At 49.1% G+C, this 57,671-nt stretch carries 61 protein-coding genes (2 of these 61 running past the window's edge); all 61 read right to left on the minus strand.

Going from position 1 to position 57,671, the window contains the following annotated elements; all coding sequences use genetic code 11:
• A protein-coding gene (pnp, locus tag ACQKPA_RS01935) for a polyribonucleotide nucleotidyltransferase (RefSeq protein ID WP_113058664.1) crosses the window boundary here: on the minus strand, positions 1-424 show its 5' end (the start). 1,682 nt of this gene lie to the left of the window's left edge; only the first 424 of its 2,106 coding nucleotides appear in the window; its start codon is at positions 422-424; the stop codon falls past the left edge of the window.
• Between the two features lie 407 nt (positions 425-831).
• Positions 832-1,101 carry a 30S ribosomal protein S15 gene (gene rpsO, locus ACQKPA_RS01940; RefSeq protein WP_006211281.1) on the minus strand — a complete coding sequence of 90 codons (270 nt, stop codon included), beginning with the start codon at positions 1,099-1,101 and terminating at the stop codon, positions 832-834.
• A gap of 165 nt (positions 1,102-1,266) precedes the next feature.
• Complete coding sequence (locus tag ACQKPA_RS01945) at positions 1,267-2,220, minus strand: bifunctional riboflavin kinase/FAD synthetase (RefSeq protein WP_427488937.1); 954 nt, start codon at positions 2,218-2,220, stop codon at positions 1,267-1,269.
• 35 nt (positions 2,221-2,255) lie between these two features.
• Complete coding sequence (gene truB, locus ACQKPA_RS01950) at positions 2,256-3,167, minus strand: tRNA pseudouridine(55) synthase TruB (RefSeq protein ID WP_427488939.1); 912 nt, start codon at positions 3,165-3,167, stop codon at positions 2,256-2,258.
• Entirely contained in the window at positions 3,164-4,141 is a 978-nt protein-coding gene (locus ACQKPA_RS01955) for a DHH family phosphoesterase (protein ID WP_427488941.1), read from the minus strand. Before ACQKPA_RS01955 ends, truB begins: the two co-directional genes overlap by 4 nt.
• A 30-nt stretch (positions 4,142-4,171) precedes the next feature.
• The gene (rbfA, locus tag ACQKPA_RS01960; protein ID WP_071220121.1) at positions 4,172-4,525 is read right to left on the minus strand and encodes a 30S ribosome-binding factor RbfA; all 354 of its coding nucleotides are present in this window, start codon (positions 4,523-4,525) and stop codon (positions 4,172-4,174) included.
• Positions 4,526-4,544: 19 nt separating this feature from the next.
• Entirely contained in the window at positions 4,545-7,205 is a 2,661-nt protein-coding gene (infB, locus tag ACQKPA_RS01965) for a translation initiation factor IF-2 (protein WP_427488944.1), read from the minus strand.
• Positions 7,198-7,521 carry a YlxQ family RNA-binding protein gene (locus ACQKPA_RS01970; RefSeq protein ID WP_181469797.1) on the minus strand — a complete coding sequence of 108 codons (324 nt, stop codon included), beginning with the start codon at positions 7,519-7,521 and terminating at the stop codon, positions 7,198-7,200. The genes infB and ACQKPA_RS01970 overlap by 8 nt, the downstream gene beginning before the upstream one ends.
• Positions 7,514-7,825 carry an RNase P modulator RnpM gene (gene rnpM, locus ACQKPA_RS01975; protein ID WP_053492673.1) on the minus strand — a complete coding sequence of 104 codons (312 nt, stop codon included), beginning with the start codon at positions 7,823-7,825 and terminating at the stop codon, positions 7,514-7,516. The genes ACQKPA_RS01970 and rnpM overlap by 8 nt, the downstream gene beginning before the upstream one ends.
• A gap of 25 nt (positions 7,826-7,850) precedes the next feature.
• Positions 7,851-8,948: a transcription termination factor NusA gene (nusA, locus tag ACQKPA_RS01980; protein ID WP_071220118.1), complete on the minus strand. Its 1,098-nt coding sequence runs from the start codon at positions 8,946-8,948 to the stop codon at positions 7,851-7,853.
• A gap of 32 nt (positions 8,949-8,980) precedes the next feature.
• Positions 8,981-9,442 carry a ribosome maturation factor RimP gene (rimP, locus tag ACQKPA_RS01985; RefSeq protein ID WP_427488947.1) on the minus strand — a complete coding sequence of 154 codons (462 nt, stop codon included), beginning with the start codon at positions 9,440-9,442 and terminating at the stop codon, positions 8,981-8,983.
• Between the two features lie 179 nt (positions 9,443-9,621).
• Complete coding sequence (locus tag ACQKPA_RS01990; protein ID WP_427488949.1) at positions 9,622-13,938, minus strand: PolC-type DNA polymerase III; 4,317 nt, start codon at positions 13,936-13,938, stop codon at positions 9,622-9,624.
• A 245-nt stretch (positions 13,939-14,183) separates the two neighbouring features.
• On the minus strand, positions 14,184-15,641 hold the full coding sequence (gene proS, locus ACQKPA_RS01995) for a proline--tRNA ligase (RefSeq protein WP_427488951.1): 1,458 nt from the start codon (positions 15,639-15,641) through the stop codon (positions 14,184-14,186).
• 222 nt (positions 15,642-15,863) lie between these two features.
• Positions 15,864-17,132, minus strand: coding sequence for an RIP metalloprotease RseP (gene rseP / locus ACQKPA_RS02000; RefSeq protein WP_427490229.1), 1,269 nt, complete (start codon positions 17,130-17,132; stop codon positions 15,864-15,866).
• Between the two features lie 137 nt (positions 17,133-17,269).
• Positions 17,270-18,409 carry a 1-deoxy-D-xylulose-5-phosphate reductoisomerase gene (locus ACQKPA_RS02005; protein ID WP_427488953.1) on the minus strand — a complete coding sequence of 380 codons (1,140 nt, stop codon included), beginning with the start codon at positions 18,407-18,409 and terminating at the stop codon, positions 17,270-17,272.
• A gap of 18 nt (positions 18,410-18,427) precedes the next feature.
• Positions 18,428-19,228 (minus strand): phosphatidate cytidylyltransferase, encoded by an 801-nt coding sequence (locus ACQKPA_RS02010; RefSeq protein ID WP_427488955.1) that lies wholly within the window; start codon positions 19,226-19,228, stop codon positions 18,428-18,430.
• A gap of 20 nt (positions 19,229-19,248) precedes the next feature.
• Positions 19,249-20,016: an isoprenyl transferase gene (locus tag ACQKPA_RS02015; protein ID WP_071220111.1), complete on the minus strand. Its 768-nt coding sequence runs from the start codon at positions 20,014-20,016 to the stop codon at positions 19,249-19,251.
• Positions 20,017-20,089: 73 nt separating this feature from the next.
• Positions 20,090-20,644: a ribosome recycling factor gene (frr, locus tag ACQKPA_RS02020; RefSeq protein WP_006211296.1), complete on the minus strand. Its 555-nt coding sequence runs from the start codon at positions 20,642-20,644 to the stop codon at positions 20,090-20,092.
• Positions 20,644-21,372 carry a UMP kinase gene (gene pyrH / locus ACQKPA_RS02025; protein WP_006211297.1) on the minus strand — a complete coding sequence of 243 codons (729 nt, stop codon included), beginning with the start codon at positions 21,370-21,372 and terminating at the stop codon, positions 20,644-20,646. Before pyrH ends, frr begins: the two co-directional genes overlap by 1 nt.
• 294 nt (positions 21,373-21,666) lie before the next feature.
• A complete protein-coding gene (gene tsf / locus ACQKPA_RS02030; RefSeq protein ID WP_113058655.1) occupies positions 21,667-22,317 on the minus strand; it encodes a translation elongation factor Ts in 651 nt (216 codons plus the stop codon).
• Between the two features lie 237 nt (positions 22,318-22,554).
• Positions 22,555-23,253 carry a 30S ribosomal protein S2 gene (gene rpsB, locus ACQKPA_RS02035; protein WP_071220108.1) on the minus strand — a complete coding sequence of 233 codons (699 nt, stop codon included), beginning with the start codon at positions 23,251-23,253 and terminating at the stop codon, positions 22,555-22,557.
• A gap of 238 nt (positions 23,254-23,491) precedes the next feature.
• Entirely contained in the window at positions 23,492-24,091 is a 600-nt protein-coding gene (locus tag ACQKPA_RS02040; protein WP_427488958.1) for an endolytic transglycosylase MltG, read from the minus strand.
• A complete protein-coding gene (locus ACQKPA_RS02045) occupies positions 24,088-24,633 on the minus strand; it encodes a DUF6115 domain-containing protein (RefSeq protein WP_427488960.1) in 546 nt (181 codons plus the stop codon). Before ACQKPA_RS02045 ends, ACQKPA_RS02040 begins: the two co-directional genes overlap by 4 nt.
• A gap of 25 nt (positions 24,634-24,658) precedes the next feature.
• Positions 24,659-24,970 carry a hypothetical protein gene (locus tag ACQKPA_RS02050; RefSeq protein ID WP_427488962.1) on the minus strand — a complete coding sequence of 104 codons (312 nt, stop codon included), beginning with the start codon at positions 24,968-24,970 and terminating at the stop codon, positions 24,659-24,661.
• A gap of 58 nt (positions 24,971-25,028) precedes the next feature.
• On the minus strand, positions 25,029-26,438 hold the full coding sequence (locus ACQKPA_RS02055) for a DUF342 domain-containing protein (protein WP_427488964.1): 1,410 nt from the start codon (positions 26,436-26,438) through the stop codon (positions 25,029-25,031).
• A gap of 30 nt (positions 26,439-26,468) precedes the next feature.
• The gene (locus tag ACQKPA_RS02060) at positions 26,469-27,257 is read right to left on the minus strand and encodes a FliA/WhiG family RNA polymerase sigma factor (protein WP_071220103.1); all 789 of its coding nucleotides are present in this window, start codon (positions 27,255-27,257) and stop codon (positions 26,469-26,471) included.
• Positions 27,258-27,272: 15 nt separating this feature from the next.
• Complete coding sequence (locus tag ACQKPA_RS02065; RefSeq protein WP_427488966.1) at positions 27,273-27,674, minus strand: hypothetical protein; 402 nt, start codon at positions 27,672-27,674, stop codon at positions 27,273-27,275.
• 3 nt (positions 27,675-27,677) lie between these two features.
• A complete protein-coding gene (locus tag ACQKPA_RS02070; RefSeq protein ID WP_427488968.1) occupies positions 27,678-28,175 on the minus strand; it encodes a chemotaxis protein CheD in 498 nt (165 codons plus the stop codon).
• On the minus strand, positions 28,168-28,761 hold the full coding sequence (locus ACQKPA_RS02075) for a chemotaxis protein CheC (protein WP_253300548.1): 594 nt from the start codon (positions 28,759-28,761) through the stop codon (positions 28,168-28,170). The genes ACQKPA_RS02070 and ACQKPA_RS02075 overlap by 8 nt, the downstream gene beginning before the upstream one ends.
• 36 nt (positions 28,762-28,797) lie before the next feature.
• Entirely contained in the window at positions 28,798-29,259 is a 462-nt protein-coding gene (locus ACQKPA_RS02080) for a chemotaxis protein CheW (protein ID WP_071220099.1), read from the minus strand.
• A gap of 50 nt (positions 29,260-29,309) precedes the next feature.
• Complete coding sequence (locus ACQKPA_RS02085) at positions 29,310-31,379, minus strand: chemotaxis protein CheW (protein ID WP_427488971.1); 2,070 nt, start codon at positions 31,377-31,379, stop codon at positions 29,310-29,312.
• Positions 31,380-31,402: 23 nt separating this feature from the next.
• Complete coding sequence (locus ACQKPA_RS02090) at positions 31,403-32,737, minus strand: protein-glutamate methylesterase/protein-glutamine glutaminase (protein WP_427488973.1); 1,335 nt, start codon at positions 32,735-32,737, stop codon at positions 31,403-31,405.
• 38 nt (positions 32,738-32,775) lie between these two features.
• Positions 32,776-33,666 carry a MinD/ParA family protein gene (locus ACQKPA_RS02095; RefSeq protein WP_427488975.1) on the minus strand — a complete coding sequence of 297 codons (891 nt, stop codon included), beginning with the start codon at positions 33,664-33,666 and terminating at the stop codon, positions 32,776-32,778.
• Positions 33,663-35,108, minus strand: a complete 1,446-nt coding sequence (flhF, locus tag ACQKPA_RS02100) for a flagellar biosynthesis protein FlhF (RefSeq protein WP_427488977.1) — start codon at positions 35,106-35,108, stop codon at positions 33,663-33,665. Before flhF ends, ACQKPA_RS02095 begins: the two co-directional genes overlap by 4 nt.
• The gene (gene flhA / locus ACQKPA_RS02105; RefSeq protein WP_427488979.1) at positions 35,105-37,138 is read right to left on the minus strand and encodes a flagellar biosynthesis protein FlhA; all 2,034 of its coding nucleotides are present in this window, start codon (positions 37,136-37,138) and stop codon (positions 35,105-35,107) included. The genes flhF and flhA overlap by 4 nt, the downstream gene beginning before the upstream one ends.
• Before the next feature lie 24 nt (positions 37,139-37,162).
• The gene (flhB, locus tag ACQKPA_RS02110; RefSeq protein ID WP_427490232.1) at positions 37,163-38,251 is read right to left on the minus strand and encodes a flagellar biosynthesis protein FlhB; all 1,089 of its coding nucleotides are present in this window, start codon (positions 38,249-38,251) and stop codon (positions 37,163-37,165) included.
• 20 nt (positions 38,252-38,271) lie between these two features.
• On the minus strand, positions 38,272-39,060 hold the full coding sequence (fliR, locus tag ACQKPA_RS02115) for a flagellar biosynthetic protein FliR (protein WP_427488981.1): 789 nt from the start codon (positions 39,058-39,060) through the stop codon (positions 38,272-38,274).
• An 11-nt stretch (positions 39,061-39,071) separates the two neighbouring features.
• Positions 39,072-39,341 (minus strand): flagellar biosynthesis protein FliQ, encoded by a 270-nt coding sequence (gene fliQ / locus ACQKPA_RS02120; protein ID WP_071220092.1) that lies wholly within the window; start codon positions 39,339-39,341, stop codon positions 39,072-39,074.
• Between the two features lie 40 nt (positions 39,342-39,381).
• Positions 39,382-40,134: a flagellar type III secretion system pore protein FliP gene (fliP, locus tag ACQKPA_RS02125; protein ID WP_427488983.1), complete on the minus strand. Its 753-nt coding sequence runs from the start codon at positions 40,132-40,134 to the stop codon at positions 39,382-39,384.
• Positions 40,131-40,655 carry a flagellar biosynthetic protein FliO gene (locus ACQKPA_RS02130; protein WP_427488985.1) on the minus strand — a complete coding sequence of 175 codons (525 nt, stop codon included), beginning with the start codon at positions 40,653-40,655 and terminating at the stop codon, positions 40,131-40,133. The genes fliP and ACQKPA_RS02130 overlap by 4 nt, the downstream gene beginning before the upstream one ends.
• A gap of 11 nt (positions 40,656-40,666) precedes the next feature.
• Complete coding sequence (locus ACQKPA_RS02135) at positions 40,667-41,032, minus strand: response regulator (protein WP_006211317.1); 366 nt, start codon at positions 41,030-41,032, stop codon at positions 40,667-40,669.
• Between the two features lie 29 nt (positions 41,033-41,061).
• Positions 41,062-42,321 (minus strand): flagellar motor switch phosphatase FliY, encoded by a 1,260-nt coding sequence (fliY, locus tag ACQKPA_RS02140; protein ID WP_427488988.1) that lies wholly within the window; start codon positions 42,319-42,321, stop codon positions 41,062-41,064.
• Entirely contained in the window at positions 42,311-43,309 is a 999-nt protein-coding gene (gene fliM, locus ACQKPA_RS02145) for a flagellar motor switch protein FliM (protein WP_100538068.1), read from the minus strand. Before fliM ends, fliY begins: the two co-directional genes overlap by 11 nt.
• A 35-nt stretch (positions 43,310-43,344) precedes the next feature.
• Entirely contained in the window at positions 43,345-43,809 is a 465-nt protein-coding gene (locus ACQKPA_RS02150) for a flagellar basal body-associated FliL family protein (RefSeq protein ID WP_427488990.1), read from the minus strand.
• Positions 43,806-44,030, minus strand: coding sequence for a flagellar FlbD family protein (locus tag ACQKPA_RS02155; RefSeq protein ID WP_326094818.1), 225 nt, complete (start codon positions 44,028-44,030; stop codon positions 43,806-43,808). The genes ACQKPA_RS02150 and ACQKPA_RS02155 overlap by 4 nt, the downstream gene beginning before the upstream one ends.
• Positions 44,031-44,081: 51 nt before the next feature.
• The gene (locus tag ACQKPA_RS02160; RefSeq protein ID WP_216531870.1) at positions 44,082-44,906 is read right to left on the minus strand and encodes a flagellar hook-basal body complex protein; all 825 of its coding nucleotides are present in this window, start codon (positions 44,904-44,906) and stop codon (positions 44,082-44,084) included.
• A 74-nt stretch (positions 44,907-44,980) separates the two neighbouring features.
• Positions 44,981-45,367: a TIGR02530 family flagellar biosynthesis protein gene (locus tag ACQKPA_RS02165; RefSeq protein WP_427488993.1), complete on the minus strand. Its 387-nt coding sequence runs from the start codon at positions 45,365-45,367 to the stop codon at positions 44,981-44,983.
• Positions 45,364-46,017 (minus strand): flagellar hook capping FlgD N-terminal domain-containing protein, encoded by a 654-nt coding sequence (locus ACQKPA_RS02170; protein WP_427488995.1) that lies wholly within the window; start codon positions 46,015-46,017, stop codon positions 45,364-45,366. Before ACQKPA_RS02170 ends, ACQKPA_RS02165 begins: the two co-directional genes overlap by 4 nt.
• Positions 46,018-46,037: 20 nt before the next feature.
• Positions 46,038-47,381, minus strand: a complete 1,344-nt coding sequence (locus ACQKPA_RS02175) for a flagellar hook-length control protein FliK (protein WP_427488997.1) — start codon at positions 47,379-47,381, stop codon at positions 46,038-46,040.
• A 47-nt stretch (positions 47,382-47,428) separates the two neighbouring features.
• Positions 47,429-48,361: a kinesin gene (locus ACQKPA_RS02180; RefSeq protein ID WP_164817415.1), complete on the minus strand. Its 933-nt coding sequence runs from the start codon at positions 48,359-48,361 to the stop codon at positions 47,429-47,431.
• Between the two features lie 39 nt (positions 48,362-48,400).
• Entirely contained in the window at positions 48,401-48,844 is a 444-nt protein-coding gene (gene fliJ, locus ACQKPA_RS02185) for a flagellar export protein FliJ (RefSeq protein WP_100538075.1), read from the minus strand.
• A gap of 9 nt (positions 48,845-48,853) precedes the next feature.
• A complete protein-coding gene (fliI, locus tag ACQKPA_RS02190; protein ID WP_194543574.1) occupies positions 48,854-50,173 on the minus strand; it encodes a flagellar protein export ATPase FliI in 1,320 nt (439 codons plus the stop codon).
• Positions 50,157-51,011: a FliH/SctL family protein gene (locus ACQKPA_RS02195; protein WP_427488999.1), complete on the minus strand. Its 855-nt coding sequence runs from the start codon at positions 51,009-51,011 to the stop codon at positions 50,157-50,159. Before ACQKPA_RS02195 ends, fliI begins: the two co-directional genes overlap by 17 nt.
• Positions 51,004-52,020, minus strand: coding sequence for a flagellar motor switch protein FliG (gene fliG, locus ACQKPA_RS02200; RefSeq protein ID WP_071220479.1), 1,017 nt, complete (start codon positions 52,018-52,020; stop codon positions 51,004-51,006). The genes ACQKPA_RS02195 and fliG overlap by 8 nt, the downstream gene beginning before the upstream one ends.
• Positions 52,021-52,031: 11 nt before the next feature.
• On the minus strand, positions 52,032-53,612 hold the full coding sequence (fliF, locus tag ACQKPA_RS02205; RefSeq protein ID WP_427489001.1) for a flagellar basal-body MS-ring/collar protein FliF: 1,581 nt from the start codon (positions 53,610-53,612) through the stop codon (positions 52,032-52,034).
• Positions 53,613-53,646: 34 nt separating this feature from the next.
• Positions 53,647-53,955, minus strand: coding sequence for a flagellar hook-basal body complex protein FliE (gene fliE, locus ACQKPA_RS02210; protein ID WP_076324995.1), 309 nt, complete (start codon positions 53,953-53,955; stop codon positions 53,647-53,649).
• A 45-nt stretch (positions 53,956-54,000) separates the two neighbouring features.
• Positions 54,001-54,450, minus strand: coding sequence for a flagellar basal body rod protein FlgC (gene flgC, locus ACQKPA_RS02215; protein WP_427489003.1), 450 nt, complete (start codon positions 54,448-54,450; stop codon positions 54,001-54,003).
• A 5-nt stretch (positions 54,451-54,455) separates the two neighbouring features.
• Entirely contained in the window at positions 54,456-54,863 is a 408-nt protein-coding gene (gene flgB / locus ACQKPA_RS02220; RefSeq protein ID WP_071220075.1) for a flagellar basal body rod protein FlgB, read from the minus strand.
• Between the two features lie 459 nt (positions 54,864-55,322).
• A complete protein-coding gene (gene hslU / locus ACQKPA_RS02225) occupies positions 55,323-56,729 on the minus strand; it encodes an ATP-dependent protease ATPase subunit HslU (RefSeq protein ID WP_194543578.1) in 1,407 nt (468 codons plus the stop codon).
• A gap of 49 nt (positions 56,730-56,778) precedes the next feature.
• On the minus strand, positions 56,779-57,321 hold the full coding sequence (hslV, locus tag ACQKPA_RS02230; RefSeq protein WP_006211334.1) for an ATP-dependent protease subunit HslV: 543 nt from the start codon (positions 57,319-57,321) through the stop codon (positions 56,779-56,781).
• 29 nt (positions 57,322-57,350) lie between these two features.
• Positions 57,351-57,671: the end of an FADH(2)-oxidizing methylenetetrahydrofolate--tRNA-(uracil(54)-C(5))-methyltransferase TrmFO gene (trmFO, locus tag ACQKPA_RS02235; protein ID WP_427489006.1), read on the minus strand. 1,014 nt of this gene lie beyond the right edge of the window; 321 of the gene's 1,335 nt are visible here — the last part of the coding sequence; the start codon falls outside the window, past its right edge; its stop codon occupies positions 57,351-57,353.

Consider the following 57,671-nt stretch of genomic DNA (forward strand, 5'->3'; position numbering starts at 1 on the left):
AAGGCACATCCGAAATGCTCAAGGCAGCGGAAGTACCGATCATTGCCGCGATTTCCGGCTCGCAATCCTGATCTACGCTCATCACGAGATTCAGAACCTGTACATCGTTACGGAAGCCTTCAGGGAACAACGGACGAATCGGACGGTCTGTCAGACGGCTGGCAAGAATTGCTTTCTCGCTTGGTCTGCCTTCGCGTTTGATGAATCCACCCGGAATTTTACCGACTGCGTACAGACGCTCCTCATAGTTGACCGTCAATGGAAAGAAATCCAAATCCTTCGGTTCACTGGAAGCTGTCACTGTACACAGGACTGCCGTTTCGCCGTAACGAACCATCACAGCCGCATTTGCCTGCTTCGCAAGGCGCCCTGTTTCGAACACGAGGGGTCTTCCGCCAAGCTGCATTTCAACACGTGTTTCCATGTAATCCCTCCTCATGGGGATAAATTTTTTTTGAAATCTTCTTCTACCATCAGCATGTCTTTTGAAAACACTGTCCACATTTCCTAACCAGAGCCATCCAAACGGTCGAAATCGCAAACCTATGTACAGGAACAACCCGAACCGTATAGAACATTCTCCGTATAGATTGCCCCTGGTTATACCATTAAGCGAAATTTAGCGAACAGACCACGCCTACAATCTATAAAGAATCTATATTAAGATAACCCCACAAAGTGGAGTTTAGGCTATGAAGCGTACGCAGTACTTTGTGGGGAAGCTCGAAAACGGTAAATTGTACAATACTTAGAAAAGAGCCCGGCTGTGCCGCTGTCGTTCCAAGAAGGACAGTGGACAACCAGGCTGTTTTCGGCACATCTTATGGATGATTAGCGACGCAATCCAAGCTTCTCGATCAAAGCACTGTAACGTTTAACATCCTTGTTTTTCAAGTATGCAAGCAACTTACGGCGTTGGCCGACCATTTTCAACAATCCACGACGGGAATGATGATCCTTCTTGTGAGTACGCAAGTGGTCAGTCAAGTTCGTAATGTTTTCCGTTAGGATAGCGATTTGCACCTCTGGAGATCCTGTATCGGACTCATGAGTTTTGTGCTCGTCAATCAGTTGTTGTTTACGTTCTTGAGTTAATGCCATCCTGTTCACCTCCCTCATTATAATCGCCATTGGCCCAGGTACCGACGGTGAGATCGAACATCCAAGCCAAGGTTAAAATCGCCCAATCTTCAGGCGACCTCTAAGAGTATAGCATACTTTACCTGAAAAAGAAAATCCGTTTGCGAACAATTTGTCCCAACCCGTTTATTCACTGACTTTCAATATTTTGCGGGCCTCGACGGCATCTCGCTGAATCCATTCCACAAGCTCCTGAACCGATTCGAATTTATGCTCCTTGCGGATATATTGAACGATATCCACCGTCATGATCTGGTCATACAGATCCCCTTCAAAATCGAACAGATGGACCTCGAAGATCGGTTCTGTAATCCCTTCGTGGAACGTCGGCTTCACGCCGATGTTCATGACGCCCGGAATCCAGTCGTGATGCTTATCCGTGCGGGCACGGACGGCATAGACGCCTAATGCAGGTGCCACGAACGGATCCGTCAATTCCAGGTTCGCAGTAGGAAAACCGATCTTTCTTCCCCGCTTCTCCCCATGAATAACCGTGCCGCGGATATGGTAATTCCGTCCGAGCCAGCGGTTTGCATCCGACAGCTGTCCTGTTTTCAAGGCAATCCGTATGGATGAACTTCCTACCTTCTCGCCATCGACCAGGAACGGTGGAACCGTAACAACAGACATCCTGCCTTCGCCGAGTTCCTGAAGTTTGACCGCGTCACCGGCGCCCTTATGGCCGAACCGGAAATCAAATCCGACAACCGCCGTTTGCAGATTCAAGGGAAACAGCATTTCTTCAACAAACGTTTCCGGACTCACCTGGGAGAACTCCTTATTGAACTCGACAACGTACAAAATATCGATACCCATTGTCTCAAGCAGCTGCTGCTTGTCAGGCTGAGGTGTTAGATATCCCTCATAACTCCCTTTACCAATGACGTCTTTCGGATGAGGATAAAAGGTAATGAGTGCAGCCGGCACTCCATTCTCCCGCGCAATATTAACAGCCGTCGAAAGCACACTGGCATGTCCCAGGTGAAGACCGTCAAACTGGCCGATTGCAGCTACCTTCGGCTCGGCAGCTTCTCGTACAATATCAGAAGATACAGGATAGGATAAAGAAACAACCCTCATGCTTACTCACCTCCACTCACTAAATCCAGTCGTGCTTAGGAAAATACTTTCACAGGAACGATAGCCCCTGTCTCCTCTTGCCGCTTATAGATTCCCAGAAAGTTTTCCTTTATATCATACAAACGAATAGGCTCCGAGCTGTCAACTGGCGGCTCCACCGCTCTTGAGGACAAGCGCTGTCCTTGCAGGGCAGCATCGGTTTTCTCTTCAGAAACCGTATGCTTCGGCAAATAATCAATCGCTTGATCCACGGGAACAAGCCGGGTGTGCAGCGTATCATCCTTCATGAACTGCTCAATTTGCTCCAGGGTTAAGCACTGCTCCTCCGTGATTCCCGCTGATACTGTGCGCACCAGCTTAACCATGACAGATGGCACGCCGAGCTTCTTCCCGATATCCACGCAAAGCGTGCGGATGTATGTACCTTTGGAGCATAATACGCGGAAAGAAATTTCCGTATAATCCCCTTCAGCATCAAAATCCGTCATTTCGATTTCATGAATCGTGACCGTCCGGCTCTTGCGTTCCACCGTCTTCCCTTCTCTGGCAAGCTCGTATAATCGTTTACCATTGATTTTGACAGCGGAAAACATGGGCGGGATCTGCGAGATCTGGCCTGTAAAAGATTGCAGCGCTTCAAGCGCTTCCTCCCTTGTCACATGAACATCATCTGCCGTCTCCATTACATTCCCTGTAATATCCTCGGTATCCGTCGAATATCCGAGGCGGAGGACCGCATGATACTCTTTAGGCAGTTCCTGTAGGTATTCCACAACTCGTGTGGCTCGCCCCAAGCATAATGGAAGCACACCCGTTACTTCGGGGTCCAGCGTGCCCGTATGTCCGATTCGCTTCAAACGAACCATTCCCCGAACTTTCGCGACCACATCGTGGGATGTCCAGCCTGCCGGCTTGTGGACGGCCAAGATGCCTTCTAATTGCGTCATAGCTTTAATCTCACCTGCTCTATTACTCTAGGGATGATGTCATGAAGCGAGCCTTCAATGCTGCAACCGGCTGCCCGCACATGGCCGCCTCCTCCAAATATTTGGGCTAATGCCGCAACATCCACTTTTCCGGCTGAACGCAAACTCGCCTTGACCATTCCGGACTTCAGCGATTTGAACAGAATGCCAACTTCAACTCCCTGAATGTTGCGGGGGTAATTGACAATTCCCTCCAGATCCTCGCTAACAGCGCCGCATATTTCCATAAACTCAGGCGTTACGTATACCCAGGCTATTTTGCCGTCATCCGACAGACTTAACGTGTTTAACGCCTGAACCAGCACCTTCATCTGTGGAAGCGTCATTTCCTCCAGTAACGTTTCCGCAATCTCGGGTCCGTTGACGCCATAGGACAACAGATCGGAAGCAATACTCATGACCTTGGGCGATGTATTCGAATAACGAAAACCGCCGGTATCCGTTAACAATCCCGTATATATCGCCGTTGCAATATCGGCATCCCAGTTCACTTCAAACAAATTCAGCAAATCATAAAGGATTTCAGCGGTTGCTGCCGCTTCCGGCACGACCAGGTTGACGGCTCCATAACGATCATTTGTTGGATGATGGTCAATATTAACGATGCTTGCATGATCGGCAAATACTTGTTTCGTATAGCCTACTCTAGCAAAATCCGCACAATCCACGCAAATGACGTGTGAGAACGTTCTTCCAGGATGCTGTTCAGACAGATTGAGAATGTCTTCTGCATGCCACAACATTTTCATGCGTTTTGGAATGGGCCCCTCATTGATCATCGTGAATTTCTTGCCCAGACATGAGAGAAGCCAGCCCACCGCAAGGGTGGAACTGACTGCATCTCCATCGGGCTGAACATGCGACACAACCAAATAATCATCGTGCTCCAGCAGAAATGTCTTCACCTGCTGCAGCTCTTGTTCATAGGTCTGCATTCGCCCTCTCCTTTATAAAAACGAACTACTCTATTTCTCTTCGCGATCCACGATTTCGGTCAGCAGCTTCTCAATATGGCTGCCATACGCAATGGAATCATCGAATTTGAAGATCAGCTCCGGCACATGCCGGAGTCGAATCCGCTTGCCCAGCTCGGAGCGGAGAAAGCCGCTTGCCTTCTCCAACCCTTTTAAGGAAGCTGCCTTCTGCTCGTCGTCGCCGAGCACGCTCAGGTATACCTTCGCTTGAGACAGGTCATTTGTAACATCAACACCGGTCACTGTAATGAAACCGATTCTTGGGTCTTTCATCTCCGTTTGGATCAGTTGGCTGAGCTCTTTTTTAATCTGCTCGCCTACGCGCCCAGTTCTGATTTTTGCCATGGTCTGATCACCTCATTCGTTAGCGCTCTACCGTCTCCATGATGAAGGCTTCGATTACATCTCCTTCTTTGACGTCGCTATAGCTTGCCAAGGTAATACCGCACTCATAACCCTGTGCCACTTCTTTAGCGTCATCTTTAAAGCGCTTGAGGGAATCGATCTTGCCTTCATGAACGACAATGCCGTCACGGATCAAGCGAACTTCTGCGTTACGCGCAATTTTACCGGATGTCACCATACATCCTGCAATCGTACCCACTTTGCTCACTTTAAAGGTGTTGCGGACTTCCGCATGACCGATCACGGTTTCTTTGTACTCCGGATCGAGCATCCCCTTCATAGCTTGCTCAATTTCCTCGATTACATTATATATTACACGGTGCAGACGAATATCAACCTTTTCCTGCTCGGCGGTTTGCTTCGCTTGAACGTCCGGACGAACGTTAAAGCCGATAACAATCGCGTTGGAAGCAGCTGCCAAAATAATATCGGATTCCGTGATTGCCCCGGCACCGCTGTGGATAATTTTGACGCGAACGCCTTCCACCTCGATTTTGTTCAAGGAACCTTTCAGTGCCTCAACAGAACCTTGTACGTCACCTTTGATAATCACGTTAAGATCTTTAATCTCACCGTCTTTAATGTGTTGGAACAGATCATCCAGCGTCACGCGGGTATTGGTGTTCAACTCGGATTGACGATGGGTAATCGCACGCTTATCAGCGATATTGCGCGCTTTACGCTCATCTTCAAACACCATAAACGGATCGCCGGCGCCTGGAACTTCAGTCAAACCGGTAATTTCAACCGGCGTTGAAGGACCCGCTTCTTTTAATCGACGGCCTTTATCGTTCACCATCGCACGAATACGTCCAAAGCAGTTCCCCGCTACGAAGGCGTCGCCCACTTTCAATGTACCATGCTGAACGAGAATGCGTGCTACCGGGCCTCTGCCTTTATCCAGCTCTGCCTCAATAACAGTGCCGCGTGCGCGTTTGTCAGGGTTTGCTTTATATTCATTCACTTCTGCTACCAGAAGAATCATTTCAAGCAAGTCTTCCAGACCCATCCGCTGTTTCGCCGAAACGTTAACGAAGATGGTGTCTCCGCCCCACTCTTCAGGCACTAACTCGTATTCCGTCAATTCTTGTTTGACTTTATCCGGGTTAGCATCAGGTTTATCGATTTTGTTTACGGCAACGATGATCGGCAAACCTGCAGCTTTCGCATGGTTAATCGCTTCGACCGTCTGTGGCATCACGCCGTCGTCAGCCGCAACCACGATGATCGTCATATCCGTAACTTGCGCACCACGGGCACGCATGGCCGTAAACGCTTCGTGGCCTGGCGTATCCAGGAACGTAATCTTCTTGTTATTGATCTCGACCTGATAAGCACCGATATGCTGCGTAATACCGCCAGCTTCTCCACTCGATACGTTCGTGGAACGGATCGCATCAAGCAGCGTCGTTTTACCGTGGTCGACGTGACCCATGATGGTAACAACCGGTGGACGCTCTTTCAGTTCTTCCGGAGCATCGTTTTCTTCAACGGTCTCAAAACGATCTTCCTCAACCGGAATTTTCACTTCGACTTCAACACCGAATTCGCCAGCGAGCAACAGAATCGTATCGATATCCAGCTCCTGGTTGATGGTGGCCATCACGCCGAGGAAAATCAGCTTCTTGATGACTTCGGAAGCGTCCTTGTGAAGCAGCTTCGCCGTTTCACCGACGGTCATGTTGCCACGGACGATAATTTTCTTCGGCGTGTTGTCGATTTTCTCACGAGGCGGCTGCTGATTATGTTGATTCCGGCCACGGTTGTTCTTTCCACCGCGATTGTTGCCACGGAATCCACCTTGACGGTTGTTGTCATCAAAACGCTTGGAATCTGAACGATTGTTATTGTTGTTTCTGGAACCGCGGTTCTGGCTGTTACTGTTGTTGTTATTGGAGCTTGTGAATCCGCCTCCGGTTCCACCCGGCTTGCTCTGTGGACGTGCTCCGCCTTGGTTGTTGCTGCCCTGCGGACGCGATCCACCTTGATTATTGCCTTGCGGACGTGCGCCGCCTTGACCTCCGCCCTGAGGACGTGATCCGGTCTGCGTGCTGCCGCCTGGTCTGGATGCTTGGCTACGATTGTTCTGCTGACTTCCTTGTGCGGAGCCAGACTGATTTCTTCGGGTATCCTGTCCTCCTTGGGGACGCTGGGAACCTGAAGCATTCTGAGTGTTTTGATTCGTTCTACTATTCATACCTACCTGCTTTTCCTGTTGTTTTTTGGGCTGGCTTTGACCTTGTTGTCCTGTTGCTCTCTGTCCTGAATTACGCATACCGTCCTGCCCATTACGGTTGCTTTCGGCACTTACGCTAGCGGAAGTGCCTTCTGTTTTTGCATTGGATACAGTTGCAGCCGCATTGGCTCCGGAAACCGCTGGTTTACGATTCTCGGTTCGGGAAGCGTCACCACTATCCCGCTTGGCTGCTGCATTCGATTTGATATCTTTAAAGAACTGCTCGACCTTGGACACCGTATCGTTTTCCATTACGCTCATATGGTTATTGACCGGAACGTTCAAACGTTTAAGGATCGTGATGATTTCTTTACTGCTCATGTTCAACGATTTAGCATATTCGTATACTCGAAGTTTATTGTCTTTGTTTTCCTGTTTACTCAATATACTCCACCTCCGACATTGTCTCCAGTTTCTTGGAGATCATTTCTGCGAATCCTTGATCCGTAACTGCCAGCACAACCCGCTCGGGTTTACCTACACTTGTGCCCAGACTTTCCCGGTCAAATCCGATTACCAGAGGGATATTGTAAGAACCGCATTTATCGCGGATCTTCTTTGTTGTATTCACTGAGGCGTCACCCGCCAGAATAACCAATTTTGCTTCAGAAGACCGGATGGCTTTGAGCACGATCTCATCCCCGGTAACCACCTTACCTGCCCTCATGGCCAGGCCGAGCTGAGAAAGCGCCCTATTCATCATCGGCAGCACTCTCTTTTGCAGCCAGGAATTCATCTTCCACCTTGATGAAATCCTGTGCCAACTGTTCATAGATCTCAGGCTTCACATGTTGTTTCAACGCGCGATCCAGTGCTTTATTTTTGTGTGCCAGCTTGAAGCAGGAAACTTTGCCGCATAAATACGCTCCCCGCCCCGACTTTTTGCCGGTGAGATCGATCAGGACAGCATCCTCGGGAGTCCTAACAATCCGGATAAGCTCTTTCTTCGGCATCATTTCCTGACACGCTACACATTTACGCAGCGGTATCTTTCTCTGTTTCAAGACGACAACCCCCTGTCATTTGGAATTAATCGACAGAGACGGAATCCTGGTGCATTTCACCTGATTGGGACTTCGGTCTGCCAAATTCCTGCTCCGCCTGACTTTCGCTCTTAATATCAATCTTCCAGCCTGTCAGCTTCGCCGCGAGACGAGCATTCTGGCCTTTGATCCCAATCGCAAGCGAGAGTTGATAATCCGGAACAATTACACGCGCCATCTTCTCATCTTCAAACACTTGAACTTCAAGCACTTTGGATGGGCTCAGCGCATTGGCCACGTATTCTTCAACCTGATCGGAATAACGCACGATGTCAATCTTTTCGCCGCGAAGCTCATTAACAATCGTCTGTACGCGCATACCCTTAGGTCCTACGCAAGAGCCAACCGGATCGACTTCATCGTTACGGGAAAATACCGCAATTTTGGAGCGGAATCCAGCTTCGCGCGCAACCGAGCGAATTTCAACAACGCCGTCAAAGATTTCCGGCACTTCAAGCTCGAACAGGCGCTTCAAGAGGCCCGGATGCGTGCGGGACAGCATAATCTGCGGCCCTTTGGTGGTGTTCTCAACCTTGGTAATGTACGCTTTGATCCGGTCGCCATGCTTGAACTTTTCGTTAGGCATAAGCTCGGTAAGCGGCAGAGCCGCTTCGATCTTGCCAAGGTCGATATAGATGTTGCGTAAATCTTGACGCTGCAGCGTACCCGTTACGATATCATCTTCCTTGTCAATAAAAGCGCTGTAGATCAGGCCGCGTTCGGCTTCTCTAATGCGCTGGGTAACAACTTGCTTTGCCGTTTGAGCTGCAATCCGTCCAAAATCACGTGGCGTAACCTCGATTTCCGCTATATCTTCAATCTGAAAATGCGGATTGATTTCCCGGGCTGCATGCAGCGAAATTTCAGTCCGCGGATCCAGCACCTCTTCCACAATCAGCTTCCGCGCGAACACCTTGATGACACCCGTATTGCGATTCATGTCGACCCGTACATTTTGCGCCGTGTTGAAATTACGCTTGTAACTCGAGATCAGTGCCGCTTCAATGGCTTCAAACAGCACATCCTTACTGATGCCCTTTTCTCTTTCCAACTCATTCATCGCTTCAATAAAATCCATACTCATTGAAAATCGGTTCCCCCTTTCAAAACTTCCGTTTAAAAAATGATGGCCAATCTGGCACTGGCTACTTTTGCATATGGAATCACGTACTGTTTCTTGACGGTTTGAATGACTAGCTCCTCGTTATCAAAGGATTCCAGCTTGCCTTCAAACTCTTTCAACCCGTTAATCGGCTCGTATACCGTTACAAACACGTTCTTGCCGACTGACTTCGTAACATCCTCTTTTTTCTTCAGGGGACGTTCCGCGCCAGGAGAAGAGACTTCAAGAAAATAAGCTGTCGGGATCGGATCGTTCTCGTCCAGCTTCTGGCTCAGGTATTCACTGATTAAACCGCAATCGTCAATGTCAATGCCGCCGTCTTTATCAACAAACACGCGCAAGAACCAGTTGCTTCCTTCCTTAACGTATTCCACATCTACCAGTTCAAAGCCGTGTTCGTCCAAATACGGCTGCACCATTTCTTCCACAGTCGTTTTAATCTTTGATGTGCTCAAAGAACATAACCTCCAAGTTGATTTCCTATATACCAAAGAGTAAAGAGTGGGTTGCCCCACTCTTTACACAACGGTTTTATCTCCATGATTACCAAAAAAATTATAACATAGTCTGGTAATAGTGACAAGTATGACTCCTTGACTGTCAAGGCGTCACGGCCATGAAAGAATGACAAGAATCAGAACAATGACAACTGGTTGCTCTCCGGCAGACCGCGGAAGCATCCCATTTGGGTCAACAGCTCCACGGCGGTTTTGCTCGCCTTCGATTTTTGCTGGAAATCCTCGATGGAGAGGAATTCTCCATATTCACGCGCGGCGGCAATGTTGCGGGCGGCGTTATCGCCGATTCCCGCAAGCGCAGAGAACGGCGGAATGAGCGAGTCTCCATCCACCTTGAATCGGAGCGCATCCGATTCATACAGATCGATGTTCTTGAACTTGAAGCCCCTCGCCGTCATCTCCAGCGCCATCTCCAGAATCGGCAGCATTCCTTTTTCTTTCGGGCTTGCTCCGAAGCCCAGCTGCTCGATCTCTTCAATCCGGCGATAAATCGCCTCATAACCCTGACAGCATAATTCGATATCGAAATCCTCAGCACGCACCGAGAAGTACGTTGCATAATATTCGATCGGATAATACAGCTTGAAGTAAGCCGTCCGCACCGCTGAGATAACATACGCGGCGGCGTGGGCTTTCGGGAACATGTACTGGATTTTGAGACAAGAATCAATGTACCACTGCGGCACTTTGCATTTCTTCATCTCGTCAATCCATTCCTGTGACAATCCCCGGCCTTTACGTACGCTTTCCGTAATCTTAAACGCGAGGCTCGCGTCCATGCCAGCCTTATAAATCAGAAACAACATGATATCATCACGGCAACCAATAACGGTTTTGATGTTGCATGTCCCATTCTTGATGAGCTCTTGCGCGTTGCCAAGCCAAACGCCGGTTCCGTGTGACAGACCCGAGATTTGCAACAAGTCGGCAAAACTCGACGGCTGCGATTCCACCAGCATCTGGCGTACGAATTTGGTGCCCATCTCCGGCACGCCGAAGGTGGCCACCGGCGAGCGTATTTGCTCCGGCTTGACGCCCAGCGCTTCCGTTGAGTTAAACATGCTCATCACTTTCGGATCGTTCATCGGAATGGTCGTTGGATCCACGCCGGTCAAGTCTTGGAGCATTCTCATCATCGTCGGATCATCATGCCCGAGAATATCCAGCTTGAGCAGATTCGCTTCAAAGGCGTGATAATCAAAATGCGTCGTTTTCCACTCTGCGTTAACATCGTCCGCGGGGAATTGCACCGGCGTAATTTCTTCCACTTCGATGTAATCCGGCACAACGACAATACCGCCGGGATGCTGGCCTGTGCTCCGCTTGACGCCGGTACAGCCTGATGCCAGCCGGTTCAATTCTGCGCCCCGCCAGCGCTTGTTGTTGTGTTCCTCATATTTTTTGGCAAAGCCAAACGCCGTCTTCTCTGCCACGGTGCCGATGGTACCGGCACGGAATACGTTCTCCTCGCCAAACATCTCTTTAGTGAAATTATGGGCATGCGGCTGATATTCACCGGAGAAGTTCAAGTCAATATCGGGAACCTTATCCCCTTTAAAACCCAGGAAGGTTTCGAATGGTATATCCTGTCCCTCGCCTTTCATCATGTTTCCGCATTCCGGACAAGCCTTATCCGGCAAGTCAAATCCACTCGGCACGCTGCCGTCCAGGAACCATTCGCTGTGCTTGCAGTCGCTGTTCAAGCAAATGTAGTGGGCGGGAAGCGGGTTAACCTCGGATATGCCGAGGAATGTGGCAACGACGGATGAGCCTACGGAACCCCGTGAACCAACCAAATAACCGTCCCGGTTCGATTTCTTAACCAGTTTCTCGGAAATCAAATAGTTCGCTGAGAAACCGTATTTAATGATCGGCTCAAGCTCTTTCTCCAACCGGGCCACTACGACTTCCGGCAAGTTCTCGCCATAAATGGACTTGGCCGTGTCGTAGCAGGTGTTGCGGATTTCTTCATCCGCGCCATCCAGAATCGGCGTAAACAGCTTATCCGGGAACAATTCCAACTCTTCAAAGCGGTCGGCCAGCTCGCTAGTGTTCGTTACAACAACTTCATAACATTTGTTCTGTCCCAAAAACTCGAACTCTTCGAGCATCTCTTCCGTAGTCCGAAAATGCGCGTCAGGCTTGCGCATATCCTTGAGCGGGCTGAAACCGGTAATCCCATGGATGGTAATGTCCCGGAACAGCTTATCCCGTGGTTCAAGATAGTGCACGTTTCCTGTGGCGATGACCGGCTTGTTCAGCTTTTCGCCGATGCGCACGACTTTGGCAATTGCGGTTTTGATCTCTTCGGGACTGCCTACCAAGCCCTTGTCCACCAAATGCATATACATCGTCAACGGCTGAATCTCCAAAACATCGTAGAAGTCCGCAATCTCTTCGGCTTCCTCCTCCGTTTTGTTCAGCACCGTCTCGAAGAACTCCCCTTTTTCGCAGCCGGAAAGCACCAGCAACCCATCTCGCATCTCTTGAAGCTTGGATTTAGGAATACACGGCACTCGCTTGAAATATTCGGTATGCGACATGGAGATCAGCTTGTACAGGTTTTTCTTGCCCGTCATATTCAAAGCATAAATACCGCAGTGGAACGGACGGGTATTGGACAGATCCGTACCGACGTAATCATTGAGGCGGTCCAGCATCTTGACACCTTTGGTTTTGTCCACATCGCTAAGGAGCCCGTTCAGGATTCCAGCCAGCGCAATCGTATCGTCAATCGCTCGGTGATGGCTTTCGAGCAGTACCTTATACTTGTCAGCCAATGTGTTAAGACGATGATTCTTAAGTCCCGGATGCACCAGACGTGCAAGCTCCAGCGTATCCAGGTAGGGATTGTCGAGCGTATCCATCCCGGCATTCTTAAGTGCTGCCTGAATGAATCCCATGTCAAATCGAGCGTTGTGAGCCACAAGCACGGCATCCCCGACGAATTCAACAAACTCTTTCAGTACCGGCTCCAGTTCCGGAGCATCCTTAACCATATCATCATTGATATTGGTCAATTGCTGGATATGGTACGGAATGCGCTCATGCGGGTTAACAAAAGTGGCGTATCGGCCAATTTCCTTGCCCTCGTTCATTTTAACTGCTGCCAGCTCGATAATCTTGTTCGCGGTGATGGACAAACCTGTGGTTTCAATATCGAATACCACGTAAGTCGCACTGCTCAGTTCAATCGGCTGTGCCTGTTCGACGATGTTGACGGCATCATTCACAACGTTGGCCTCGACGCCGTACATCATTTTAATCCCGTGTTTCTTTGCGTTCTTGGCTGCATCAGGGTAACATTGCACCCCGCCATGATCACTAACGGCAATCGCTTTATGTCCCCAGGCAGCCGCGGTCTTGATGTATCGGTCGATCGGCGTGACTGCGTCCATCGTGCTCATCGTTGTATGCAGGTGGAATTCTACCCGTTTCTCGGCTGCATTATCCTTACGAGATGGCGGTGACGGCACTTCATTGAGGTCGGACGGAATCATCACCAGCTCCGGCACCTGCATAAACCGGTCATATTCCACGCGCCCGCGTGCCTTCACCCATTTGCCGTTTTCAAGCAGGCTCAGGACCTTCAAGTCATCCTTCGTCTTACCAAACATTTTCATTTGCAAGGAATCGCTGAAATCCGTCAGATAGAATGTAAATAATGTACTTCCGTTGCGAAGCTCCTTACGATCCAATCCGAAGATGGTTCCCTGAATCGTAATTTTCTTCTCTTCGTCTTGGATCTCCTGAAGCGGAACCGGTTGTTCCTTGATATCATACCCAACCTGCAGCCGAACCGCGCCCTCTTCCTCATCCTCGGCATCCAGCTCAGCTTCCATGCTGCTCATGATCTGCTCGATGACCTCGCGTTCTTCTTCTCGCTTCCTCTGCTCGAACTCCTCGTATGCCGCCTGACCATTATCGCCGACCTGCATTTTCACGCGCAGCGTCAGATCGAAATATTGCCCGAAAAAGCGGGTAATGGCGGAATCGATCTGTTTCTTGCGGGCAAGCTCCAGCGACATGCCATCCGACATGGAGAGTAGGACTTGCCCATCTTCCACCTCGTATTTAGCCCTTGTCATCCATCCGTTAACCGAAGGGATCTCCCGATGTGCCCATTCTAGAAACAAACCCCAGTATTCTTGCACGATATCTGCTTCGGGAACGTTGCCTCCATATCGGAACACAAATTTGATCTTCGCGATATGACCCATCTTCTCCTGAATTCTCAGACAAAATGTGCGATAGACCTCAGCTGGAACCAAGGTCTCCTTCAGGACGGTTATTCTCCAGTCCTTGCTGGCCTTGCTTGTCTCTACCTGCTCGATCACACCATCCAAAAAATAGGGTTCCACCAGATTGGCCGGAACTTCTCCCTGCTTGATCAGCAGTTCAAATCGCTTCCTTTTATCTTCTGTTGTGCCCATGGTTCCCTCCCCCTGCATTACATAAAGCTATAAGAAAAACTTCTACATCCACAGAATCAGATTGCGTTAAGCGGATGTAAAAAATAGAATAAAGCTTCCGCCGGCAGCACCCATTCGTCCTGCCCCAAAAAGTAAGAGCGTCCGCCATACTGCCATCCGGAAGCTTACTCCAGATGATGAATCCCGGTTCTGGACGAAGGACTCCTCCCTCACCCAAACTTACGGGAATTCATATTATCGATTTACTAGTACGCTCTCGCGAACAGCACGGTATGTTTCGCATCTTCACCGCATACGAGACACTTGGTTTTCTTCTCGGCCGGTTCGAACGGAATGTTTCTGCTCGTAGCACCGGTTTCTTGCTTGACGGTATCTTCGCAAGCTTCCGAACCGCACCATCCAGCCAAGGTAAACCCGCGTTTTTCCTCCATGCTGTCCTTCATTTCATCCAGTGTCTCCACCGAATAGAAATGATCCTCACGGAACTGCTTCGCGCGCTCGAACATTTCATGGTGCACCTGCTCCAGCATATTCTGTACTTCCTGGGTCAGATTAGCTTGCTCTACGATTTTCTTCTCGCCTGTAATGCGGGAGACAAGCACGCACACACCATTTTCCATGTCACGCGGTCCGATCTCCAGTCGCACCGGCACTCCGCGCATTTCATACTCATTGAATTTCCAGCCTGGACGCACATCCGGATTGTCATCAACGCGTACGCGGATGCCTGCGGCTTTCAGTTCACGGAACAGTTCGTCGGTACGGCCCACAACCGCGTCTCTCGTCTTCGGCGGACCAATTGGAATCATGATCACTTGCGTTGGCGCGACTTTAGGAGGAAGCACCAATCCGCGGTCATCCCCATGGACCATAATCAAGGAACCGATGAGACGTGTGCTGACGCCCCAGGATGTCGTATGCGCGTATTCCAGCGTATTTTCACGATTCAAATATTGGATGTCAAAAGCTTGCGAGAAGTTGGTCCCCATATAATGCGAAGTACCGGCCTGTACAGCTCGTCCGTCTTTCATCATCGCTTCGATCGAGAACGTATCCACGGCGCCAGCGAATTTCTCCGAAGGTGTCTTCTGCCCTTTAATTACCGGAATCGCGAGGTAGTCCTCTACGAATTGCTGATAGATATCCAGCATTTGCATGGTTTCCCCTCTGGCCTCAACTTCCGTTTCGTGAGCGGTATGGCCTTCTTGCCATAGAAACTCACTTGTGCGAAGGAACGGCAGCGTGCGTTTTTCCCAGCGCACCACGTTAGCCCACTGGTTAATCAGCACAGGGAGATCACGATAGGATTGAATCCATTTGGAATACATGTGCCCGAACATCGTTTCGGAAGTCGGACGGATCGCCAGACGTTCCTCCAGCTTCTCTCCAGCTGCTTCCGTGACCCATGGCAGCTCGGGATTAAATCCTTCGACATGCTCCTTCTCCTTTTGGAAAAAGCTCTCGGGAATGAACAGCGGGAAATACGCATTCCGATGGCCCGTTGCCTTAAAGCGTCGATCCAACTCTTCCTGGATATGCTCCCAGATTTCATAACCGTCCGGTTTGAAGACGATGCAGCCTCTGACTGGAGAATAATCCATCAGGTCCGCTTTTTTGATGACATCGATATACCAGCGCGAGAAATCTTCCGCTTGCGGCGTAATCTCCGTCACGAATTGTTTATCCTTCGATTCCTTAGACATATAAATCGTGTGCCTCCCATTAGTAAAACGCGTGGTCTAAACCCTGATTAAACGGCTTGACTGGCGTTGTTGGCGATATGTGTGAACGAGCTGCAGCTATATAGCCCGCCCTGTATTTATAGTAACTCCATTTGCTAGATATCGTTAAACATGAAAATCTGCTAACAATAGAAAAGGTACGGCTTCCGTTGCGGCTGGCGCACCGAGCCGTACCTTAGGTTTTTATCCGTTGATCAAACGCAAAATATCGTTATAGGTGACGGCTATCATTAGCAGGAACAGCATCGCAAACCCGATAAAATGAACCATGCCTTCTCTGTTCGGGTCAACTGGCTTGCCCCTTAAAGCTTCGATCCCTAAGAATACGAGCCGGCTTCCATCGAGTGCCGGAATCGGCAGCAGATTGAATATGCCCAGGTACAGGCTTAGAATGGCTGCCCAATAAGTGAGCTGTTCGATACCCTGCTTGGCGATTTGCCCCGTCACTTCGAACGTCCGTACAGGACCGCCAAGATCATCCATGGAGAACTTCTGAATCAACTGTCTGAAGCCCTGGAAGATAATATTCGTTGTATCTACCATTGCGGTCCCGGACCCGGTAATTGTCTCCCCAATTCCTGCGGATCGGGTAGGAAGCTTTGGAACAATCCCGACCTTGCCGCCTTCCTGTCCCTCCATCGTCCGCGGAGTTAAGGTCAGATCAAAGGATTCCTCGCCCCGGCGCACAGTCCATTCCATCGGCTTGTCCTTGGAAGCCGCAATCAATTCGATCATCTTTTGATAATCGGCACCAATGGCGGTTCCGTTAATGCTCTCGATGATGTCTCCCTCTTTCAGATCGGCTTCATCTGCAGGCATGCCTTTGGTAATTTCGCCAATCTGCACATAGGTTGGGTTCTCAACCGGAATGCCGGCCATTTGAATGTGAAGGGCAAACAGCACGAAGGCCAGAATGAAGTTCATGACAGGACCGGCAAAAATCGCAAGCGCTCGTTGGCCGACGGTTTTGCTGCCGAATTGGCGGTCTCTCGGTGCGATCTGCGTCTCGACACCTTTGGCTACCGTCAAGGCTTGCGGATGGATTTCAAATTGCTGGAATTCACCATCCACATCAAGCCTAACCGACAAACGATCCACCATATCCATAAACTGGACTTCGCCGCGAATGACATTTTTACGGTTGTCGAGTTGATCCAGATAAATCTTTTTCACTTGATTCTCTGCATTCAATCGAACCGCAATCGTCTGACCAGGCTGAATCTCGACAAGTTCCGGATCTTCCCCGGCCATACGGGCATATCCGCCGAATGGAAGAAGACGAAGCGTAAACTGTGTTTCATGGCGTTTATATGAGAACAGCTTTGGACCAAATCCAATCGCGAACTCGCGTACCAAGATTCCGGCACGCCGGGCAAAATAATAGTGACCCCATTCGTGCACGGTAACGATCACAAAAAACATGAGTACCGTTAAAAAAACGACCCGAACCATTTCCAATTCTTTACATCCCCCTTTTCCTCTGAGAACGCAGTATGTCCCTATAGATTATCATTATTCTCCTGTCGTCCACAAGAGAATCACAAGCTGTCCGCTTTTTTTCAAGGGAGATTTCAAAAACACTTCAAATCCTATAGTCGGGAAGCTAATTCACGTGAGATCCGATCGCTCTCTTCAATCGTTTCCAGTGCCGGTTCCGGCGCAACATGATGGCTTTGCAGCACTTCCTCAATGATCTCTTCAATTCGCAGAAAAGAGATTTCGCCGCGAAGAAACCGGGCGACCGCAACTTCATTAGCTGCGTTGAATACCGTTGGCGCTGTCCCACCCATTTTACCACATTCATAAGCAAGCCTTAAACAAGGAAAACGCTCCAGGTCCATCTCCCGGAAATGCAGCTTGCCCGCTTCCGCCAAAGATAGCCTTGGTGCAGGCGAAGACCACCGTTCCGGATAGGTCAGCGCATATTGAATCGGAACCCGCATATCCGGGTTGCCGAGCTGGGCAATGATGCTCGAATCACGGAATTCCACAAAAGAGTGAATGATGCTTTCCGGGTGAAGCAGCACAGAAATGTTGTCGTAAGGAATACCATACAACCAATGGGCCTCGATCACCTCAAGCCCTTTATTGACCATGGTGGCCGAATCAATCGTGATTTTGGCACCCATGGACCAGTTTGGATGTTTAAGCGCATCCTCCACCGTAACGTTGACCAGCTGTTCCCGAGTGTAATCCCGGAATGAGCCTCCGGAAGCCGTCAGCGTGATCCGTTCAATATCCTCATGCCGCTCTCCGTTCAGGCATTGGAATATGGCGGAATGCTCGCTATCGATCGGCAAGAGTTTTACCCCTTTGGCAGTCGCTCGGGCCGTAACCAGATGACCTGCCGTTACTAACGTCTCCTTATTGGCGAGCCCAATGGTCTTCCCCTCATCAATCGCTGCAAGCGTAGAGGACAGCCCCAAACTTCCAACGACCGCTGTAACCACCATTTCCGCATCTGTCGCTGCCGCAATCTCGATCAAGCCTTCATGACCATGGAACACTTCGGTTCCGGCAGGAAGCTCATGCCTTATGCTGTCAGCAAGCTCTTTCGTGGCAACGGACACTTTGCGCGGAGAAAACTCCTTGACCTGCTGAAGCAGCACTTCCTTATTACTCCCTGCAGCAAGGCCCTCAATCTGAAAATGTTCCCGGTGTTTCCTCACAACATCCAAAGTCTGGGTACCTATGGAGCCGGTGGAGCCGAGTACGCTGATCTTCTTCATGCAACATCTTTCCTTTCATCAGTAAGGCAGGAGACTCAATATATGTACAAACGGAAATACGACGATCCAACTGTCACATCGATCCAGTATCCCTCCATGGCCCGGCAGCAGTTTGCCCGAATCCTTGATGTCATACACCCGTTTATAGGCGGATTGCACCAAATCCCCGAGTTGACCGATAACAGCGCATGAAAGTCCGATCAGAATCGCTTGTCCAGCCGTCAGGAATCCATCTGAGAAGAATGAAAAGAGCAGAGATGTGAACACGGCGATGACCACACCGCCGAGCGCACCCTCAACCGTTTTGTTCGGACTAATGGAAGGCCACAGTTTATGGCGCCCCATGGCGCGTCCGACAAAATACGCTCCCGCATCACTTGCCCAGATCGAGGCCAGAAGCAGAAAAGTCCAGAATACGCCATGGCCGTCAGGAGCATGTCGTGATTCGGCAATAAAGGAAAATCCGATTCCGATATACGCTGATGCCAAAAACAATAAAGAAACCCGTTTGATATCAATTACATTCTTCGTCGTCACGGTCGCCAGTAAAAATAAAAGCAGCAGGAGCCAAAGTACATGTTCCCACGGGATCTGAATATTCAAATCAAGCGGACCCCATGGAAATACAAGCAGCAGCACCCCCGCATATCCAATCCACGCCGTTTCCCCGAACGGTGCCGTATTGGTCATGCGCACAAACTCATAATAACCGATTAGCGCCATCGCCAGAATAAGAAGATGGTACCACAGACCGCCTATGAAACATAATCCTAAAAAGACCGCTCCCGCTATAATTCCGGTAATCAATCGCTGTTTCAAAACGTTCCATCCTCCATCGGCTACGAAAGTCCACCGTAGCGCCTTGTTCTTTGTTGATAATCGGCTACGGCCTCCACCAAATGGTCTTTGGTAAATTCCGGCCAATAGGCATCCGTAAACCATAGCTCACTATACGCGAGCTGCCACAGCATAAAATTACTTAGCCGCAGCTCGCCGCTTGTGCGGATCAGTAAATCCGGATCCGGCAATTCGCCTGTGAGGAGCCGCTGGCCAATCAGTTCCTCTGTAATATCCTCAGGACGAAGAATCCCGTCGCGCACTTCTCGTCCGAGCGCCTTGACACTTTCGGTAATCTCTTTCCGGCTTCCGTAATTGAGCGCAAAGTTAAGCACAAGTCCGTCATTGCCGGCTGTCTTCGCAACTGCTTCTTCCATCGCAGACACGGTATGGGACGGAAGGTCTTCCGGATGCCCCATCATGCGGACCTGGACATTTTTCTCGATCAGCTCTTCCAGCTCAATAGCTAGGAACTCTTGCGGAAGCTTCATAAGAAAATCGACCTCATCCTTCGGACGCGTCCAATTTTCTGTCGAAAAAGCGTACATCGTCAATATTTTGATTCCCAAATCATCGGCGGCAATGGCCGCTCTTTTGACAGCCTTCATGCCATTTTGATGGCCAACGATTCGCGGCATACCGCGCCGTTTCGCCCAGCGTCCATTACCATCCATGATGATGGCGACATGATGTGGGATGTTGTCCGGAGAGAGCTGATGCGTCTGCTGACTGTCCTCCTGATTCAACCACGATCGAACCCGTTTGATCATTCCATTTCCTCCAGGCATCTTTCTGCAAAAAAAGAGACAAACCCCACCATTGACAGGAGGGGCCACAAGTCTCTTATACTTCCATAATCTCTTTTTCTTTAGCAACGAGGACTTTGTCGACTTCTGCGATAAATTTATCCGTCGCTTTTTGGATATCTTCCTGATGTCTCCGGGACTCGTCCTCGGAAATATCTGTTTTCTCCAATTTTTTGATGTCGTCGTTGGCATCACGGCGAATGTTGCGGATGGCCACTTTCGCTTCCTCGCCGAATTTCTTCGTCATTTTCACCAGTTCGGTTCTGCGTTCTTCCGTCAATGCAGGTACGACGAGGCGAATTTGATTACCATCATTCGCTGGCGTCAATCCGATATCCGATTTCATGATCGCTTTCTCGATATCGGCCAAGGACGACTTGTCCCAAGGCTGGATCATGAGCGTTCTTGAATCCGGCGTGCTGATGTTAGCCAGCTGATTCAGCGGGGTTGGTGCTCCGTAGTATTCAACCGTGATCCGGTCGAGTAGTGCCGGCGCTGCCCGTCCTGCGCGCAGCGTTGCCAGGTCACGCTTCAAAGACAAGATCGCTTTTTCCATGCGTTCTTCTGCATTCTTTTTCACCGATTGCGGCATTAATCTACACTCCCTTTGACGATCGTTCCGATTTTCTCGCCCAGAACGACGCGCTTGATATTACCTTGCTCCGTAATAGCGAAGACGATGAGCGGGATGTTGTTGTCCATACATAACGATGAAGCTGTAGAGTCCATTACCCCAAGGTTTTTGTTCAATACATCTAGATACGTAAGCTGCTCGTACTTCTCGGCAGTTTCATCCTTAAATGGATCAGCAGAGTACACTCCGTCCACCTTGTTCTTCGCCATGAGAATCACTTCTGCTTCGATTTCCGCTGCGCGAAGCGCTGCAGTCGTATCGGTGGAGAAGTATGGGTTACCCGTTCCTGCCGCAAAAATAACGACACGACCTTTTTCCAAATGCCGAATGGCTCTGCGGCGAATATACGGCTCCGCAATTTGCTGCATTGAGATAGAGGTTTGCACCCGAGTCGGCACATCGATCTGCTCCAAAGCATCCTGAAGAGCCAAAGAGTTCATCACCGTAGCCAGCATTCCCATATAATCTGCGGTCGCACGGTCTATTCCGTTCGCGCTGCCGGCAATACCACGCCAGATGTTTCCGCCGCCGCACACGATGGCGACCTCCACTCCAAGCTCAACAACCTCGCGAACCTGCTCAGCGATCGATGAGATCGTCTCAGCATCAATACCATATCCATTCTGCCCTGAAAGGGATTCCCCACTGACTTTCAATATCACTCGTTTATATACTGGCTGTTCCAAATGATAACCCTCCACTTTAAGACGGCGCCTAAGTATACGACGCCCGTTTGAAAAACGACAGACAGACACACCGGCACTGCTTGACGGTTTATAAAAATCGGGTAAAAACATCCGTCTCAAGTAGAAACTTCTGGTCGTCTATTCATGACTAAAGTCCATTCTTTCTTGTGAGATAAGGGTGTCTTACTCCGAATTTATAACAATCTTATCTCTCTTATGCCTTTATATCTCTTAAAAAAGAAGGAACACAGGTGTGTTCCACTCTTTTCTATAACTTATATTAGCCCATACGGATTATTTATTCACCTGGGACATAACTTCTTCAACGAAGTTGTCTTGTTTTTTCTCCAAGCCTTCGCCGAGTTCAAAACGGGCAAAACGACGGATGGAGATGTTCTCACCGATCGTGCTGATTTTTTCGTTAAGCAGCGTGTTGATCGTTTTGTCGGGATCTTTGATGAAGGATTGCTCAAGCAAGCAATATTCTTCATAGTATTTGTTGATGCGGCCTTCAACCATTTTTTCAACGATTTTTTCAGGCTTGCCTTCGTTCAGGGCTTGGTTTTTCAAAATCTCTTTTTCTTTCTCAAGCTCTTCAGTTGGCACTTCTTCACGACGAACATATTTTGGGTTAGCAGCCGCAATATGCATAGCGATATCGCGAGCAAACTCTTTAAATTGATCTGTTTTACCTACGAAGTCGGTTTCACAGTTGATTTCCACGAGAACGCCGATCCGTCCGCCGCCGTGAATATAAGACTCGACAACGCCTTCAGTTGCAACACGGCCAGCTTTGTTAGCTGCTGCAGACAAACCTTTTTCGCGAAGTACTGCGATCGCTTTGTCGATATCACCATTTGTTTCATCCAGCGCTTTTTTGCAATCCAGCATGCCCGCGCCTGTTCTTTCGCGAAGTTCTTTTACCGCACTAGCTGTTACTGCCATTAGAATTCCCTCCAAATTGGTATGATGAAGTTTTGCGTTAGGACCTCAAGAAAACCACCATTCTTTTGCTCTCTCCAAGATTCCAGACCGCATTAAGTAGTTGTTCTTCCCCTGAGATGCCAGGATCCGGATTTTACACGTTATCCGTTCTAACATCTTAAAAAAAGGGCAGTGAGAGGTTATACACCTACCAACCACCCTTTTCATTTAATTCATAGTTTATACGTTTAATCCCGATTAAGCAGTTGTTTCTTCGCCTTGGTGAGCTTCAACAACGGCATCGGCCATTTTACCAGTCAACAATTTGACAGCGCGGATCGCGTCATCGTTACCTGGAATTACATAGTCGATTTCATCCGGATCACAGTTCGTATCAACGATACCAACGATTGGGATACCCAATTTGCGAGCTTCCGCTACTGCGATGCGCTCTTTGCGAGGATCGATAACGAACAATGCGCTTGGAAGACCCTTCATGTTCTTGATACCGCCCAAGAATTTTTCAAGACGATCTTTCTCTTTGCGGAGAAGGATAACCTCTTTCTTAGGCAATACTTGGAACGTGCCGTCCTCTTCCCAAGTTTCGAGCTGCTTCAAGCGGTTGATACGCTTTTGGATCGTTTCGAAGTTAGTCAAAGTTCCGCCGAGCCAACGTTGGTTGATGTAGTACATACCGCAACGCTCTGCTTCTTCCTTCACGGAATCTTGAGCTTGTTTTTTCGTGCCGACGAACAGGATTGTACCGTTCTCTCCAGCTACGCTTTTTACGAAGTTGAATGCTTCTTCAACTTTCTTGACCGTTTTTTGCAGGTCGATAATGTAGATACCGTTTCTTTCAGTGAAGATAAATTTATCCATTTTCGGGTTCCAGCGACGAGTCTGGTGACCGAAGTGAACGCCAGCTTCCAAAAGCTGTTTCATGGAAATTACTGCCATCTTCACGCACCTCCTAAGTTTGGTTTTTGTGTGTCCCTCCGCCGAGATCATTTTTCATTAAGACTCCCAATCCTGGAAGCACCCTCAACGAAATCACTCTGGCGTGTGTTTTAACACCGTCAATTACTATAACATAACCATGGGCAGGTTGCAATGTCTTTTGTGTACTTGAGCAGGTCAGGCCAATCAGGAGCTTGAAGAGTTCCTATAAAGAAAAAAACCTCTCTCAACCGAAGTGTTAGTTGGAGGGTTTTGTCGTGATTTTCGTGATGATCGAATTGTAGCTCTCGCCTGCCGTAAACGAGTATGTACCGCTCAGGATCTTGGTGTTGATTTTATTCTCGGTAGCTTTAGTGATGAATGCCTGTTTATTGTCAATGACGCCGGCATTCATAAGGCTGTTTGCTACATCGCTTAGATTGTTTCCGGATGGAATGTTTACTTTAATCTGTGCTTCCGCTTTGGCCGGTGTTTTCGGCTTCTCCGGATTTGTCACCCGAGGGGATTCCTGTTTCTTCTCCTCGCTCGACTCAGGCTTCTTCGGCTGCTCCGGTGCTTCCGGCTTTTCCGTTCCCGTCTTCTGTGCGGAATCGGCTCCTTCGGACTCACCGCCCTCACCAAGCTTCTTCTCTTCCCACTGCTCCGCCGTCAACAGCTCGTCTGAACCTTCGACGACCTGCATATCCAAAGCTTCCGCTGCAGCCACCAGCTGCTCCTTCGTTAATTCCTGCGTCTGTGATGCAGTTGTGCCTTGACCGATCCACATCAGCTGAAGCAGCACTGCACCGATCACGAGACCACTCCCCAGGCCCATCATAAATGTACGGTTCTTGATCACACGGACTCCTCCTGTTTGGCCAACTGGATAATAAGTTGAACTTCGCCTCGCTGAAGACCCGTGGTCTTGGCAATCATATCGATGGACTTTCCTTGTTCATATAGATCAAACAGCTCCGCGTATCTGGATTTGATGGAATGGACAGGAGGTGCAGGTTCAGCTTCGGAAGTCGCTGCAGCTGCTCCTGCAGACAAAGAAGCGGCTGCAGCGGCTTGCGCCAGCTTCTCTTCCGCCGTTCGAAGACGCGTTTGCGATTCGGTCATCTTCTCCTCCATGGCCAGCATGCGGTGCCGCAAATCACTGACCTGCTCTTGATGTGCTTGCTGCTTGGTATCCAGTTCTTTTTTCATCTGACTAACCAGTTCCACCAGCTGTTCGTTCTCGTTTTGGATTTCCGCCATGTATCCTTCAAGCGTGTTCTCCACTTCTTTTACAACCCGCTCGCTGGACACGGTCTCTTCACGGCGTTTCGGCAGCATAAAAGCATACAGCACGGCGGCAATGCCAAGCAGCACGATATATATCCATGGTTTCAAATCCATTAACTCCTTTTTGCCTATAAATTATCTAGAGCGAAACATCGAAATTTTTGCCTTTATAGGGATGCTCTGCCGGCTGCTCCACTGTCTCGCTTGATTCTGCGGCTCCCCGGCCTTGTTGCTGCCCAGAGGATTGCCGGCTACCGTCATCGCGCACGGCTGCCTCCGCCGTCTCACTCACTTCCGTGCTTCGCTGGGCTTCCGCACGGCTGTTCTTCGTTAATTCACCCGCAAGCAGCGTCTGATCATTCATCGGTCGCTGCTGGGTTTCATTATGCATCTTGCCCGCTTCATTAGTTCTGGGGACCGCAATTTGCATCTCAACCGATTTCAAACTCAATGGAATCACCTCATGGTATAGGATCATGTCCACAAGCATTTAAAACGTATGTTTTGACCTACAAGAGCGGCACCATGGTGATATCCCCTTCATGATAGTAAAAAGAAACCCGCTGCGTGGGATCCTTAACAAAGCGGGTATACCGCCCTATGACAATTTTGGCTCCGCCGTAAATCGTCTTTACCACATTCACTCTTGCTTTGCCGGTATCCTCCAGCATCTTCTCGATTTCCAGCATACGGTCCTTGATATCGGCTTGTTCTGCCATGTTGGATTTCTTGGTCGCATTCAGCTTAATCCGCAGCGCTAGCTTGTCTGGCGACAATTGACCCGAGGAAGCTAACTGATTCAGTAGATAAAGCGCTTTATCGGTTTTATCCATACTTTCTAAGGATTGCTTCAATTGGGCTCTAAGATCCGCCAGCTCATTCCGCAGCTCAGGCAGCACGCCGACTTCAACTACGGTAGCCGTCGACATGCTGTTTCCGATCGTTCGGGCAACCACCTTTTCTCCCGCCTGCAAAATACCGCCTACCACAAGGCCCTTCATGCCGTTGCATTCGATATTCTGAACCGCGCGGATATTGGAGTGCATGATGCTCTGCGAGACGAATACGCTAGCGCCGGCTATGACGTTTCCATCCTGGATGAACGAGCTTTTGACATCCTGGCCCGCCTTTACATAGCCCTTGTTGTAACCGATGATTCCGCCGGATATATCGATCGAACCTTCAGCCTCCAGCTCGGCTCCTTCCACAAAGCCAGTGACTCGAATATCCCCTGCTGCCTTGATTCTGAATCCGGTAAGCACATTGCCGCGAATGACCACCGTACCGACAAAATCGATATTACCTATACTGTAATCAACATCCCCGTTAATCTCATATACCGGAAACACATTGATTTTTCCTTTTTCGGTTTTGGTGAGGAGTCCGTCAAGGGCAGCGTACATTGCAGTTTTCTCGGCGTTAACTACGACATTCTTCCCCACCTTGAAATGAGCTTCCTTACCCGGTTTGCTCGGAATCTCCTCTCCGGTCACCGCAGTTCCGGGTACTCCTTTTGTTGGCGGAATTCGGGTTGCCAGCAGCTGCCCCTTCTTTACATTATTTAAACGAATCACTTCTTTATAATCCACTTTGCCATCTTCGATCTCCAGCGGCTTCAGGTTCGTCTCATTCCCAAAACTAACGGTAAATTCGATTCTGCCGTTCTGTCCGTGCATAGGTTCCGTTCCCATGGCAATCGGCGTTCTACTATATTGATATTCCTCCGCATGATCTGCGATTCGCCGCAACGTATCATGTTGAAGTCCATATCGTACCTGGTGACTTCTCAGAAATTGTTCAAGAGCTTCTACAGAGCAAGAGAAATCCTTCTCCCACTTGGTGAACTGTATATAGGCGACGACCTTGTCATCCGATAGCGTAACGCTAAAGTACTGATCCAATGCATAATCTACAGACAATCCAGGAACCCCCTTCATAAATGGCAAGCGTCAATCGTTTTGCATCAGCAAATCCCGATCTTTATCGAGCGCGCCCCGAAGTCTCAATATCGCTTTGGAATGAAGCTGAGATATTCGTGAAGGTGATAGCGACATCACCTCAGCAATTTCGCTGAGTGATAAATCCTCATAATATAATAAGGAAACTACGGTCCGCTCTTTCGGGGTTAATTTACCGATACCCTTCATCAGGGCTTCTCGCAGATAAAATTCATGGACCTTGTGATCCGGATTTTTCGCCTTCTCATCAACCAGGAGCGACATTCGGGTCTCAGACTCCTCCTCGCGGATCGGATCCTCCAGAGATGTCAATGTCATGACCGCTACTTCCTGCAGCATGTGCCGGAACTCCTTCTCAGTCACGTCAAGGTAATCACTCATCTCGGAATCACTGACGCTGCGTAAATACTTCTGTTCCAACTGCTGATATGCAGTTTCAATCTTCTTCGCTTTCTCGCGGACAGAACGCGGCACCCAGTCCCCTTGGCGCAGCGAGTCCAGAATAGCCCCACGCACACGCCAAGAAGCATAGGTTTCGAACTGCAGCCCTCGTTTGTAATCAAACTTTTCGATGGCGTCAATCAGACCCATTACCCCATTGCTGGCCAAATCTCCCTTAGAAACGTTCTTCGGAAGACCGATAGCCAAGCGGCTTGAAACATAGTCAACGATGTGCAAATGATATTCGATTAGTTTCTTCTTCGCTTCATGGTCTCCATCTTCCTTCCATGCGCTCCACAAATCGGCATGGTTTAGCACAGAAGCTTTACGTTCGTCCAATTGCCTTCACCCTCCTTATTTTTCCGTAAGGTGACGAACGGCCTTGGCCAGTTCTTCGGGTTCTTTCGTTGAAACCAGCTTAGGAGGATTTAGCGGTACAAAGTCTCCATTCTCTTTGCTGCTGGATTCGGAATGGATTAAATCCATCAATTCCCGATCCTCATCAGGCGTGGATAAATCAAGAACAGTTCCTCGGTCTTGCTCCCGCTGCGTGTCGGCGTCCCCTTGAACAGCGGCTCGCGGACCCGTAATGGCAGCAAACATCCAATTCAGCAGGAACGCCAGAAGAAACCAAATCGCACATGCAAGGAGAGCCCGATACATGCTAGTCATCCACAGATTGTTACGTATGGAGAATATAAACGTGAACACAAAACCGGCAATTCCAGTCATCAGATAAAAACGGAGTTTTCCCATTAGCTACAATTCCTTTATGCCCTTTTGTACGCTTCGTATTGTAAACTTACCCGTTGCACAGTCCAACTCAACGGTTCTTCCATAATTTCCCCCGGTATCCTCGGCAATTAGCGCAATCCCCATCTGCTCGAGCCCAGCCTTGCAAGACTCTACATTACGCGGACCAATGCGCATGGTGTCACCCGAGCCGGCAAAAGCAAACATTTGAGCTCCCCCGGCCATTTTGGCTACCATACGTGCCGGAGACGCACCCAAATTCCTCATTTGATTTAACAGGATCGGAAGAGCCGTATCGGCGTATTTGGCCAGGTTTAGCTGTCCTTCTCTGGCAATCGCTGAAGATGGAAGCATTACATGCGCCATTCCACCAATCTTCGTCACCGGATCATACAACGTCATTCCGACGCACGAGCCGAGTCCCGTTGTACGCAAAATACCGTTTGGACCTGCGACGTTCAGATCCGCCATGGCTACTTTCACTATGCTTTGTTCTTCAATCATGCTCTAAAGGCACTCCTAAAGCTTCGAAAATTTGAGCAAATGATTGTGGATCAGGTATCAGGAAGAACTGGCCTTCCACCTCGTTCTGCCCTTCTAGGAACGTCGTGTTGATTAAGAGGGCATCGTCTCCCATTTCTCCGAACTGCAGCAGTCCATAACTTAAGATGGCACCTGCCATATCCATCGCGAGGGCCGGCACCGTAGGTGTCATGGACAGATTGGTCAAATCAGCGAGCGACGATAAGTACGAGCCTGACAATATGTTTCCGATCTCGCATAATGCGGACTGCTCCATCTCGGAGAATTGCTCCTCATCCGACACTTCAAAGCCCGCTAAATTATGCAGCAAATTCTTCCCGGCTTCCGGACTCATGATAAAGAAGAGATTGCCGGGCGCACTGCCTTCCACCCGTAAAAATACGGCAAGAACGAGCTGTTCGCTTCCCCCTACACTTTCGGCGATCTGCTCAAAAGGCAGGAGTTGAACTTTGGGTACAGCCATATCAATAGGTTTGTTAAGCAAGCGGGAGAGGGCGGTTGCCGCATTGCCCGCTCCGATGTTTCCTACTTCCTTCAAAACATCCATTTTGATTTCCTTGCCATGCTTAAACAGCTCCACTGTCTACTCCTCAAGGCCTTCCAGCTGAATAATCTCACTCTTGTTCAGCACTTCGGACAGATTCAGCATGACGAGAAGGCGCTCCTCTCCTACCTTCGCGACACCGCGAAGATATTTCGCTTTAATTCCGCCGACCACCTCAGGTGGAGAGTCAATGCTGTCCGTGTTCAGATCGATGACGTCACTTGCGGAATCCACGATAAAGCCTACCTGCATGTCATTGACCGCTACGATGATTACCCGTGTTTGATCGGTTGCTTCCACCTCGTCCAATCCAAAACGGCCGCGCAGATTGATTACAGGAATGACGACGCCTCGAAGATTAATAACACCTTTTACGAAAGCATAAGTCTTCGGAACACGCGTAATGGGCATCATTCGCTCAATGGTTTGAACCTTGTCTACCTCGATGCCGTATTCTTCCTCGCCAAGTTTAAAGACAATAACCTTGATTTCTTCTCCCATGAATAAGTCCTCCTTCAAAATGTTGGCCTGCCGTGCTTAGTAGCAACGCTTTATTTGATAAATGCATTTGCGTCGATGATAAGAGCGACTTGTCCATCCCCCAGGATGGTTGCTCCGGATACTCCCTGAATGGCAGGCAGATATTTACCCAGATTTTTAATGACGATTTCACTCTGACCGATAAAATCATCGATGGTAAGTGCCGCCAAACGATCCCCCTTGCGGATCACAACGATCTCTGTTTCTTCTTCCAGCTCTTCATCAAAATCTGGAACTTCAAACAAACGGCTAAGCGAGATGACCGGTATCAGCGATTCACGGAACTGGATCATGCGGCTGCCGTGAACATGTTTGATTTGCCCGTGCTTGATGATGCCCGTTTCAACAATGGAGGAAAGCGGAATCGCGTATTTTTCGGATCCCATCCGAATCAGCATAGCTGCTATGATAGACAGCGTTAATGGAAGCTGAACGGAAAAGTTCGTGCCTTTTCCCGGCGTCGAGTAGATGGTGACGTTACCGCCCAGGGCAACGATTTTGGATTTAACAACGTCGAGCCCAACGCCTCGGCCGGATACATCCGAAATTTTCTCAGCGGTGCTGAATCCCGGCGCGAATAGCAGTTGATTGACCTCGTCATCGGTCATGGTCGCTGCTTCGGCCTCCGTTACAACGCCTTTTGCCAGCGCGTTCTTCAGAATTTTGTCACGGTAGATACCGCGTCCATCATCCTCAATCTCAATGAAGACATTGTTGCCGCTGTGGAACGCACGCAGATGCACGGTACCGGTCTCCGGTTTGCCGGCAGCGATACGGTCGGCAACAGGTTCGATGCCATGATCTGCCGAGTTTCGCAGCAAATGAACCAGCGGATCACCGATCTCATCAATAACCGTACGATCCAGCTCCGTTTCAGCTCCGGTAATAATCAAATCAATTTTTTTGTCCAAGGTTTTGGCAAGGTCCCGCACCATCCTAGGAAAACGGTTGAACACCGTATCCACAGGCACCATGCGCAGTTTCAGGACGATATTCTGCAAATCGCTGCTTACGCGGCTCATGTGCTCAACCGTGTCCGTCAGCTCCTGGTTCTTGGACTCGCTGGCCAGCTGCTCAAGGCGTACCCGGTCAATCAGAAGCTCGCTGAACAGATTCATTAGAACATCGAGCCGTTCGATATCAACCCGGATCGTTCTTGAAGGATTACCTCCCCCAGCATTTCGGGCGGGTGCCTTGGATTCTTTGACAGGCGCTGAAGTTCCGTTGGCTTCCGGTGAAGCTGCAGCTGCTGGGGATGCTTCTGAACCTTGCGGTTTGACAGCTTCTGCTGTAGCCGCGCTCTCCTGAACCATTTGCTGCAAAGTTTCATGATCAAGCGCCACAACCGTGGTTGTCTCGATCTCCGAAACGCCCAGAATCTGGCTTTCAATATCTTGCGTTTCTCTTTGCGTTATGTAATACAACGAAAATACGCGATCGAATTCACCTTGTTCAATCTCTTGAACGTCCGGATACGTCTTGACGATTTCCCCGGATCTTTCCAGCGTTTCGAATACCATGTAGGCACGAACCGCCTTGAGTTGGCAATCCTCTCGCAATGTCACTTGTATATATAAAACCTTATGTCCTTCCGAAATCGATTGATCAAGCACGGAGAATTGAAACTCATCCAATTCAATTCCCTGGACGGCCGTAACAGAGTTATCCCCTTCGGCAGCTTCCCCAGCAGGCGTTGCCCCTTCTCCACGCACAATCGACTGCAAGGATGCCACGATAGAGGAAACATCCGCTTTCCCGTCTCCGCCGTTGGTGATATCCTGCACCATCGATTCAAGAGCGTCCAAGCTTTTGAAGAGCGTGTCAAAGATAAAATCCTGCATCTTTAACTTTTCGTTCCGGACAAGATCCAGCACGTTTTCCATCTGGTGGGTAAGCGAAGCCAGATCTTCGTATCCCATCGTTGCTGCCATACCCTTCAATGTATGAGCCGATCGGAAAATAATCTGTACGATCCCGATATCGTCCGGGTTGCTTTCTAATTGAAGCATGTTTTCATTTAATGATTGCAGATGATCATTTGACTCATCAATAAACATTGTCAAATATTGATTCATGTCCATTGAGAGACACCTCCTCTTCAAGTTCACTTTCCGTTATTTACAGCTTGAACCATTCTAGGTGCGATATCATGTAGTGGCAGAACGTGGCTTACACAACCGAGTTCAACAGCTGATCTCGGCATCCCGTATACGACGCAGGTTTGTTCGCTCTCCGCGTAGGTGGATGTCACTCCTGTATCGTAAAGCTTCTTCATCATTCTCGCTCCATCGCTTCCCATGCCGGTCATCAGTACCGCATGACGCTTAATCATGGTCAATGGCAGTAAGGATTCGAACAGCACATCTACAGATGGACGGTGACCGTTGCGGGTCTCATCCTCACTGATCCTGATTTGGTAAGCGCCGCTGTCCGAGCGGCAAACCCTCATATGGCTGCCTCCCGGAGCAATGTAGGCTTTGCCCGGTTCCAATATCATCCCTTGTTCTGCTTCCATGACCTCCAGCTGACTGAATGAATTCAGGCGCTGTGCAAGCGATTTGGTAAAACTCGGCGGCATATGTTGAACGATGACAATCGGGGCACAGAAGTCACCGGGAATAGGCTCGAGAAAAGCTTTCAATGCTCTTGGCCCGCCGGTCGAACAGCCCACCGCAACCAAATCCGTCAATTCCGTTGATTGCGGTATCTTCGTTTCACGGTGACGACTCCCGTTCTCTGGAAGCGCAGCTGGAACAAAGTCTGCAACAGGCTTACGATCTGCTTGTTTTCGCTTTGATCCAGCGTGCTCTGCTCCTTCCGCAACAGTAGACACCCTCTTCTCCACAGTTCGAGATGGCGGGATACGGGGCGCTTCCTTTAGCCTGCTCCGTTGGTCGGTCTGGCGGGCCGTCGTTCTCTTCTCATTCACCTGCGGCTTCTTGATCAGCGTTTTGTCAGAAGGCTTTGGCGAAAGAGGAACCGTTATGTCCGCACTCCGTCGTCTCTGCTCTTCTTCTTCCCACAATGCCCTCCGCTGTTTAGCCTGCATCGCCGCATTCAGTTGCTTCATTAGTTCTGAACGCACCTGCTCAATATCAAGCGCATTAGAAATGGAAGGCTTTCGTATAAAATCAAATGCTCCTGCCTCAAGGGCAAGAATGGTCTCTTTCATGCCTTGCTCATTAATGCCCGACAACATAATGACCGGACGGGGGCCTGATTCCATAATCAGCTTCAGAGCATCAAGGCCGTTCATTTCCGGCATTTCTACATCCAGTGTAATGACATCCGGATTCAATTCCTTTACTTTCCGAACGGCGTCAAGCCCGTTATCAGCTGTTCCGACAACCTGAAAAGACGGGTCGCGCTCGATGAAATCGGAAAAGATTTTCCTCATAAATGCGGAATCGTCAACGACAAGCACACGAAAAGGCTTCATAGATGTCCACCTCAGTTTCCATTAATCCAAGCAAAGAATCATTTCGTACGTTTGAGCCACCGATGCATAAATCCTTTGATTCCCTTCGGAGCTTCCGGCTCTGTGGCAGCAGGGACGGTCATGTAGCGAAGCGCGATCCGTCTGATATCACTGGAGGCGTTACATCGCGGATAAGCTGCTGTAAATGGGACCTGCCGCTTAACCGCCTGGACAACATGCGTATCATCGGCAATCGAACCGAGCAGCTCGATGTCGATATCCAGGAAACGCTGGGCCGTCAAAATAATTTTGCCCGCTGCTTCCCGTGCCTCCTGGTCATCACCCGCACGATTGACAATCAGGCTGAACGGAACCTGGCATTCCATGCCGTGCACCACCTTGATTAGGGCATAAGCATCTGTGATGGACGTCGGTTCCGGCGTTGTGACGACAAGGCATTGATCAGCGGAAGTAATAAACCTCATATTTTCCTTGGACAAGCCAGCTCCCGTGTCAAAAATGATATAGTCCATTTCCGAGGAAATAATTTCAATCTGTGAAATAAAATAATTCATTTCCTCTTCAGACAGGGACATCATGTCAGCCAAACCGGAACCTCCGGCAATGTAAGGAAGCTTGTCCGGTCCATATTGAATCACTTCTTCAATGCTCTTCTCCCGGCGAATGAGATGATACAAGCTGTACCGGGAGCTTACGCCCATCAAAACGTCAATGTTTGCCATCCCGATGTCGGCATCAAACACCAATACCTTTTTGCCCATCGATTGTAAAGTCAGCGCAAAATTCAGCGTAAAGTTGGATTTCCCCACCCCGCCCTTTCCGCTGCTGACCGTAATAATCTTGGCGGTTCTTGGGGATGCTGCCTTACCGCTGTTCCCTGACTGCTGAGAAGAAACCAGCTGGCGAAGCGATTGAGCTTGATCCGTCATGTGCGAACCTCTCCCAGCAGCAGATGGCATAACCGCTCGCTGTCGGCCATCAACAGATCATCCGGCACATTTTGACCATTGGTCATATAGGACAAGCGAAGGTTATGGGCATCAATCAGATTAAACAAGGAGCCGTAGCTGCCGGTCTCATCCATTTTCGTGAAAATGACCTTATCGAGTTCGTATTTGCTGAAATGATCCGCGATTTCGATCATATCGCTGCTCTTGGAGGTCAGGCTGAGCACAAGATAGGTTTCGCTTTGATCCGAATGGGAGAACAGGCTTTGAAGCTCGGAAACGAGCAGCTCGTTCCGATAGTTCCGGCCTGCTGTATCCATCAACACCAAATCACAATCCTGCAGCTTCTGAAGGGCTCGCTGCATATCACCAGGCGATTGCACGACTTCCATCGGCACATTGAGGATGGATGCATAGGTGCGCAGCTGTTCAACGGCAGATATCCGATACGTATCGGAAGTGATAAAACCTACCTTCCGTTGGTTACGGAACAGCTGCTCCGCAGCGATCTTCGCGATTGTGGTTGTCTTGCCGACCCCTGTCGGTCCGGCAATATATACAATCCGGGTCTCGGGCTGAACTCCGCCACCAATACGCCCCTCAAGGAACGCCTCGGCTTGCTTGTGGATCACGTTCTGCAGCTCGGCCTCGCTCATCTGCATATGACTGGCTTGCCAGGCTTCTTCAGCGGCAGTGAGCCACTCTTCCGTCAGCTTGGCCGAAAGATCCTGCTTGAGCAGCTGATCCCGAATGAAATGCAGCGGCTCGGGAAGCTGCTGCGCTTCGAGATTTTGCCTGGATAATCGAGCAATCCATTCCTTCATTTCCTTAAGCTCTTCAAGGACTCTTTGTTCGGACTCGCTAATTCCCAAACGGGAACTTAATGGCTCCTGCTGTCCTCCGCGAGATGACATAACAGACTTCATTGGTTCAACAGATGCAGCCGTTTCCGCTTGATCGCTTTGCATCGCGGCTTGTGCTGCTGCAGACTGTTGCACATGACCCGCTTCATCCTTGTGCCTGTTAACGGCCTCCTCGGAAGCAGCAACCTGGCTAAGCATCTCTGCAAAACGACTATAGTCAGCCTCCTGCTGTATACCGGAGGCTGAATCCGTGTTATTCACGGAAATCGTTGAGGCTTGTGAACCAGGCTTCGACATTTCAGCCGTTCGTTGATAGGCCTTGGGTACGGAACCAGAAGGTACGGCAGGCGTAACTTTGGACTTCACAGGAGCAGAGCCTTTGGATTTCTCCGCTTGCTCTACCGCCGCGATCACCTCGATCTTTTTGCGGGTAAACATACCCAGAAATCCGCCTACCTTGGTTTCCTTTGTACTCAATATGACGGCGTCTGCACCCAAATCCGCACGAATGTGCTGCATCGCCTCAGGCATCGTGTCGACGATATACCTCTTCACTCTCATAAGTTCACCACTCCGACACTTTGAATTTCGACGTTCGGCTCCAGCTCACTATAAGACAACACCGGAATATCCTGCATGCTTCGTTCAATAACCTGCCTTAAATACATTCTTATGGCCGGTGAGGTAAGAAGAACAGGCTGCTGCCCCATCTGAATGATCCGGTTAACCTGTTCACTGAGCTTCTGGAACACGCTCTGTGTCGATGCCGGGTCCATGGCAAGATAGCTTCCTTGGTCGCTCTGCTGGACGCTTTCGGCGATCTTCTTCTCAAGCTGCGGTCCAACCGTGATGACCCGCATTGCCTCTCCCTCTTGAGCATATTGCTGGGTGATCTGCCGGGAGAGAGCTTGTCTTACATATTCGGTAAGGACATCGGGATCCTTCGAGTAGTGTCCATAATCCGCAAGGGTCTCGAGAATCGTGACCATGTCCCGGATGGAGATTTTTTCGCGGAGCAGCTTAGCCAATACCTTCTGCACCTCTCCAATGGTCAGCACGGAAGGAATGAGCTCGTCCACAAGGACCGGATAGCTTTCTCTGATGTTGTCAACCAATGCTTTGGTCTCCTGGCGTCCAATCAGCTCATGGGCATGTCTCTTAATCAACTCAGTCAAATGGGTAGCCACAACGGACGGTGGATCGACAACGGTATATCCGGCAAGATCCGCCCGCTCTTTCATGGCTTCATCTATCCAAAGCGCAGGGAGCCCGAAGGCCGGTTCAGTCGTTTCGATCCCCGTTACGGAATCATCCTCGTATCCAGGGCTCATGGCGAGGTAGTGATTTAATAATAATTCACCGCCGCCGACAGCATTCCCTTTTATTTTTATGACATATTCATTCGGTTTTAGTTGAATATTGTCGCGAATTCGGATTACCGGTACGACAAGTCCCAGCTCAAGTGCGCATTGTCTCCGAATCATAATGATCCGGTCCAATAAGTCTCCGCCCTGCTGCGCATCTGCGAGCGGAATCAACCCATACCCGAATTCGAATTCGATCGGGTCAACCTGAAGCAGGTTGATCACACTTTCCGGACTTCGAACCTCTTCGATTTGTTGTTCCTCCTCCATCTGCTCCACCTCGACCTGCTTGCGATCCAGATTGTTCTGCATCCTCCGTGCCGCAATAAATAGGATGAGCGCAATCGGTGCGGTCGTAATCAGGTGAATAGGTGTGAAAATCCCTAGCAACAGAACGGTGCCTGAAACAATGTACAATAGATGAGGGTATGAGAAGAGCTGCCCTGTCAGATCCTCCGCCAGATTCCCTTCCGAAGAAGCTCTTGTAACAATCAGTCCCGCCGCAGTGGAAATCAAAAGCGCCGGAATCTGACTGACCAATCCGTCCCCGATCGTCAGGATGGAGTATGTGCTCATCGCGTCTCCGAATGACATTCCGTGAATCGAGATCCCGATGATAAATCCGCCGATCAGGTTGATCAGCATGATGACAATCGTGGCGATGGCGTCACCCTTAACGAATTTACTTGCACCATCCATAGCCCCGTAAAAGTCGGCTTCCCGTTCGATTTTTCTTCTCCGCTCCCTGGCTTGCTGCTCATTGATCAAACCTGCGTTCAGATCCGCATCGATGCTCATCTGTTTACCAGGCATCGCATCGAGCGTAAATCTTGCCGCAACCTCTGCTACCCGCTCCGAGCCTTTGGTAATGACGATGAACTGTACGACAACGAGGATCAAGAAGACGATGAATCCAACCGCAATTTCGCCATTCGCTATCCACTTACCGAACGTGGCTACAACCTCGCCCGCATTAGCTTCCGACAGGATCAGCTTCGTTGTCGAAATGTTAAGCGCTACGCGAAATAGTGTCGTGATGAGCAATAAGGAAGGGAAGATGGAGAAATCCAAGGCTTCCTTCGTATTCATCGCCACCAGCAAGATAATGAGCGCCAGCGAGATATTGATAATCAGGAGTACATCGAGCAGCCATACCGGGATCGGAAGAATCATCATGAGTACGATGCCAATGACACCCGCAAGGACAGATAGATCTTTTATTTTCACTGCACTGACGCCTCCGGTCCCAAGTTATTTCACTTTACCTTTTAGTTTATATACATAGGCCAGCACTTCCGCTACGGCCTGGAACAGGTCTCCCGGAATCGAATCCCCGATTTCCGACCGTTGGTACAAAGCGCGTGCCAGCGGCTTGTTTTCCATCGTTATAATTCCGTGTTCCTTCGCTATTTCTTTAATCCGCAAGGCCATGAAATCCTGACCCTTCGCAATGATTTGCGGAGCTTCCATCATGGACCCGTCATATTTGATCGCCACTGCAAAGTGGGTCGGGTTCGTGATGATAACGTCGGCATTCGGTACTTCCTGCATCATCCGCTGCAGGGCCATCCGACGCTGGCGTTCCCTGATCTTTCCTTTAATCAGCGGATCGCCCTCCATCTTCTTGTACTCGTCTTTGATGTCCTGTTTGGACATTCGAATGTTTTTTTCGTAATCATATTTCTGATACATGTAATCCAAAACGGCCAGAATGATCAGCCCGATGGCAATTTTGAAACCCAGTGCCATGGTGATATCCGCCACGAAATGAAAAATGGTGTCGGGGCCCATCGTCGACAAGGACGATAATCCTTCCCTGGCAGCCCACAAGGTGGTGTACACGAGGTAGCCGATGATGGTCAGTTTAATGACCGATTTCAAAAACTCGACCAAGGAACGCATCGAGAATATGTTCTTGAACCCCTTGATGGGATCGATTTTACTGAACTTCATTTTCAAAGTCTCGCCCGTCAGCATAAATCCGACCTGCAAGTAATTGGCGATCAGCGCAACAACGAACACCGAGATAAACAACGGAGCCAGCAGAAGCAAGATTTGAACACCATACTCCCCGAATAACTGCATCACATTGTCTTTCGTTACGTCCATGGAGAGCCGATTAATATAAATGTCGGTAAACAGTCGAACGGTGCGGTCTCTCATATACCCGCCGAAAATTAACAAGCAAAAGAATGCGGCCAGCAAAACCGATGCACCCGATACCTCCATACTTTTGGCAACTTGGCCTTTCTTACGTGTATCCTGGCGTTTCTTCGGTGTGGCTTTCTCCGTCTTTTCGCCAGCGAACAGTTGTAAGTCGACCGGATACCGGTATGACATCCGCTTCACCTCCATCCTCCTTAAGTCGGCCCGTCGCCAAGAACGCCGAGTAGCTGCCGGAGTGCTTCAAACATTTTGGCAAACAGATGATCAAATAGTGACACCAGCATTGGCATGAGCAGCATCAGCAGCACGAGCCCAACGATGATTTTGACGATAATCCCGATAACAAACACATTGAACTGCGGTGCCGTCCTTGCCAGAAAGCCAAGCCCGACATCGGTCAGGAACAGGGCTGCTACCAGCGGAGCGGCCATTTGAAGCGCCAATACAAAAGAGTGCGAGAATGTCCGTACGAGAAAATCCGTCACATTGCCGTCATGAATCTTCCCAAACACATCCCCCGTAATCGGAATCCAATCATAGCTGTACATAATCGCATCAAACAGGTAGTGATGACCATTCATGCTCAGAAACACCAGTAGAGCAAGATAATACTTGAAGTTACCGATTAATGGGCTGGAAGTCCCCGTAAAAGGATCGATGACATTTGCCATGCTGAACCCGATCTGAATGTCAATTAATGCTCCTGCCGTTTGGACGACGGCCATAATAAGATAAGCAGTGAAACCAAGCAGCAGTCCAACCAATACTTCCTGGACAATTAATATGACGTAAGACAGATCTTGCGGAACCACTTCTCCGAGCCCGAAAGAAAAATATACGATCAGGGCGATGATGGCCGAAAGGCCTATTTTGTAAGAAGGGGGTATACCGCGTGAAGTAAACACTGGCGATATTACAAAAAAAGCTGTTATTCGACAAAATATAAGCATAAAAACAGGTAAACTTTGCTGCAACCATTCCATGGACACTCAGCCTATCCGATATATTTGTAGAGATTGTCCAAAATTCCGTGGGTAAAATCCACTAACGTCGTTAATATCCAAGGACCAAACAGCAATAATGATATAAGTACGATAATAATTTTTGGTACGAAAGCCAGCGTCTGTTCCTGGATTTGTGTTGTCGCTTGAAAAATACTGATGATAAGTCCGACAACCAGTGCGAGAACCAGCATCGGTGCGCTCACCTGGAGCACAATATAAACCGCTTGTCCTGCCAGACCGATAATAAATTCAGCGCTCACGGCTAAGTCCCCCTGTATTCGAATTACTTGCCGCTTATCGCTACGTGTTAAAGCTCATCAGCATGGATTTCACAACCAAATACCAGCCGTCTACCAAAACGAAGAGCAATATCTTGAATGGCAGCGAGATCATGACCGGCGGCAGCATCATCATACCCATCGCCATAAGCACGCTGGCAACCACGATATCGATGACCAGAAACGGAATGAAGATCATAAAGCCCATCTGAAAGCCCGTCTTCAGCTCGCTTATGGCAAATGCCGGTACCAGAACCGTTAATGGAATATCCTCGTAAGATTCGGGTTTCTCTGCGCCTGTATAATTCATAAACAACAATAGATCCTTTTCCCGCGTGTGCGCGAACATGAACTTCTTCATGGGATCTTGAGCCTTATCCAGCGCTTCCGCTTGGGTAATCTCACCTTTCAGATAGGGCTGCAGCGCTACATCATTCATCGACGATAACGTCGGAGCCATTACGAATAAGGTAAGAAACAGAGCCAGGCCGATCAACACTTGGTTTGGCGGTGTTTGCTGTGTGCCGAGCGAAGTACGGACAAAGCCAAGCACGATTACAATCCGTGTAAAACTAGTCATCAGCACCAGTATTGCCGGTGCAATGCTAAGAATGGTGATCAGGAGTATCAAGGACAAGGAGCTTGTCCCCGGTGTGTCTCCCTCATTGCCGATTTGAATATCGATGTTTGGAATCGGATCCGCAAATGCCGTATGGGAAAACAGAAATCCAATCAATATGAAAATCGCGATAGCGTACGAGATCTTTTTATTCATGAATCTTTATGATCCTCCCGCAGCAATTCTTCGACCTTTTCTTTCCGGTTCGGTACGCTGCGCAGCTTGGACTCGAACACTTCATGGAAAGAAGATGTATCGTCCAATTCCATTTCTTCCGGTGGTTTGTCTTTACGGAGTTTTGCCGCCAGTTTCGTTATAAAAGGCGGCAGTGCCCCATTATGTATTCCAGAATCCTGTTCAAATGCAGCTTGGATAAGCGCAACTTCAGCTGGATCAGAAATTTTGTCCACCAACCGGACGTCTTCGCCAACTCCGATCACATAGATGCTGCCCCCAATTTCGACGAGCTGAAGGGATTTGTTAGGGCCCATCCCAACCGCACCCAAAGTACGAATGGAGCGGCCCTGCATCCAGCTCTGATTCTTTCTGCTGAGAAAGCGAATCAGGAACACGATCAACGCAATGATGATGGCAAGTACGATAAAGACATAAAATAACTGTAAATAATACCCGGTAGTACTACTTGAGCCTAATCCATCAGAAGCTGCCATCATCATAAGAAGAATCCTTATACGCCAAGCGTCTTATTGATGGCTTCAATGACTCTGTCCGATTGGAACGGTTTAACGATAAAGTCTTTGGCTCCAGCTTGGATCGCATCAATAACCATTGCTTGTTGGCCCATGGCAGAGCACATAATCACTTTTGCATTCGCATCGACTTTTTTAATCTCTTTCAGCGCTGCGATACCATCCATTTCCGGCATCGTAATATCCATCGTAATCAGATCTGGACGAAGTTCTTTAAATTTCTCGATTGCTTGCGCACCGTCCTGTGCTTCTCCCACAACCTCGAATCCGTTTTTGACCAATATGTCACGGATCATCATTCTCATAAATGCAGCATCGTCCACAATCAGAATTCGGTTAGCCATTGATAAAAATCCTCCCTAAAATGTTTGTGCTATTGTAATTTTTGAATCCGGTCCCATTGGCTCACGATATCCGTCACGCGTACACCAAAGTTCTCATCGATGACAACGACCTCGCCCTTTGCAATCAGTTTATGATTGACAAGGATGTCTACAGGCTCACCGGCAAGCTTGTCCAGCTCGATGATCGAACCTTGCGACATTTCCAGGATATCCTTAATTTGCTTTTGAGTCCTCCCTAATTCTACGGTGACTTTAAGGGGAATGTCCATCAGTAAGTTCAGATTGTTTTCATCCACCTGGGTGTAGGGCGCAGATTGCAGATTAGCGAACTGTACGGGCTGTACATTCACATTGCGATTCGGCATGCCGCCATATTGTTGCGGCTGCGCTTGGTAAGGCATCTGCGGCTGTCCATATGGCATGGATTGCGGGATCGGTCCTCCCTGTCCCTGCATTGGCTGGCTGTAGCCTTGTCCGTAGTCGTATCCTTGGCCCATATCATTGCCATTCACAGGGTTAGCCGGTGCTTGAGCCGGTTCCTGGGTACTGACAGGTGCTTCCACCGCCGGCGCGGCTTCCTGCTTCGCAGGCTGAGGCTCTTCCGTTCCGTTGATAAGCATGTGAACCATATCCTTGGAAAAATGAACGGGAAGCAGTTGCATAATGGTTGAATCAATAAGGTCACCGATAATTAATCGGAATGAAATCTTAATCAGTGTTTCATCCGGCGGAAGGTTGTTAACCCCTTCACCTTTTGCCATGTTCAGAATGTCAATGCCTGGCGGCGATATATTGACAAACCGGTTAAAAATCGTCGACATGCTCGTTGCGGAAGAGCCCATCATCTGGTTCATCGCTTCCTGAACGGCGCTGATATGAATCTCGTTCAGTTCCTCTTCCACGGGGTTGCCTTCCCCGCCTAACATCAGATCGGCAATGACCTGAGCATCGCGTGTTTTAATGACTAGAGAGTTAATTCCTTCAAATCCATCCACATAAGTAACATGTACCGCTACATGCGGCTTCGGAAATTCTTCCTCAAACTCGCTTCGCTTAATGATCGACACTTTGGGTGTTGTGATATCCACTTTTTTGCCCAGCAAGGTGGACAGAGCGGTTGCAGCACTGCCAAAGGTAATGTTACCAATCTCGCCGAGCGCGTCCTGCTCTAAAGGCGTTAATACATCATCGACAGTCGCCGCCGAAGGAATTGATGCTGGTGATGCCATTTCCGACTGTTTTAACAAAGCGTCGATTTCTTCCTGGGATAAATAGTCTTTACTCGTCAAATTCTTCAGCTCCTTCGATGACAATTTCATCGATTTGTACAGCAACCCGGTCTTTTATCGTTCCGGGACTGCCAATAAACTTTAATCTGTCCCCAACCTTAATGGAAAGTCCATCATGCATCGGCTTGTTTAATGAGATGACGTCGCCGACGCTCAGTCCTAAAAATTCGGACACGGTAAGCTGTGAAACGCCCAGCTCGGCAACAATCGGAAGCTTGGCCTTGCTTACACGCTGCTTAAGAGCATCAACTTCCTCTGGAACACTCGCTTTTTTCTCCGAGATAAACCATTGATGCGCCGAAAGCTTGGACATGATCGGTTCCAGCACCACATGGGGGATACACAGATTAATCATCCCCGTGGTATCTCCGATTTTGGTGCTAAGGGAAATTAGCGCAATGGTTTCGTTTGGAGAAACAATCTGCATAAATTGCGGATTCGTTTCCAATGCTTCAAGCCGCGGTGAGATGTCCAGCACCGTTTTCCATGCTTCTTGCAGACTGTCGAATGCCCGGCTGAAAATGCGTTCCATGATGATCGTCTCGATTTCGGTCATCGAGCTGATGGAAGAAGGAGCAATGCCTGTTCCTCCCAGCAAACGGTCCAGCATCGCGTAAGCAATGTTCGGATGGACCTCGAGCACCATGCGCCCGACAAGCGGTTCCGCCTCGAATATATTAAGCACTGTCATTTTGGGTATGGAGCGAATAAATTCATCATATGGAAGCTGTTCCACCTGCACCACGTTGATTTGCACAAAAGTACGTAATTGTGCCGAAAAATATGTGGTCAAATATCGTGCAAAGTTCTCGTGAATGCGGGTCAAGCTCCGAATATGATCCTTGGAAAACCGGAGTGCCCTCTTAAAATCATAAGAACGAATTTTCTTTTGCGTTTCCTCTTTTTTCAGTTCTTCAGCATCCATTTCCCCTGAAGAGAGAGCGGCCAATAAGGCATCGATCTCATTCTGCGATAAAACATCAACCATCTACTCACCCCCTTACAGGTCGTCCGACGAACAGTCTAGATTTCAGTGACGATAACATCTGTCATTTCAATTTGAATTAAACGTCCAGACGTTAACGACTTATTAACCAGATTCACCAGCTTAGCGTTAAATTGTTCGCGCCCCTTCGAATCATTCAGTAATTCGGGCTTCGTATCGGCCAACGTCTTGATAATGATCGGTTTAATCTTGATATTCTTGATTTTTTCGAATTCTTCCTTTGCTTTTTTGTCATTAAGCTGGAAAGCAAAGGACATCTGGGCGATATAGTTTGGATCGGCTAAATTCGTCTTGATCCCGGCGATTTCCGATGTCATCGCCACGATCTCATCGGCAGAAAACTTGGGTAAAGCCGCTGCATTGGCTGAAGCCTGACTTTTACCGTTATCGCCAAGTAATTTATCCGACAATAGGAAGATCGCCAGAACAATCAGCGTAATGGATAACAGGATCGTAATTAACCAGGGAAGCATCTTTTTCATGAAGGTTCCTCCAATTGCTGCACTTTAATGGTAGCTTGATGAATGCCTACCTCGTGATGATACGCCTTAACGGAAGCGATGACTTCATTTGCACTTTCAAGCACAATCATGCGTTTTCCATTAATCAATGTAATGTAGGTGTCAGGAGTCTCCTCAACCATTTCTATCAACAGCGCGTTAAGCCACAACTGCGAACCATTTAACCTCGTTACCGATATCATGGACAGCCTCCTTGTTTAATCAGGGAGGGGATGGCCCCTCCCTATCCATTCTTATCGTTTCAGATTGACAACTTCTTGAAGTACTTCGTCCGAAGTCGTGATAATCCGGGAGTTGGCTTGGAAGCCGCGCTGAGCGACGATCATTTCAGAGAATTCGCCTGTCAGGTCAACGTTGGACATTTCGAGCTGGCCAGCAATAATCGCACCAGTCCCTTCTTCAGCGTTGTTCCCTTCAAACATAACGGCATCCAGATCGCCATCAGGGACTGCATTAAGCGTCACGCGATACATATTGCCGCCGATTTTCTCCAGACCTTCCGGATTCGGAATTTTCGCAACGCCGATGATGGCTCCCTCTTCCGTTGTTCCGTCACTCATCTTCTGAATGATGGCGCCATTTTGCGCAATCGTGAATGCCGTCACATCGTCTTCCAACTGGATAGGTTCACCAGCTGCATCCAGAACGAGCATACCGTCCGAAGTTACCAAGTTACGCGCTACATCTACATGGAAGTCGCCCGCACGGGTCAAGAAAGGCACTTCTTGATCCTCGCTAAGCTTCACCATGAAAAATCCGTCTCCGTCAATTCTCAGGTCCGTCGGATTATTGGTCATCATCGCGCTGCCTGGTGTATGCAAGGTATCGACCGATCCGATCGATACACCAAGACCGATCTGCTTCGCGTTTACACCACCGGATGGATCGTCGGTTCCCGGCGTAACACCGGACATCGTTTGACTTAGTACGTCTTTAAACATCACACGTCCCGCTTTAAACCCAACTGTGTTTACGTTGGCAATGTTATTACCAATGACATCAAGCTTGGTTTGGAAACCTCTCATTCCGGAAATACCGGAATACATGGATCTTAACATCGATTTTCCTCCTTCTGTTATGGACCGCTTCTGTCGATCAGCGGCCGCCTGGCTTCCTCACGGGCCAGCCAGATTTACGAAATAATTACTGCACTATCAATTTGCGTAAATACGTTATCCTTCATCGCATTGCCATCCATTGCAGTGACCACGGTCCGATTCGGAATATTCACAATGAGAGCCATATCCTTCATCAGAATGAGTGATTCCTTGCTCCCCTTTGCTGCAGCTTTGTCCACAGCGCTCTGGATCTGCGCAAGCTGATCACCCTTTAATTCAATGCCGCGCTCCTGAAGTCTCTTTGCCGCATGATTGCTGATTTTAAGCAGATTCTCATTTAAAAGTTCCTGAAACGTCCCGGCGGGCGGGTTAGCGTGAGCTTGCGTTTTACGCTCATTATGAAGTGCCGCGGGATGTATTTTCCCAGGGTATAAATGCCCTATCATCATGCGGTCACTCATGGCCCTGTTCCTCCAGGCTCTTCTCCCCCTTGTCCGGGATCTCCGATCTCAGAAGCTGTCGGATCGGGATTGCCTGTCTCGGGTTCAGTCGGACCTGGACTGCTTGCGTCAGGTAGGGAAGGACCCGGATTCGTTGTGTCAGGATCAATCGAACCTCGATTATTTGCGTCAGGTACGGAAGGACCAGAATTCAACGCTTCTGGATCATTCTCGGTTACGGCGTTCTCGATTTTCACGATCTGGTCAAGCGATACTTCACTGTCGCCGACTTTGGCATAATGGACGCCTTCACGAACCATGATGGAATCTACGAGACCGCTCTTCATGACGGAATCCGAACCATCCTCCGGCTTGAACATCCAGCTGATCTGTTTACCGATCAAACTTGAAGCAGCACCCAAAGACTGACTCATTGCCGTTAATTGAGTATTGATGTTCATCAGCTGCTCCAGGGAAGTAAACTGGGCCATTTGGGCAATAAACTCCCGATCCTGCATTGGCTGAAGCGGATCCTGATGCCTTAATTGCGTAATCAGTATGCTCAAGAACTGATCCTTTCCAAGCTCCTGGCCATTGCCGCTTTTACTGCTGACATTCCCTTTAGCATAATTGGGCCACATATTATTCGTAGATACCGGATTTGTTGCCATCCAAGCTCACCTCCTCACTGTTAGGCTTTAGCGGTAAATGTTCCTGCTTGTACCCGTTCATCGTCGGCTTGGTGCTCAGCAATCCAATCGTTTAGTTCTTCTGTCAGATTGGCTGCCAGCACGGCATCATCGGATGGTCTGTCCTTCTCCTTCGAGCGATGCTGTGACTGCTGCTGGCCTGACCCAGGCTGACGGCCGTCTTGATAAAGATTCGCATTGGAAGGCTGGCTGCTCTGTGTAACTTCAATTTTCTCGATCTGCAGTCCTTGCGCAATCAATGCGCTGCGAAGCTGTGCCATTTGCTGGTCAATCAGCTCTTTAGCATCTGTCGACCTTGTCATGAACTGGGCGATTAATTGGCCATTCTGCATCGTAAGTTTGATATCTACTTGACCCAGATGTTCCGGATTCAAGGAGATTCTCGCTTCCGTAAAACCGGTTTGTTTCACGATTTCAAGCTTATTAATAATGAAAGAAGTCATTTCGCTTGAGAAATTCTCAACAGGCACCGGCGGAGCTGCAGGTTTTACTGCAACTTGCGTACCTGAACGCAGGGCTAGCTGACCGGCAGTGACCGTTCCTTGCTCCAACAGCGAATCTCCTTCGTTCATCGCGAACTCAGATGCTGTACCCTCTGCTTGGGTGCTCGTCGTCAGCGATGACCACTTGGCATTCGCCTGTCCCGTTGTTTGAGATGAAGCCGACTGTCCTGAAGCATTCGTGGATACGGTAGGCTGAGCGGCATCCGGCTGCTTTTGGGCAAGGATATGATCAAAGCTGCCGCTTGCTTTACTCTCACCGGTCCCAGCTCCTTGACCAAGCAAACCATGGAAAGATTGGACAAGCTGTTTTACGGCGGCTTCGGTATTTAGATCCACCTGACCAGATTTGGAAAGCATCGATGCCAGCTGGCTGATCGTATCCTGTACCGCGAATCGAATGGTCTCCGGTCTGGAAGCCAATGGAGACATCTCATTCCCACCCGTGTTTTCTTGTGCTTGAGGAGCAGCTCCGCTCAGCATAACATTCGCTTGCGTGAGCCAGTTCTGCAGCTCTTGCAACAAGGATGGATCCTCCATTAATGCCTGGTCCATGGTGTCCAGCTCCTGCAGCAAACCTTGAAGCAATTCCATCAAGCCTTCAAGCGATGCATCAGTTTCCGATGAATACTGCGTTAGCAAGGATTCCAGCTTGGCAGCGGCTTCCGTCGATGTTGTTGAAGCGCTGTTCCATCTGCTATTCATCTGGTAAGCCAGTGTCGCATCAAAGGATACACCCGCTGTCGTTTGACCCGCCGCGCTTGCCTTTCCGCTTCCCGAGGGACTGCTTACGGATGAAGACATGTTTTGTACGGTTATTGTCATCGTCTTATTTCACCTCCTTTCCTGGGGATGGAGATTCATTTCAGAGCTTATTTAGAGCCCATCAGGCGATTCAATATCTTTGCTGCCAGCTCCGCATCTTTCGAGGACATCGCATTTAAAATCCGTGAACGAGTAGCATCATCCACTGTGTTTAGAATGGTCATGGTCTTAGCAGGGCTGATCTTATACGTTTGCATCAGCAGTTCGGCAGCGTTGGCGGGTGTCATTCCGGCAAAGGTCTGATTCAACTGGTTTTTATCCAGATTGTCGGATGTCTTCTTCTGGGCCGCCTCCGTTTCGTTCTTCTTGAGCCTGGATTGCAGAGCCGCGATGGCCATATCTTCAGAAGTCTCGGCATCTTTAAGCATCATGGTTGCATCCGCGGCCGTCTTCGGATCCATTTTTTGCAGAATGGCAACCCGGTTGCTGCTCTTCATCTGACTAAGCATAAGCACCATTTCTTCCAGCGTAAGATTTTGCATGATCGGTGCCGCTTTGCTTGGACTCATGTCGGCGTAGAGCTTGGACAGTTCGCGAATTTGCTTGGTATACGCGTCTTCCTCTTCAGTTTCACCGCTTGTCGATGTACTTTGCATCGAATCAATTTGGGTTTCCAGCTCTTTCACCTTGTTTTCCTGCGCTGCTTTTTGCTCCGTTACTTCATTTAATGTTTCTTCGCGTTCGGCAAGCTGCTTCTTAAGTTCAACAATCGTTGCTTCCGCGCTTTCTTCCTGCTGCTTCGCTTCTTTGAGTTTCTGTTCTTCCGGGGTCAGCACCGGATCCGGGACCCAGTTCTTGACGACCGGAATTTTATTGGCTACATCGATTAGTCCATCTCGCACATCGGCTCTAAAAAATACGGCCAGCGCCCCGAGCAGAACGATCGTGAATATAGCAGGTACCAAAATCAACAGTATCCGTTCAAATCCTCCGCCTGATTCTTCCTTATCAAGCGGCATGTCTTTTCGTGCCACTCTCATTCCTCCTTCGCGGTCATAACCCTTCAGTGTTTGCAAACCTTATCGGGCTTTGATCGCAAAACGTACCGTCGCCATTTCGTCCAGCTCGTTTTGTTCCCGAAGGAGACTTTCATGCCGGAACTTTTCTTGGGATTTATCTCTTGCTTTCAGCCACACTTTTTCGTCTAGCATCTTGTCGGACAATACCTTTTGTTTCTTCGTTACATTGACATGAGCGATCCGTATGTCATCCCTCTTACGCTCAATGCATTCTTCCAAGTGCTCTGCATATACCTGAATGTTTCGGATCTCAGCGACTGGCACGCACCGTGATGCCGCCTCCTGCTGAGCGTGATACATTTGATCCCGCATCTCATACAGCTCATTCAGACTTTTCTCTTCCGCCTGCAGCTTCCCGATGGCACTTGACAGCATCCATTCGGCTTGCGTTTTCTCGTTGCTTTTCAGGTCTACGATTTTCTGGAATGCATAATGAAATTTCATTCTTCAAAGTCATCTCCTTGAAAACTCGGAAATCAAACGTTCCTGAACCTCATTCAATGTTGTCTTCTCATTCACTTTTTGCTTCGTGAAATCCCATATTCGCCCGATATATTCAATCGATTCATCGATATCGGCATTCGAGCCCTGTTGATACGCCCCGATATTGATTAAATCCTCCGAGTCCTTATATATCGCCATCAGTCGCTTTACGTTCTCGGAAGCATCGATTTGTTCCTCTGGAGATATATCCTTCATCACCCGGCTTATGCTAGCCAGCACATCGATGGCCGGAAAATGCCCTTTGTTTGCGATATTCCGGTTTAGAACGATGTGACCATCGAGTATGCCCCTGACCGCATCTGCGATCGGTTCGTTCATATCATCACCATCTACCAACACCGTGTAAAAGGCAGTAATTGAGCCCGTTGGCCCTGTGCCTGCGCGTTCCAGAAGCTTCGGCAGACTGGCAAATACAGACGGCGTATAACCGCGCATGGCCGGCGGCTCCCCTACGGCTAGTCCTACTTCTCGCTGCGCCATCGCATAGCGGGTAACGGAATCCATCATCAGCATCACATTCAGGCCCCGATCCCTGAAATATTCGGCGATCGTTGTAGCGATCAAGGCTCCCTTAATGCGGATGAGTGCCGGTTGATCCGAGGTCGCTACAATTACGACGGACCGTTTTAGCCCTTCGGGACCCAAATCCCGTTCTATGAAATCCAGCACCTCGCGTCCACGTTCCCCGATCAAAGCAATGACATTGACATCGGCAGAAGTGTTTCTCGCGATCATTCCCATCAGGGTACTCTTCCCGACACCGGATCCGGCGAAAATACCGACCCGCTGGCCTTTGCCGATGGAGAGCAATCCGTCAATCGCGCGGACGCCGATGCTGATCGGCTCCTGAACCCTCGGCCTATTAAGCGGGTTCTGCGGAACGTTATGGGTGGAATAATGCGGCATGCGTGCCGGAATGATGGATCCGTCGAGAGGTTGTCCCAATCCGTCCAGCACTTTGCCAAGCAGTTCCGAACCAACCTGCACGCTCAGCGGTTTGCCTGTGCCCACTACATCGCAGCCTGGACCAATGGAGTGAAGCTCGCCGAGAGGCATCAGCAACACCTTATTGTCTCTGAAACCCACGACCTCCGCCTTGAGCGGCTTGGTTTGCTTCGTGGGATAGATGTAACAAACATCGCCGATGCTCGCATCCGGTCCTTCGGACTCCACCATCAGTCCGATAACTTGTGTGACCTTGCCGTTGATTCGAACGGGGTCCAGATGTTTCAGATGATCCATGTACCGCGCGCTATTCAGCTTCTTCATCTTGATTTCTCCGTTCCTCGTCATCAAGAGCGAACCGCACGAGCTCTTTTTTGATCTCGGATAGCTGTGTATCGATCCGGGCATCCACGCTTCCGAAAGAAGACCTGATCACGCAGCCGCGATCCTTAACCGTGGAATCCGGCAAAATTTGAAGTTCTGCCTGAGAATCGATCGATAATCCGAGCTCTTCCCGTGCCGCGTATACAAATTCGAATTGTTCAGGAGCTACGCAGAGGGAGATGACTCCTACTTCCCGCTTGCGTGCCAGGTTCTTTCGAATCAGCTCCAGCGTGAAATCAGGTTCGATCGTAAGCTGACGATCCAGTACTTTCTCCGCTATGCTGCAGCTGAGCTCCACCAAAAAAGGCTCCGCTTCCTGAATTAGATCATCCTTGGCTTGATGGGCAAGCTGAAGCAATTCACTCGCCTGTAATGTCGCTTGCTCCATCAATTCCTTCATCTCAAGTTCTGCCTTGGCAGAGCCCTCGGCATATCCTTGATTAAAGCCTTCCATCTTCAGCGTTTCGGACAAATCCTCGTCCTGAAGCCTTCTGTCGGTCCACCACGCTTCAATCTGCTGCTGCGCTTCGGCCAACAGCCGTTCCGCCTCTTCCGAAGCTTCGCGGATTTGTCGTTCGGCAAACTCCTGAGCATCTTTTAGCATTTCATGCTTTAAGCGTTCGGCTTCTGCCAGTGTTTGTACGACAGCCGGCTCGGCAGTCGGCGGAGTATATTCCTCTACCGTTTCCTCGGTTGGCGAAGCGTAACGACGAGCAAGATCCAACTCTTTCAACACATCCATCGGTTTATAGTGGGACGATTTGATCAAGTTAGACAATGATGTCATCTCCTCCGCCACGGGCAATAATGACCTCGCCCGCTTCTTCGAGTCTTCGGATCGTGCTTACAATCCGAGTCTGAGCTTCCTCCACATCACGCAGCCGCACCGGTCCCATGTATTCCATCTCTTCGCGGAAGGTTTCGGCCATACGCTTGGACATGTTCCGGAAAATGACGTCCCGTACTTCTTCGCTTGCCACCTTGAGTGCAAGCTGAAGATCGGCGTTCTCGACATCGCGGATAATACGCTGGATCGAACGGTTGTCCACGTTGACGATATCCTCGAATACGAACATCCGCTTCTTGATTTCTTCGGCGAGCTCGGGATCCTGGATTTCCAGGGAATCGAGGATCGTTCGTTCCGTACCGCGATCCACACCGTTCAGAATTTGAACGATGGATTCAATGCCACCCGCACTCGTGTAATCCTGGGTAACCGTCGCCGACAGCTTCTGCTCCAGCACGCGTTCCACCTGGGCAATGACTTCTGGTGAAGTACTGTCCATGACAGCAACCCTACGCGCTACTTCGGCCTGCTTCTCTTGGGGAAGCGAAGATAGGATCGCGGATGCCTGCTCGTATTGAAGATACGACAAGACGAGTGCAATGGTCTGTGCATTTTCGTTCTGGATAAAGTTCAGAATTTGGCTTGGGTCCGCTTTGCGGGCAAAGTCAAACGGTCTTACTTGAAGCGTTGCCGTCAGTCTGTTGATCACTTCCATCGCTTTTTGCTGTCCAAGCGCTTTCTCCAAAATCTCTTTAGCGTAATTAATACCGCCTTGCGAGATGTATTCCTGAGCCAGGCAAATTTGATGGAATTCCTGAATAATGCTATCTTTTTCATCACTGTCGACTTTACGAACATTCGCAATCTCCAGCGTCAATTGTTCAATTTCTTCATCTCGAAGATGTTTAAATATTTGAGCAGACACTTCCGGGCCAAGTGTAATGAGCAGTATAGCCGCTTTTTGACGTCCGCTTAACATTTGGTTATTTCCCTTAGCCAATGCTTCCACCTCTATTCCTCAGCTAGCCATGTGCGAAGTAAATTCACGAATTCATCTGGCTTCTTCTTCGCCAAGGTTTCGAGCTGCTTACGAACCTGGCTTTCATTGGTTATACTTTCGAGATTAATCGAAGGGAATTCCGTAACTGGCGGAAGCTGAATATCATCTTCAAATTCTTCCTGCTGCTGTCTGCGTCTGCGGATTATGAAATAGGTTCCTCCAGCAATTAACGCCAACGCAGCGATACCAATCCCCCATAATACAGGCTGTGAAAGAACGGTTTTCGGATTTTCATCCGCATTTACATTAAATACCTGTGAAATAACCGAAACTTTTTTGGACAAATCAGCGTCTGTATAAGTAGAGCCTGTATCCGAGAGCGATGCTCGCACGATATTAACCAGAATGTTCTGTATTGCCGTTCTTGTCGCGTCATCCAAAGTTTGTTGTCCGGCAGGTGGTTCAACCGAGACATTAATGGTTAAATCTTTAACAGTATATGGACTTGCTATGATATCCTTCGTAATCCGGTTAACTTCATAGTTAACGGTTTTGGAGAGCTCTTCCGAGTTCGTTTCCCCGCTTCCAGAATCGCTTGGATATCCCGGAACAGCTTCTTCTCCTACACCGGCCACTCCGCCGGTTGGACTACTGGTTCCCGAATAGTTCTTCTGGATCTCCTGAACACTGAGCTCAATCCCCTTCATTTCTTCTTCATCAACAGGGGTTACGATATTTTCCTTGCTCTGCACCTGATCAAAGTTCAGTTTGGAAGCGACCAGAACATTGACTTTATTCGATCCCATGTACTGAGAGAGAAACTGCTGAACATTTTGCCTAACGTCGCTTTCGAATTTTTTCTGAAGCGCGAAGTTTTCTTCCACCTTACCGATCAATCCGCCTTGACCGCCTTTAGCTGTTGCGAGCAGCTCGACTTCGTCATTGGTGATTGTAATGTTCTCAACCGGTAAGTTCGGAATGGCCGTCTTCACGAGGTTATAATACCCGTCAATGACTTCTTGATTAGGCCGATAGCCTGGTTTGAATTGCACAACTACGGAAGCGCTGGCTTGATCTTCGTTTCCGTTTTTTGCAAACACACTTTCTTTTGGCAAATTCAATAATACCGTTGCATCCTGGACGCCCTGCATCTTCTCAAGCAGTCGTTCTACTTCGCCATTCAGTGCATTTACATATTTCACTTCGAATTCGTTATCTGTCATCCCGATGGCTGATGCGTTCTTCTCGAAGGTTTCGAATCCGATCGTACCATTCTGTACAAGTCCTTGCGACCCTACATCAATCTGGACTTTAGCTGCGCTCGTACTCGGAACCAGGATGCTTCTGCCATCCTCACTCAGCTTGTAGGAAATCCCTTGGGTCTCCAGGTGGCTGATGATTCCTGCGGCGTCGCTGGAATTCAAATCCCGGAATGCTACTTCGTACTTCGTCTTGGAGAACTGCATCGTTAGTACGATTAGAGCAATCAAAACAAATGCTATTGTAGCGATTAACATTATTTTTTGTTTGTTGCTGAATTGGTTCCAATACTGGGTCATTCTATCCCGATACTGGGTCATTCTCTCGTTCACATTGTCACCCCATCCGAAACTTTGCTAGAAACATTTAGATTTGCGTGCGCATGATCTCTTGATAGGCTTCTACCACTTTGTTTCGGACCTGTGTTGTGAGCTGAATGCTCAACAGAGCCTGTTGGGCGGATATCATCGCCTGATCTACGTTTACTTGTCCAATCATTAATTTATCGCTCATGACATGTGCATTTTGTTCCTGTGCTGCCACAGAGTTCAGTGCTTCATTCAGGTAAGAGCCAAAATCGCGAATCGATTCGGATGGAGTCGCTCCATTTTTCACTTGCTCCTGCAGTTGAAGCGGCTGCACGCCCTGAACACTGAACATTGCATTTTGAATCATTTCTCTCTCTCCTCCTACAATATGGGCTTATGTATTTTTCACTTGTTATCTACCAATCTCCAACGCCTTCATAATCATCGCTTTCGAAGCATTGATGGCCGTAACGTTAGCTTCGTACGAACGGGTAGCTGCTAACATATCCACCATTTCCTTCGTGATGTCCACGTTAGGCATAAAGACATAGCCTTCCGCATTCGCATCAGGATGTGTAGGGTTATATACCTGTTTCAGCGGGGTTTGATCTTCCCGTACCTGCGCAACCTTTACCCCTTGTCCCGCGTTCTGACCATTCATCTGAGCTCTAAGAAGCCCTTCAAATGATTCCTGCTGCGGCTGTAACACAACCGTTTTTCGACGATACGGAACGGCTTGGCCATTCTCGATTCGCGCGCGAGTGGTTTCCGCATTGGCAATGTTGGAGGAGATGACATCCATTCGAAGCCGTTGTGCTGTTAGAGCTGATGCATTAATACCGAAGCTATTGCTAATATTCATGAACCCTATCTCCCTTCAATAGCTGTACGCATCATTCGAATCTGCTCATTGACAGCTTGTATGTATGAATTATAACGGAGCTGATTCTCTGCAAGCAGCGACATTTCTCTGTCTGCATCGACATTATTCTGGTTGTTATTCATGGAACTGCTGCCATCCTTCATGACCGAAGCCTCAGGAATCCCCCCGGTTGAACCAATGACAAAATGCCTGGGATCTGTTCTTCTGCCCTGAAGTGATAATTGGGCTCCATCCATTTCTTTTTTCAGAAGACTCTCAAAGGATACCTCGGATCTCTTAAAATGAGGAGTATCCACGTTGGCGATGTTGTTTGCAATCACATTGTTTCTGAGATTAGCTGCATCCAAACCGCTTTGAAGCCGTTGAAAAGAACTATTATTCAACAGATTCACTAGCTCATTCCTCCTGACTGGACTTTGCAGAAAGGTATTCCACTCTTCCTAGCTAAATCCTCTTTTTTCGACAAATCATATAATCCGTATGAACTAACCTAGGTCTTAAGTAGAAAAAGACAACATGATGTCACATAAACTAAGTTTCTTAAAGATTGGGACTTTTTACAATAAGAAAAAAGCCCTATCTTTTACCAAAAAGAAGGGCTTTGTGTTCATTTTTATCCGGTTTTTTTCTATATTATTGCAAATCGTACCACTAAATCTGTAAAATTTAAGCGATTTTTCCCGAAGGGTAGGTCCTGATAGGGACCATAAAAATTCACAAAAAATTACGAAATCCGTCCCGATCCCTTCCAACATGCGAAAGCGCTTCGACAACTTGCTGCAAGGGTCGGGATGAATATCGACAATTATTTCCTTTCGCATACCCCGGCAGATAGACCTATATGCATGCAACTACAGAATATACTGGCTCAGGTCCCGGTCCTGGGCGATGCCGGCCAGTTTCTCCCGGACATACTGCGGCGTGATCACCATGCGGTCCAGCGTCAACTCAGGCGCTTCAAATGACAGGTCTTCGAGGAGCTTCTCCAATATCGTATGAAGTCTCCGCGCGCCTATATTCTCCGTGTTCTGGTTAACCGAAGCCGCAATTTGGGCGATCTCCCGTATCGCTTCCGGAGAAAACTCAACCTCAAGATCCTCAGTACGCAGCAGATTCACGTATTGCTTGGTTAGTGCATTTTTCGGCTCGGTCAAAATGGATACAAAATCGTCGAGTGACAAGCTGCTGAGCTCCACCCGAATCGGAAAACGCCCCTGAAGCTCGGGAATCAAATCCGATGGCTTCGCAATGTGAAAAGCACCTGCCGCGATGAAGAGGACAAAGTCCGTTTTTACCGGCCCGTATTTCGTCATAATCGTTGAGCCTTCCACGATCGGCAAAATATCGCGCTGCACACCTTCTCTGGACACATCCGGACCCGACTGGCGGCCCTGGCTGGCAACCTTGTCGATCTCGTCGATAAAGATAATGCCGGATTGCTCCGCCCGACGAATGGACTCCTGGATGACATCATCCATATCAATGAGCTTGCCTGCTTCCTCTTGCGTCAGCACTTTCCTGGCTTCTTTCACTGACAGCTTGCGGCGTTTTGTGCGCTTTGGCATCAGATTGCCGAACATTTCCTGCATGTTCATGCCCATCTGATCATTGCCCTGCCCCGCAAACATATCGAACATGTTCGGAGCAGCATCCTCGACATCAATCTCAATCGTTTCGTCTTCAAGCTTACCGGACAGCAGATTAAAGCGCACCTGTCTTCGCTTCTCTTTGAGACTAACGTCCTTATCGTCCGCATCCTCATCTTCGGTCTGGGTATCGTTATTCGCACCGCCAAACAGCATCTCAAAGGGATTTCGCTGACTTTTCTGTCCTTTGGTTGAAGGCGCCAACAGCTGAACGATCCGCTCGTTGGCCATTTCCTCGGCTTTGTCCTTAACCTTCTCGGTGCGTTCCAGCTTCACCATCCGGATCGCGGTTTCCACAAGATCCCGAACCATGGATTCCACATCACGCCCGACATATCCAACCTCGGTAAACTTTGTCGCTTCGACCTTAACGAACGGTGCATGAACCAGCTTGGCAAGCCTTCTTGCAATCTCCGTTTTGCCGACGCCGGTGGGACCGATCATCAGTATGTTCTTCGGTACGATTTCATCCCGCTCGTCATCCGTAAGCAAGCTCCGGCGATAGCGGTTCCGAAGTGCTACAGCGACCGATTTTTTAGCTTCCTTCTGGCCTACGATGTATTTATCCAGCTCGGATACTATCTGTCTTGGCGTCATCGATTCTTTACTCATCGCGAATACCTCCACCCCTGATATGGCTATATGTTGCTGTATGGCGTCCTTACAACTCTTCGACAATAATGTTGCTGTTGGTATAGACACACACCTCAGAAGCGATCTGAAGCGCTTCTCTGGCGATATCCTTCGCTTCCATATGTCCGGCATGACGCTTAAGCGCCCGTCCTGCCGACAAGGCAAAATTGCCGCCTGACCCAATGGCCAGCACATCATCATCAGGCTCGATGATTTCGCCGCCGCCTGAAATCAGCAGCATCCCGGTTTTATCCATAACAATCATCAAAGCTTCAAGCTTGCGAAGCACACGGTCTTGACGCCAATCCTTCGCGAGTTCAACAGCGGCGCGCTGCAGATTTCCATGATGCTCTTCCAGCTTGCCTTCGAATTTCTCAAATAACGTGATTGCATCCGCCACAGAACCGGCAAAACCGGCGACAACTTGTCCCCGGTAAAGACGGCGCACTTTCTTGGCGGTCTGCTTCATGACTACACTTTCACCAAATGTAACTTGGCCATCGCCGGCAATAGCTGCTGTGCCATTATGCCGTACTGCACAAATTGTAGTGGCGTGAAAAGTCATTTCCATGATGGCAAGACCTCCCTAAGAAAATAAGATTAGATTGTATTTAGTTCGTTAGCATTAATAAATACTCGTACTCCGTCAAGAGCTCTGCTTGCAAGCGCTTCGTTTTTTTCCTTTTTGTTGCGAATGCGCTTCTCTAGGCTCGGAAGAAGACCGAAGTTCGCATTCATCGGCTGGAAGTTATCTGGATCTGCATGGGTTATGTAGTAGGCCATGCTCCCGATGGTCGATTCCTGAGGGAATACGATCCCCTCCTGCCCCTGAGCGGCTCTAGCTGCATTGATCCCAGCAATCAATCCGGATGCCGCCGATTCAACATATCCTTCTACGCCCGTCATTTGTCCCGCCAGATA

Origin of the sequence: Paenibacillus sp. NPDC093718, assembly GCF_050279985.1 — a bacterium.
GTDB lineage: Bacteria > Bacillota > Bacilli > Paenibacillales > Paenibacillaceae > Paenibacillus_AQ.

Bases quoted from the DNA above. Each gene is read 5' to 3' on its own strand.
- truB (WP_427488939.1), bottom strand. From the start codon at position 3,167: ATGACGCAATTAGAAGGCATCTTGGCCGTCCACAAGCCGGCAGGCTGG.
- ACQKPA_RS01970 (WP_181469797.1), bottom strand. From the start codon at position 7,521: ATGAATAGGGCGCTTTCTCAGCTCGGCCTGGCCATGAGGGCAGGTAAG.
- ACQKPA_RS02160 (WP_216531870.1), bottom strand. From the start codon at position 44,906: ATGTTAAGATCCATGTATTCCGGTATTTCCGGAATGAGAGGTTTCCAA.
- flgC (WP_427489003.1), bottom strand. From the start codon at position 54,450: ATGAATATTAGCAATAGCTTCGGTATTAATGCATCAGCTCTAACAGCA.
- ACQKPA_RS01945 (WP_427488937.1), bottom strand. From the start codon at position 2,220: ATGAGGGTTGTTTCTTTATCCTATCCTGTATCTTCTGATATTGTACGA.
- ACQKPA_RS02045 (WP_427488960.1), bottom strand. From the start codon at position 24,633: ATGGATTTGAAACCATGGATATATATCGTGCTGCTTGGCATTGCCGCC.
- ACQKPA_RS02015 (WP_071220111.1), bottom strand. From the start codon at position 20,016: ATGATCAAACGGGTTCGATCGTGGTTGAATCAGGAGGACAGTCAGCAG.
- ACQKPA_RS02155 (WP_326094818.1), bottom strand. From the start codon at position 44,030: ATGATATCGGTAACGAGGTTAAATGGTTCGCAGTTGTGGCTTAACGCG.
- nusA (WP_071220118.1), bottom strand. From the start codon at position 8,948: ATGAGTATGGATTTTATTGAAGCGATGAATGAGTTGGAAAGAGAAAAG.
- ACQKPA_RS02075 (WP_253300548.1), bottom strand. From the start codon at position 28,761: ATGGATGTTTTGAAGGAAGTAGGAAACATCGGAGCGGGCAATGCGGCA.
- rbfA (WP_071220121.1), bottom strand. From the start codon at position 4,525: ATGGCAAAAATCAGAACTGGGCGCGTAGGCGAGCAGATTAAAAAAGAG.
- ACQKPA_RS02090 (WP_427488973.1), bottom strand. From the start codon at position 32,737: ATGAAGCCTTTTCGTGTGCTTGTCGTTGACGATTCCGCATTTATGAGG.
- ACQKPA_RS02165 (WP_427488993.1), bottom strand. From the start codon at position 45,367: ATGAGTGACCGCATGATGATAGGGCATTTATACCCTGGGAAAATACAT.
- tsf (WP_113058655.1), bottom strand. From the start codon at position 22,317: ATGGCAGTAACAGCTAGTGCGGTAAAAGAACTTCGCGAAAGAACAGGC.
- rpsO (WP_006211281.1), bottom strand. From the start codon at position 1,101: ATGGCATTAACTCAAGAACGTAAACAACAACTGATTGACGAGCACAAA.
- fliJ (WP_100538075.1), bottom strand. From the start codon at position 48,844: ATGAAATTTCATTATGCATTCCAGAAAATCGTAGACCTGAAAAGCAAC.
- ACQKPA_RS02065 (WP_427488966.1), bottom strand. From the start codon at position 27,674: ATGGGAAAACTCCGTTTTTATCTGATGACTGGAATTGCCGGTTTTGTG.
- rpsB (WP_071220108.1), bottom strand. From the start codon at position 23,253: ATGGCAGTAATTTCCATGAAACAGCTTTTGGAAGCTGGCGTTCACTTC.
- ACQKPA_RS01990 (WP_427488949.1), bottom strand. From the start codon at position 13,938: ATGGGCACAACAGAAGATAAAAGGAAGCGATTTGAACTGCTGATCAAG.
- fliI (WP_194543574.1), bottom strand. From the start codon at position 50,173: ATGAAGAAGCTGAATAGCGCGCGGTACATGGATCATCTGAAACATCTG.
- fliR (WP_427488981.1), bottom strand. From the start codon at position 39,060: ATGGAATGGTTGCAGCAAAGTTTACCTGTTTTTATGCTTATATTTTGT.
- flhF (WP_427488977.1), bottom strand. From the start codon at position 35,108: ATGAGAGTGAAGAGGTATATCGTCGACACGATGCCTGAGGCGATGCAG.
- ACQKPA_RS02130 (WP_427488985.1), bottom strand. From the start codon at position 40,655: ATGATGATGGCAGCTTCTGATGGATTAGGCTCAAGTAGTACTACCGGG.
- ACQKPA_RS02170 (WP_427488995.1), bottom strand. From the start codon at position 46,017: ATGGCAACAAATCCGGTATCTACGAATAATATGTGGCCCAATTATGCT.
- ACQKPA_RS02175 (WP_427488997.1), bottom strand. From the start codon at position 47,381: ATGACAATAACCGTACAAAACATGTCTTCATCCGTAAGCAGTCCCTCG.
- ACQKPA_RS02070 (WP_427488968.1), bottom strand. From the start codon at position 28,175: ATGATTGAAGAACAAAGCATAGTGAAAGTAGCCATGGCGGATCTGAAC.
- flhB (WP_427490232.1), bottom strand. From the start codon at position 38,251: ATGTCATACCGGTATCCGGTCGACTTACAACTGTTCGCTGGCGAAAAG.
- fliP (WP_427488983.1), bottom strand. From the start codon at position 40,134: ATGAATAAAAAGATCTCGTACGCTATCGCGATTTTCATATTGATTGGA.
- ACQKPA_RS02080 (WP_071220099.1), bottom strand. From the start codon at position 29,259: ATGGGAGAAGAAATCAAGGTTATTGTCTTTAAACTTGGCGAGGAAGAA.
- ACQKPA_RS01955 (WP_427488941.1), bottom strand. From the start codon at position 4,141: ATGCAGACCTATGAACAAGAGCTGCAGCAGGTGAAGACATTTCTGCTG.
- ACQKPA_RS02085 (WP_427488971.1), bottom strand. From the start codon at position 31,379: ATGGACATGAATCAATATTTGACAATGTTTATTGATGAGTCAAATGAT.
- fliE (WP_076324995.1), bottom strand. From the start codon at position 53,955: ATGATTCAAAATGCAATGTTCAGTGTTCAGGGCGTGCAGCCGCTTCAA.
- ACQKPA_RS02150 (WP_427488990.1), bottom strand. From the start codon at position 43,809: ATGAAAAAGATGCTTCCCTGGTTAATTACGATCCTGTTATCCATTACG.
- ACQKPA_RS02005 (WP_427488953.1), bottom strand. From the start codon at position 18,409: ATGAAGAAGATCAGCGTACTCGGCTCCACCGGCTCCATAGGTACCCAG.
- frr (WP_006211296.1), bottom strand. From the start codon at position 20,644: ATGCCGCAATCGGTGAAAAAGAATGCAGAAGAACGCATGGAAAAAGCG.
- fliM (WP_100538068.1), bottom strand. From the start codon at position 43,309: ATGGTTGATGTTTTATCGCAGAATGAGATCGATGCCTTATTGGCCGCT.
- hslV (WP_006211334.1), bottom strand. From the start codon at position 57,321: ATGGAAATGACTTTTCACGCCACTACAATTTGTGCAGTACGGCATAAT.
- proS (WP_427488951.1), bottom strand. From the start codon at position 15,641: ATGTCTAAGGAATCGAAGGATAAACAATTCGTGACGGAGATTACGCCG.
- ACQKPA_RS02180 (WP_164817415.1), bottom strand. From the start codon at position 48,361: ATGAGAGTGGCACGAAAAGACATGCCGCTTGATAAGGAAGAATCAGGC.
- ACQKPA_RS02135 (WP_006211317.1), bottom strand. From the start codon at position 41,032: ATGGCTAACCGAATTCTGATTGTGGACGATGCTGCATTTATGAGAATG.
- hslU (WP_194543578.1), bottom strand. From the start codon at position 56,729: ATGAGTAAAGAATCGATGACGCCAAGACAGATAGTATCCGAGCTGGAT.
- rseP (WP_427490229.1), bottom strand. From the start codon at position 17,132: ATGGTTCGGGTCGTTTTTTTAACGGTACTCATGTTTTTTGTGATCGTT.
- ACQKPA_RS02095 (WP_427488975.1), bottom strand. From the start codon at position 33,666: ATGACGGATCAAGCTCAATCGCTTCGCCAGCTGGTTTCTTCTCAGCAG.